At 41.1% G+C, this 57,671-nt stretch carries 43 protein-coding genes and 1 tRNA gene (1 of these 44 running past the window's edge); 9 read left to right on the top strand and 35 right to left on the bottom strand.

The window, feature by feature from the left end:
* Nucleotides 1–265: 265 nt before the first annotated feature.
* The 3 genes from BM161_RS13015 to BM161_RS13025 all read right to left on the bottom strand — a co-directional run bounded on the left by BM161_RS13015 (nucleotide 266) and on the right by BM161_RS13025 (nucleotide 3,723).
* Nucleotides 266–2,170: a ribonuclease catalytic domain-containing protein gene (locus BM161_RS13015; protein ID WP_074933516.1), complete on the bottom strand. Its 1,905-nt coding sequence runs from the start codon at nucleotides 2,168–2,170 to the stop codon at nucleotides 266–268.
* 122 nt (nucleotides 2,171–2,292) lie between these two features.
* Nucleotides 2,293–3,414 carry an ABC transporter ATP-binding protein gene (locus BM161_RS13020; protein ID WP_022932068.1) on the bottom strand — a complete coding sequence of 374 codons (1,122 nt, stop codon included), beginning with the start codon at nucleotides 3,412–3,414 and terminating at the stop codon, nucleotides 2,293–2,295.
* 227 nt (nucleotides 3,415–3,641) lie between these two features.
* Nucleotides 3,642–3,723 (bottom strand) — tRNA-Leu (locus BM161_RS13025).
* 174 nt (nucleotides 3,724–3,897) lie between these two features.
* Between BM161_RS13025 and BM161_RS13030 the strand changes: the two genes are divergently transcribed.
* Complete coding sequence (locus BM161_RS13030; protein ID WP_074933387.1) at nucleotides 3,898–4,377, top strand: hypothetical protein; 480 nt, start codon at nucleotides 3,898–3,900, stop codon at nucleotides 4,375–4,377.
* A 78-nt stretch (nucleotides 4,378–4,455) separates the two neighbouring features.
* Here the strand turns inward: BM161_RS13030 and fusA are convergent, their stop codons facing one another.
* From fusA to BM161_RS13045, 3 genes are all read right to left on the bottom strand, one after another.
* A complete protein-coding gene (gene fusA, locus BM161_RS13035) occupies nucleotides 4,456–6,510 on the bottom strand; it encodes an elongation factor G (RefSeq protein WP_074933388.1) in 2,055 nt (684 codons plus the stop codon).
* 56 nt (nucleotides 6,511–6,566) lie between these two features.
* On the bottom strand, nucleotides 6,567–8,252 hold the full coding sequence (gene ilvD / locus BM161_RS13040) for a dihydroxy-acid dehydratase (RefSeq protein WP_074933390.1): 1,686 nt from the start codon (nucleotides 8,250–8,252) through the stop codon (nucleotides 6,567–6,569).
* Between the two features lie 187 nt (nucleotides 8,253–8,439).
* Nucleotides 8,440–10,029, bottom strand: coding sequence for a leucine-rich repeat domain-containing protein (locus tag BM161_RS13045; RefSeq protein ID WP_074933392.1), 1,590 nt, complete (start codon nucleotides 10,027–10,029; stop codon nucleotides 8,440–8,442).
* A gap of 86 nt (nucleotides 10,030–10,115) precedes the next feature.
* On the opposite strand from BM161_RS13045, the gene BM161_RS13050 reads away from it, so the two are divergent.
* Genes BM161_RS13050 through BM161_RS13060 form a run of 3 tightly spaced genes read left to right on the top strand, consistent with a single transcriptional unit; the run spans nucleotide 10,116 to nucleotide 12,668 of the window.
* Entirely contained in the window at nucleotides 10,116–11,102 is a 987-nt protein-coding gene (locus BM161_RS13050) for an ATP-binding cassette domain-containing protein (RefSeq protein ID WP_074933393.1), read from the top strand.
* The gene (locus BM161_RS13055; RefSeq protein WP_244882856.1) at nucleotides 11,095–11,922 is read left to right on the top strand and encodes a metal ABC transporter permease; all 828 of its coding nucleotides are present in this window, start codon (nucleotides 11,095–11,097) and stop codon (nucleotides 11,920–11,922) included. Before BM161_RS13050 ends, BM161_RS13055 begins: the two co-directional genes overlap by 8 nt.
* Entirely contained in the window at nucleotides 11,919–12,668 is a 750-nt protein-coding gene (locus tag BM161_RS13060) for a metal ABC transporter substrate-binding protein (RefSeq protein ID WP_074933395.1), read from the top strand. The genes BM161_RS13055 and BM161_RS13060 overlap by 4 nt, the downstream gene beginning before the upstream one ends.
* On the opposite strand, the gene cimA is transcribed toward BM161_RS13060, so the two are convergent.
* The 18 genes from cimA to BM161_RS13150 all read right to left on the bottom strand — a co-directional run bounded on the left by cimA (nucleotide 12,651) and on the right by BM161_RS13150 (nucleotide 39,248).
* Nucleotides 12,651–14,216 (bottom strand): citramalate synthase, encoded by a 1,566-nt coding sequence (cimA, locus tag BM161_RS13065; protein WP_074933397.1) that lies wholly within the window; start codon nucleotides 14,214–14,216, stop codon nucleotides 12,651–12,653. The two genes, BM161_RS13060 and cimA, sit on opposite strands and share 18 nt — an antisense overlap.
* Nucleotides 14,217–14,346: 130 nt before the next feature.
* Nucleotides 14,347–15,834 (bottom strand): glucuronate isomerase, encoded by a 1,488-nt coding sequence (uxaC, locus tag BM161_RS13070; RefSeq protein WP_074933398.1) that lies wholly within the window; start codon nucleotides 15,832–15,834, stop codon nucleotides 14,347–14,349.
* A gap of 20 nt (nucleotides 15,835–15,854) precedes the next feature.
* Complete coding sequence (locus BM161_RS13075) at nucleotides 15,855–17,093, bottom strand: MFS transporter (protein WP_074933400.1); 1,239 nt, start codon at nucleotides 17,091–17,093, stop codon at nucleotides 15,855–15,857.
* Nucleotides 17,094–17,117: 24 nt separating this feature from the next.
* Nucleotides 17,118–18,119 carry a hypothetical protein gene (locus BM161_RS13080; RefSeq protein WP_074933401.1) on the bottom strand — a complete coding sequence of 334 codons (1,002 nt, stop codon included), beginning with the start codon at nucleotides 18,117–18,119 and terminating at the stop codon, nucleotides 17,118–17,120.
* 15 nt (nucleotides 18,120–18,134) lie between these two features.
* Nucleotides 18,135–18,617, bottom strand: a complete 483-nt coding sequence (locus BM161_RS13085; RefSeq protein ID WP_074933402.1) for a GNAT family N-acetyltransferase — start codon at nucleotides 18,615–18,617, stop codon at nucleotides 18,135–18,137.
* Nucleotides 18,614–19,702 (bottom strand): alpha/beta hydrolase family protein, encoded by a 1,089-nt coding sequence (locus BM161_RS13090; RefSeq protein ID WP_074933403.1) that lies wholly within the window; start codon nucleotides 19,700–19,702, stop codon nucleotides 18,614–18,616. The genes BM161_RS13085 and BM161_RS13090 overlap by 4 nt, the downstream gene beginning before the upstream one ends.
* A gap of 68 nt (nucleotides 19,703–19,770) precedes the next feature.
* The gene (locus tag BM161_RS13095; protein WP_074933404.1) at nucleotides 19,771–20,745 is read right to left on the bottom strand and encodes a hypothetical protein; all 975 of its coding nucleotides are present in this window, start codon (nucleotides 20,743–20,745) and stop codon (nucleotides 19,771–19,773) included.
* Between the two features lie 78 nt (nucleotides 20,746–20,823).
* Nucleotides 20,824–21,495 carry a hypothetical protein gene (locus BM161_RS13100; protein WP_074933405.1) on the bottom strand — a complete coding sequence of 224 codons (672 nt, stop codon included), beginning with the start codon at nucleotides 21,493–21,495 and terminating at the stop codon, nucleotides 20,824–20,826.
* An 88-nt stretch (nucleotides 21,496–21,583) separates the two neighbouring features.
* A complete protein-coding gene (locus tag BM161_RS13105; RefSeq protein WP_074933407.1) occupies nucleotides 21,584–23,158 on the bottom strand; it encodes a mannitol dehydrogenase family protein in 1,575 nt (524 codons plus the stop codon).
* A 51-nt stretch (nucleotides 23,159–23,209) separates the two neighbouring features.
* Nucleotides 23,210–24,316, bottom strand: coding sequence for a mannonate dehydratase (uxuA, locus tag BM161_RS13110; RefSeq protein ID WP_074933408.1), 1,107 nt, complete (start codon nucleotides 24,314–24,316; stop codon nucleotides 23,210–23,212).
* Between the two features lie 248 nt (nucleotides 24,317–24,564).
* Nucleotides 24,565–25,647, bottom strand: coding sequence for a hypothetical protein (locus BM161_RS13115; protein ID WP_074933410.1), 1,083 nt, complete (start codon nucleotides 25,645–25,647; stop codon nucleotides 24,565–24,567).
* Nucleotides 25,644–26,057: an ExbD/TolR family protein gene (locus tag BM161_RS13120; protein ID WP_074933411.1), complete on the bottom strand. Its 414-nt coding sequence runs from the start codon at nucleotides 26,055–26,057 to the stop codon at nucleotides 25,644–25,646. Before BM161_RS13120 ends, BM161_RS13115 begins: the two co-directional genes overlap by 4 nt.
* Nucleotides 26,058–26,066: 9 nt before the next feature.
* Complete coding sequence (locus BM161_RS13125; RefSeq protein WP_074933414.1) at nucleotides 26,067–26,678, bottom strand: MotA/TolQ/ExbB proton channel family protein; 612 nt, start codon at nucleotides 26,676–26,678, stop codon at nucleotides 26,067–26,069.
* 9 nt (nucleotides 26,679–26,687) lie between these two features.
* The gene (locus BM161_RS13130; protein WP_074933417.1) at nucleotides 26,688–28,304 is read right to left on the bottom strand and encodes a hypothetical protein; all 1,617 of its coding nucleotides are present in this window, start codon (nucleotides 28,302–28,304) and stop codon (nucleotides 26,688–26,690) included.
* Nucleotides 28,305–28,324: 20 nt separating this feature from the next.
* On the bottom strand, nucleotides 28,325–31,153 hold the full coding sequence (locus BM161_RS13135) for a tetratricopeptide repeat protein (RefSeq protein WP_074933420.1): 2,829 nt from the start codon (nucleotides 31,151–31,153) through the stop codon (nucleotides 28,325–28,327).
* 3 nt (nucleotides 31,154–31,156) lie between these two features.
* Nucleotides 31,157–32,521 carry a hypothetical protein gene (locus BM161_RS13140; RefSeq protein ID WP_074933422.1) on the bottom strand — a complete coding sequence of 455 codons (1,365 nt, stop codon included), beginning with the start codon at nucleotides 32,519–32,521 and terminating at the stop codon, nucleotides 31,157–31,159.
* A 25-nt stretch (nucleotides 32,522–32,546) separates the two neighbouring features.
* A complete protein-coding gene (locus tag BM161_RS13145) occupies nucleotides 32,547–37,049 on the bottom strand; it encodes a 2-hydroxyacyl-CoA dehydratase (protein ID WP_074933425.1) in 4,503 nt (1,500 codons plus the stop codon).
* 24 nt (nucleotides 37,050–37,073) lie between these two features.
* On the bottom strand, nucleotides 37,074–39,248 hold the full coding sequence (locus BM161_RS13150) for a DUF4954 family protein (RefSeq protein WP_074933428.1): 2,175 nt from the start codon (nucleotides 39,246–39,248) through the stop codon (nucleotides 37,074–37,076).
* Nucleotides 39,249–39,313: 65 nt separating this feature from the next.
* On the opposite strand from BM161_RS13150, the gene BM161_RS13155 reads away from it, so the two are divergent.
* The gene (locus tag BM161_RS13155; protein WP_074933430.1) at nucleotides 39,314–42,109 is read left to right on the top strand and encodes an insulinase family protein; all 2,796 of its coding nucleotides are present in this window, start codon (nucleotides 39,314–39,316) and stop codon (nucleotides 42,107–42,109) included.
* Here BM161_RS13155 and BM161_RS13160 read toward each other — a convergent pair.
* A complete protein-coding gene (locus tag BM161_RS13160; protein ID WP_342351355.1) occupies nucleotides 42,099–42,734 on the bottom strand; it encodes a master DNA invertase Mpi family serine-type recombinase in 636 nt (211 codons plus the stop codon). The genes BM161_RS13155 and BM161_RS13160 overlap by 11 nt on opposite strands.
* 153 nt (nucleotides 42,735–42,887) lie before the next feature.
* On the opposite strand from BM161_RS13160, the gene BM161_RS13165 reads away from it, so the two are divergent.
* Nucleotides 42,888–44,588, top strand: coding sequence for a hypothetical protein (locus BM161_RS13165; RefSeq protein WP_074933435.1), 1,701 nt, complete (start codon nucleotides 42,888–42,890; stop codon nucleotides 44,586–44,588).
* A 100-nt stretch (nucleotides 44,589–44,688) separates the two neighbouring features.
* Here BM161_RS13165 and BM161_RS13170 read toward each other — a convergent pair whose 3' ends face one another.
* The 4 genes from BM161_RS13170 to BM161_RS13180 form a co-directional block, all read right to left on the bottom strand.
* Nucleotides 44,689–45,345 carry an Rpn family recombination-promoting nuclease/putative transposase gene (locus tag BM161_RS13170; protein ID WP_342351356.1) on the bottom strand — a complete coding sequence of 219 codons (657 nt, stop codon included), beginning with the start codon at nucleotides 45,343–45,345 and terminating at the stop codon, nucleotides 44,689–44,691.
* Complete coding sequence (locus BM161_RS14290; protein ID WP_143090577.1) at nucleotides 45,346–45,561, bottom strand: hypothetical protein; 216 nt, start codon at nucleotides 45,559–45,561, stop codon at nucleotides 45,346–45,348.
* 176 nt (nucleotides 45,562–45,737) lie between these two features.
* Entirely contained in the window at nucleotides 45,738–47,453 is a 1,716-nt protein-coding gene (locus BM161_RS13175) for a hypothetical protein (RefSeq protein WP_074933438.1), read from the bottom strand.
* Nucleotides 47,454–47,634: 181 nt separating this feature from the next.
* Complete coding sequence (locus BM161_RS13180; RefSeq protein WP_074933441.1) at nucleotides 47,635–47,964, bottom strand: hypothetical protein; 330 nt, start codon at nucleotides 47,962–47,964, stop codon at nucleotides 47,635–47,637.
* Nucleotides 47,965–48,344: 380 nt separating this feature from the next.
* Here BM161_RS13180 and BM161_RS13185 point away from each other — a divergent pair, with 380 nt between their 5' ends.
* Nucleotides 48,345–49,397 carry a DUF2804 family protein gene (locus tag BM161_RS13185; protein ID WP_177206249.1) on the top strand — a complete coding sequence of 351 codons (1,053 nt, stop codon included), beginning with the start codon at nucleotides 48,345–48,347 and terminating at the stop codon, nucleotides 49,395–49,397.
* Nucleotides 49,398–49,417: 20 nt separating this feature from the next.
* Complete coding sequence (locus BM161_RS13190) at nucleotides 49,418–51,391, top strand: hypothetical protein (protein WP_074933446.1); 1,974 nt, start codon at nucleotides 49,418–49,420, stop codon at nucleotides 51,389–51,391.
* Between the two features lie 10 nt (nucleotides 51,392–51,401).
* On the opposite strand, the gene BM161_RS13195 is transcribed toward BM161_RS13190, so the two are convergent.
* Together BM161_RS13195 and BM161_RS13200 are read right to left on the bottom strand one after the other, a co-directional pair.
* Nucleotides 51,402–52,280 carry a pyridoxamine kinase gene (locus BM161_RS13195; RefSeq protein ID WP_074933448.1) on the bottom strand — a complete coding sequence of 293 codons (879 nt, stop codon included), beginning with the start codon at nucleotides 52,278–52,280 and terminating at the stop codon, nucleotides 51,402–51,404.
* On the bottom strand, nucleotides 52,277–54,238 hold the full coding sequence (locus BM161_RS13200) for a diguanylate cyclase domain-containing protein (protein ID WP_074933451.1): 1,962 nt from the start codon (nucleotides 54,236–54,238) through the stop codon (nucleotides 52,277–52,279). Before BM161_RS13200 ends, BM161_RS13195 begins: the two co-directional genes overlap by 4 nt.
* A gap of 95 nt (nucleotides 54,239–54,333) precedes the next feature.
* On the opposite strand from BM161_RS13200, the gene BM161_RS13205 reads away from it, so the two are divergent.
* Complete coding sequence (locus BM161_RS13205) at nucleotides 54,334–55,599, top strand: CobW family GTP-binding protein (RefSeq protein WP_074933454.1); 1,266 nt, start codon at nucleotides 54,334–54,336, stop codon at nucleotides 55,597–55,599.
* A 101-nt stretch (nucleotides 55,600–55,700) separates the two neighbouring features.
* On the opposite strand, the gene BM161_RS13210 is transcribed toward BM161_RS13205, so the two are convergent.
* The 4 genes in view from BM161_RS13210 to BM161_RS13225 are tightly spaced (at most 50 nt apart) and all read right to left on the bottom strand, a layout consistent with a single transcriptional unit that may run on beyond the window.
* Nucleotides 55,701–55,973 carry a helix-turn-helix domain-containing protein gene (locus tag BM161_RS13210; protein ID WP_074933457.1) on the bottom strand — a complete coding sequence of 91 codons (273 nt, stop codon included), beginning with the start codon at nucleotides 55,971–55,973 and terminating at the stop codon, nucleotides 55,701–55,703.
* Nucleotides 55,970–56,338: a type II toxin-antitoxin system RelE/ParE family toxin gene (locus BM161_RS13215; protein WP_074933461.1), complete on the bottom strand. Its 369-nt coding sequence runs from the start codon at nucleotides 56,336–56,338 to the stop codon at nucleotides 55,970–55,972. The genes BM161_RS13210 and BM161_RS13215 overlap by 4 nt, the downstream gene beginning before the upstream one ends.
* 50 nt (nucleotides 56,339–56,388) lie before the next feature.
* Entirely contained in the window at nucleotides 56,389–57,273 is an 885-nt protein-coding gene (locus BM161_RS14500; protein WP_244882859.1) for an NADase-type glycan-binding domain-containing protein, read from the bottom strand.
* Nucleotides 57,270–57,671, bottom strand: partial view of an RHS repeat-associated core domain-containing protein gene (locus BM161_RS13225; protein WP_074933464.1) — the 3' portion only. It continues 5,586 nt past the right edge of the window; 402 of the gene's 5,988 nt are visible here — the last part of the coding sequence; the start codon falls outside the window, past its right edge; its stop codon occupies nucleotides 57,270–57,272. The genes BM161_RS14500 and BM161_RS13225 overlap by 4 nt, the downstream gene beginning before the upstream one ends.

Below are 57,671 nucleotides of genomic sequence, written 5' to 3' on the forward strand. Positions count from 1 at the left end.
TAAGGTTAAATTAAAAGGACTGACCCCTTTACAATTCAGGAATCAGTCCTTAAAATCAGCCTAGTTAAAGTGTCCAATAATTGGGGTGCACTTCATCCGGCCGGGTACACTTTAACTATACGGAGGAAATTTCGAGAAAGCAACGGTGACAATGGTTACATTTAGGGTGACTTTTGTTATGTTTGAGGTAACTGAGGTTATTAAAAAGAGTGACTTTGGTTACTGGTGGTTTCGATACGCCCTTCGGGCTACTCAACCACCGGGATTATTTAATACGGCTAAAGTCCACTTTTTGTTCAGGAATATCTACTTTCGAAACTTTCAGGCGGGTTGCATCATTCAACTGAACATCACTGCAGTTGTGCAAGGTTGCCTGCATATCTAGAGAAGGAATTAAGAACAGAGCGTCGTTTCCACGGCGGTCGATACAGAAGGCTTCGTATTCGCTATCAGGATTTTGAAGAAGATAAACAAGCTTCCAGTGAGTATCGCTCTGGCGGCTTGCTTTTTTAGCAGCAATAGATGCGGCGTCACCGGCAGCAACACGTTCGAGCATATCGTCTTTTGCAATAAGATGGCGGCCGTCAATAAAGGCGCGAAGCTGTTCATGAGAAATCAAATCTCCGTAACGGCGAAGCGGTGAAGTAACCTGGCTATAGAAAGAAACGCCAAGTCCAGCATGAGGAGCCGGAGTAATTCCAACAGAACGTTTTCTCATGCACTTAATTCGTGCAAACTGTCCGGCCCAGCCTTCCGGAAGATTATCAGGAAAATCTGGAGCTTCCTGACTGATAAACATAAAAGGAATCTGATTTTTAAAAGCAAAGCGGGCAGCACCCTCCCCGGCCAAAATCATCAGTTCCGCAATCATTTCGTTTGACTCAAGACGCGCCTCAGGTTCAATAGTTACTTTCTTTGTTTCCTTATCTACAGAAATATCAACCTCAGGCATCTGAATTGTAACAGCACCGTTCTTTTCGCGGCGGGCTTTGTTTTTGCGGGCTATCTCAAAAAGAGGTTTCAACTCGGCGTCTTCCTTATGCTCTTCTGCATATTTATATGTAAGACGCTTTACCTTTACGTTAGTTTTAAAAACCTGGCACTCTTCAATCTGGCTTTCATCATCAAGCTTAATTCTAAAAGACAGAGCATGGCTGTCTTCCTTAAGACCAAGAGCGTAATCTTCAAGGCAACTTTCACAGAGCATTCGAGAAGTTCCCTCAGGAATATACAAAGTAGTTCCACGGTCGCGGGCTGCAATATCAATTTTGGAACCTGGCTCAACAGAAGAAGCCGGGTCTGCAATATGAACCCACAAATACTCGCCGTCAAAAGCGACAGCGTCATCAGGGTCTGCAGAATGCTCGCTGTCTATTGCGTAAGCAACACCCGGAACATCAAGACGCTCTTCTTCCGGCATAGCACCAAGCTGGTCTTTAGCAGAATCAAAGCTGAACCCAAAACGTGTCGGATACGGATTTTTAGTAAAATCCCAGATACCGGTATCAATCAAAAGTTTGTGAGCGGCTTCAATTGTCTGAGGAACTCCCGCATCGGCGAGCACCTTAGACTTATCAGTTTTGCAGAGAGCAAAGGCTTCAACCTCTCCCATGAATTTTGCATCCTCTGGAAGGTCAAGTTTACGTGATTTAAGACGCGCAATAAAGGCTGCACGAATTTCAGACTCATGCTCTTTTTCGTATTGTTTTTTATTAAGCGCTTCAATCTCTTCTGCAGAACGCAGGGTAAAACAAATCTCACCGTTTTTCAAAGCATCCTGCGAAAGCTGAAAATGAACATCACCGGCTGCAATCGAATACAAAGCCCACGCTTCGTCAGCCTTAAATCCACCACGAGAATATTCAGCTAAATCAGAAAGAGAAATTGCCTCGCTGGCAGTTGACTCATCAGACATTAAAAGCTCGTAAGTTTCTACAAGCTGAGCCGCCAGACCTTCTGTTGAAAAACCAAGCACATTATCCAGAGAAGAACAAGGTCCCTCATGTAAAAGAACCACATCCTTTTCGCGAACCTTCTGCTCACCGTAAACAGCTTTTTTGCCACTTGCCGTTGCAGGCTGACTACAGAATTTAATGATATATTTATCGCCGTCGCGGTCGTTTACAATTGCAGGTTGGTTTTTATATAAGACAACAGAAAGTTTATTCATAGAAGACATAATAACAAAATTTTTGGATAAAAAAAAGACGTCGTCCACGGGGAACGACGTCTTTCATACAGGTGGTTTCGATACGACACTTCGTGTCTACTCAACCACCGTAGCGACTTAAATTACCATTTCTTTTCGATAGTATCACAGATATTGAGCTCGCCTTCGTCGAGAGCGAAGAACTTAGCCTTTTCCATGTTAGGAACAACGTTTACTGAATCACCAAGGCGGAATTCAGCATTTGCAGTTGTCTTAGCGATGATTGACTGTCCCTTGTTAGAAACGAGGTACAAGTGTGTTTCAGCACCAAGTGGTTCCTTGTTAGTAATCTTCATCTGCATATCATCTTTTGCAGCTGGCTTGTCAACGTATGTAAGGTCTTCAGGACGAATACCGAATGAAACTTCCTTACCAACATAGTCTTTCAAGCTCTTAGCCTGCTCGTCTGTAGGGTTGATTTCGAAAGAACCTTCATCACAAACGATCTTACCGTTCTTCTCAAGAACCTTTACAGTCAAGAAGTTCATTGGAGGTGTACCAATGAAGCCTGCAACGAACTTGTTGATTGGGTTGTTGTAGAGGTAAAGTGGAGCACCAATCTGCTGGATAACTCCGTCCTTCATTACAACGATCTTTGTACCAAGTGTCATAGCTTCGATCTGGTCGTGTGTTACGTAGATCATTGTAGCCTGGAGTCTGTTGTGAAGAGCAGCCAATTCAGAACGCATTGTTACACGGAGCTTAGCATCGAGGTTAGAAAGAGGTTCATCGAACAAGAATACCTTAGGATTACGAACGATAGCACGACCTACAGCAACACGCTGGCGCTGACCACCAGAGAGAGCCTTTGGCTTACGATCGAGATACTGAGTAAGGTCGAGCTGTTTAGCAGCATCGCGAACACGGCGGTCAATTTCAGCCTTGTCCATCTTACGAATCTTCAATCCGAATGCCATGTTATCATAAACAGTCATATGTGGATAAAGAGCGTAGTTCTGGAATACCATGGCGATATCACGATCCTTTGGAGGAACGTCGTTCATTTCAACGCCATCGATGAAGAGCTTACCTTCAGTAATATCTTCCAAACCAGCGATCATACGGAGAGTTGTTGACTTACCGCATCCAGAAGGACCTACGAATACGCAGAATTCCTTGTCTTCAATAGTGATATTAGCATTGTTTACAGCACGAACACCGCCGTCGTAAACCTTACCAATACCTTTAAGTTCTACCTTTGCCATTTTATGTGGCCTCCTTAAGGGTTATATTATTATAACCATTGTAGCACATCCAAGGCAGAAGTCAACAGAGAAATTTCTTATAAGTGTAATTTTTTCGGGCAAAGATATGAAGGGGAAAGCCTTCCCCTCGGCCGCACTTCGTTGCGGCCTACCCCTTCTAACGGGGGACACCCCCGTAACGCCCCCTCCGTGTTAAATAAAAAAGGCTTCCTTATTCAGGAAGCCTTTGCGGAGGAGCCGACTTGAACGGCCACGACTAACGTCACAAGCACCTCAAGCTTGCGTGTCTACCAATTCCACCACCCCCGCGCGGAATGTGATATTTAATATATAGATTTTATGATTTCGTGTCAATATATAAAATGCAGAAAAATTAAAAAAATGATTAATTTCTTATCGGTGATCGACAGAATCTTTACTTTTATTTTTGTATAGTATATCCTAAAATTATCTTGTTATAGAAAAGAAAAGGAGAAGAAAACTATGAAAAAATTATTAATGGTATTGTTCGCTGCAACAATCATGACACTTACCCTCTCAGGAAAATCAAATACTAAAGCTAAAAATATAAATCCTGCACCTTCAGTTATTGACGCTTGTTTTACCAGCAATGTGAACATGGATTCATACGAAGCCACTAAAGAAGCTTACGAAATCAACTCCCTAAGCTTAAACACAGAGTCTGATTTTATTATTTTCAAGATTGATAACTCAGGCAAGAACTTTAACGAAATTCAGTTTAGTCCAAACAGTGACTTTGAACCAAATATTCATTACGACAACTTATATCAAATCTTCAAAGACAAAAAGATTTTCTGGGCAAATATAGGACTTAGATGGAGCGAATTTTCATTTAAGGATGATTTCGCAAAATCAAACGGGACAATTTATATCCGAGCAATTGATAAAAACGGAATCCCAGGCGAAACTTTCGAAATTTCAGAAGTCACAATTACAAAATAAAAGAAATGCCTGAACAAAAAAAAGGGCTGCCCGATAAGATTAAACTTATCAGGCAGCCCTTTTTCATTTAATCTGATATTATCCTAACCCGCCAACCTTAAGCTGGAAGTGGCTGAACTCCATTGAGAAGCTTGCGCGGCCCTGGGTTGCTGAACGAAGGTTTGTTGTAAAGCCGAACATGTTTGCCATTGGAGCCTGGGCGTGAATGATTTCGCCTGTAGTTTTAGAATCCTGGCCCATTATGTTTCCGCCGCGCTGGCTGAGCTGACTGGAAGCAGGCCCTACGAACTCTTTTGGACAAGAAATGTCAACGTTCATAACCGGTTCAAGAATTACAGGATTTGCTGCAGTGCAGGCCTTATCGAATACCTGTGCTGCACAAGCCTCAAAGGCAAAAGTAGATGAAGTAAGCTCATCATATTTAATTGCGGTAACCTTTACACCAACATCTGTACATGGGTAACCATATCTGATTCCAGAATTAAGTGCAGACATAAATCCGTTCTTAATTGATTCGATAATTTCATCAGGAACTTCGGCATGGCGGCAGGTAATTTCAAAGGAGTTACCACTGCCCTGCTCTCTCTGTTCAACTGTAATTGTAAGACCAGCTGTATTTTCTTTTCCGGCAAGCACGCGGCTGAATTCTTCTGTAGCTTCGGCGCTGCCGCTTACAGACTCGCGGTAAGTTACCTGAGGAGCACCTACGTTACACTTTACGCCAAAATCATCACGCATACGGGTAACAAGAACGTCCAGATGGAGCTCACCCATACCAGAAATAATCAGCTGACCAGTTTCTGCATCTTCATGGCTTGTGAAGGTTGGGTCTTCGCGCGACAGGATTTCGAGAGTTTCGTTCATCTTATCCTTTTCGCTCATGCTTTCCGGCTCAAGGGCAACAGAAATTACCGGCTGAGGGAACTTTGGCTGTTCGAGCAATACAGGGAATGCTTCGCTACCAATTGAATCACCTGTCTGAGCAAGCTTAAGACCAATAAATACGGCGATGTCACCTGCACTTACTGAATCGCATGGCTCACTCTTGTTTGCATGCATACGCAAAATGCGGTTTACACGCTCACGTTTCTTTTTATTTGTATTAAAAATCTGAGTTCCTGCCTGAATCTTTCCTGAGTACATACGAACGTAGCACAAAGGTCCCATTTCGCGGTCGTACTGAATCTTAAATACAAGACCGAGCGGCATTTTTGTTACATCACATGGAACATCAACTTCTTCTTCAGTATCTTTCTTAACACGGATTCCCTTTGCAGGAGGAATGTCGAGTGGAGATGGAAGATAATCAATTACAGCATCAATGAGTGGCTGAACACCCTGATTATGGCGGGCACTTCCCATTACAAATGGGACGAAAGTGCGTGCAATTGTACCCTTGCGGATTGCAGCCTTAAGCTGATCTACGCTGATTTCGCCGCCTTCAAGATAAATCTCCATGAGAGCGTCATCGCTTCCAGCAACCATTTCAACAAGCTTTTCGCGCCATTCGTTTGCCTGATCCAAGCGGCTTGCATCAACATCAGTTACATCAAAAGTTTCGCCTTCATCATCTTCGTGCCAGCGGATTTCTTTCATATTAAGAAGGTCGATAACACCTTCAAAGTCCTGACCTTCTCCAATTGGAATCTGGAGAGCAAGACAATCTACACCGAACTTTTCGTGAACATCTTCCATTGAACCAAAGAAGTCTGCACCAATTCGGTCCATTTTGTTCATAAAACAGAGGCGAGGAACAGAGAACTCGTCGGCCTGCTTCCATACAGTTTCTGTCTGTGGCTGAACTCCGTCTACCGCACAGATAACTGCAACCGCGCCGTCGAGCACGCGCAGAGAACGCTCAACTTCGGCAGTGAAGTCTACGTGGCCCGGAGTATCAATAATATTTATCTGATGATCTTTCCAGTAAGTTGTTGTAGCAGCAGAACAGATTGTAATTCCACGCTCCTGTTCCTGAGCCATCCAGTCCATTGTTGCCTGGCCGTCGTCAATTTCTCCAATCTTATGAATCTTACCTGTATAATAGAGAATACGTTCTGTAGTTGTAGTTTTTCCTGCATCAATATGCGCCATAATTCCAATGTTGCGCATTTTTTCCAAACTGTTAGCAGCCATTTTGAGCTCCGTCTGATAAATGAGAATATTTGGTCATTATAGTGATTTTTTAGCGTCTACTCAAGAATTGCGCCTTTGTCAGCGGAAGATACTAACTTCGCATAACGTGCAAGGTAGCCGGTTTTAACCTTTGGTTCCGGCGCTTTCCATGCGGCACGGCGGCGTTCGAGTTCTTCATCGCTTACTTCAAGAGTAATCTTGTAATTGTTGATGTCGAGAGTAATTTTATCGCCCTCTTCTACCAGCGCGATTGGGCCACCAACAGCAGCTTCTGGAGAACAGTGTCCAAGAGAAGCACCGCGTGTTGCACCAGAGAAGCGGCCATCTGTAATCAAAGCAACTTCCTTATCGAGTCCCTGTCCGGCAAGAGCTGCAGTTACAGCGAGCATTTCGCGCATACCAGGTCCGCCTTTAGGTCCTTCATATCTGATTACAACAACATCGCCACTCTTGATTTTGCGGTTCTGAACGGCATCCATTGCTTCGCTTTCGTCATTGAATACGCGGGCTGGACCAGTGTGCTTCATAAGTTCCTTTGCACAAGCAGAGCGTTTTACAACAGTTCCATTTGGAGCAAGGTTTCCGAACAGGATTGCAAGTCCACCGTTGTCGCTGAAAGGATTTTCGATAGGACGCAAAACCTCAGGATTGCGGTTACGAACGCCCTTTATATTTTCTGCCACAGTTTTTCCTGTAACAGTCATAAGGCTTGTATCAATCAGATTTTTCTTAGCAAGCTCTGCAAGAACAGCCTGTACACCACCCGCATCATCAAGTTCGCACATAAAGGTGTGACCGGCAGGAGCAAGGTGACACAAATTAGGAGTTCTGTTAGAAATCTCATTAACCATGTGAAGGTCAATACTAAGGCCTGCTTCGTGCGCAATTGCAGGAAGGTGAAGCATTGTATTAGAAGAACAGCCAAGCGCCATATCGGCAGCAAGGGCGTTCTCAAAGTTTTTCATTGTAAGCATTTTGCGGGCTGTAATTCCACGCTCAAACATTTCCATTACCTTCATACCGGCTTTTTTAGCAAGCGCGATACGGCGTCCGCTTACAGCAGGAATTGTTCCGTTTCCAGGAAGACCAAGTCCGATAGACTCAGTCAAGCAGTTCATACTATTAGCTGTGAACATACCAGAGCAGGCACCACAGCCAGGGCATGCAACAGTTTCCATTTCACGAAGCTGGTCTTCAGTAATACGGCCAGATGCAACAGCACCGACAGCTTCAAACATATCAGTTAAAGAAAGATTGCGTCCAGCATAAGGGTTAGAAGCATCGGCTCCAGGCAAGTGACCAGGCATCATTGGACCACCGCTTACAAAAACAGTTGGAAGGTCAAGGCGGGCTGCAGCCATCAGCATACCAGGAACAATTTTATCACAGTTAGGAATCATAACGAGGGCATCAAACTGATGTGCCTTTGTCATACACTCAATTGAGTCAGCAATAAGCTCGCGGGTAACAAGGGAATATTTCATTCCTTCATGGCCCATGGCAATACCATCACAAACACCGATTGCAGGGAACTCTACAGGAGTACCACCAGCCATGCGGATACCGGCTTTTACAGCTTCGGCAATGCGGTCAAGTTCTATGTGTCCGGGAATGATTTCATTTTTGGCACAGCAAACGCCTACGAGCGGGCGGTCTAATTCTTCATCAGTGTAGCCCATTGCATAAAACAACGAGCGGTGTGGCGCGCGGGCAAGGCCTTTTTTAGCGTTATCACTTTTCATTTGGAAACCTCGATAAATTATGTCATTGCGAGCGCAGCGAAGCAATCTATAGCAATGGATTGCGGCTTGATAATTATCATCAAGCCGCAAAACGAATGAGTCAAGGCTTTAAGCGTAAGCGTGCCTTGACCATTCGTATTGCCACGTCGCCTTTCAGGCTCCTCGCAATGACGATTATTTGTGTATATTACTCGTATTTGTCGCGGATGACAAGTTTTACGAGTGTTTTAGTCTTTAAGAGTGCGGTTCGGCGCTGCTCAACAAGTTCATCTTTTTTGAGACTGATTCTTGCATAATCGCAGATAGTCTTACCAAAATCAGAAAGAGTTGCAGGCGATTCTGCTTCACAGGCAAGAATTACATTCTTCTTAGAGATAAAATGTCTGAAGAACTCCGCAAACTCATCATTGTCGAGAGGGAGTCCATAAAGCATAATTATTCTCTTATAGTCCTGAATTCTGGCAAAAGTCTGACAGCAGGCAATAAGCTTTGAGCTGAAATTATCTTTTCCGTTTTCGTCTTTTGCAAGTTTTTCTGCAATTACATAAAGCTCAGGATCATCTGGAAATTCACCTGCCGGCTCACAATTAAATATTGCGCTCAGCTCAACAGAGTCTGTAAGGATCTGCGCCTTACTGTCGAGAACATCCGGATTATCAGCATTGTGGGTTGCAAGCTCAGACTCTTCGTTCTTAGCAAAAAGCTTTTCGAGTTCAGAATCTGTAATAGCAGCACTTGTACTGCCCTGAGTTGAATCAGACATTACAGACATAGCTTCTGAAAGAACGGCAGTTTCCTGTTCGCTGACAGCAACCTCTTCAGACATAGTATTGCGCTCTTTTTCATCGCCCATAATATCTGCGAGCATTGAATCAACGGCGCTATCCTTATTAATTACATTTGTAGCAGCAGGTTCTTCCGGCTTTGAATCAAATACCGGTTCTGGAGTAGTTACCTGCATGAATACTGCTTCTTCATCTGAAGCACCAATTTCTGCGCTGAATGTATCATCTTCTTCTACTTCTTCTTCATCATTTTCTGAAAGACCAGCAGAAATATCATCCACATTATCTTTATAGAAAGAAACAGAACTGCCCTTTCCGGCATTAGTTTTAAGAACTACTCTGTCTCCTTCATCTGCGGCTTCCCAAAGATAGCCGTCGTCTTCTCCAACATAGAAAAGGCCGCCCTCTCCGTCAACACGGATATTATGCAAAGCAGTACAGCCTTCAAAAGCATCTGGAGCAAGATATTCAAGGCTTGATGGGAAAACTACACTTTCGAGCGCAGTACAGCCGGCAACTGCCTTAGATTCAATTCGTTTTACAGTATTAGGAATTACAAGTGATTTAAGGGAACGACAGCCTTCAAAAACACTTTCCGGCAAAACAGTGATTCCGGCTCTGAAAGGAATATCTGGCAAAGATTCGCAGTCCTTAAAAAGACCTTCCGGGAAAGAAGAAATGCCAGTAGGAAGAGTAACCTTTGTGAGTGCAGAACAACCAGAAAAAAGATATGGAGGAAGTTCTGTAATTCCAGAAGAGAGTTTTACCTTTTCAAGTGATTTAGAATTCTCAAAAAGACAGCTGCCAATTTCTGTAACAGAGTCTGGCAGAGAGATGGACTCATAAGGACAATCTGAAAAAACATCATCTTCTATTCTATGCGCTCCAAACGGAATGCGACCGGTAAAATCTGTTGATGTATCATCTACGCCAATTACAGTATGCATGTCTTCAGAATAAAGCAGACCATTTTTTTTGATATACGAACCCATAAACTTTCCTTTTAGTATTGTTTTATACAATTTTATCATAGGAATTGTTATTTGTCATTTAATAATGTTCATGTTATTCTATATTTATGCTTAAAGTTTTTGATGGCGATACACAAATTTTCTACAGTGAAAGCAAGTGGCTGCATCCGATTTTCGAATTTGAGGATTTTTTGAAGACTTATAACGGGCCGCGCAACAATTTACGTGCCTGGGACAGTGCTATCGGTAAGGCAGCGGCTGTTTTATTGATTCGACTGGGAGTGCTTCAGATTCACGGGGAGCTTGTAAGTAAACTTGCGGTTGATTATACCTCAAAAACTCTTGGTGAAGGAAAACTCACCTATGACACTCTGGTAGACCGCCTTATGTGCCAGACCGAAAGTCAGCTGGAAAATCTTACAGATTCAGATGAAATGTACTATCTGCTGCGCCAGAGGGCAAAGCTTGTACTGGGCGTTCCTGTAAGCATTCAAAATCTTTCATATAAATATGGAAAAATTGACGGTTTGAATCTTGAAGTTCCGGCCGGCGGACGTCTTATGATTCTTGGCGAGAACGGAACTGGTAAAACCACCCTTCTCCGCCTGATTTGCGGAATTTACAAGGCTGATGGCGGCAGCGTTCTGATTGACGGAATGCCTGTAGACAAGCTTCCAAAATACACAATTGGCTACATTCCACAGCTTTCGGAACTGCAGGAAGAACAGAGTTTTGACCTTACTGCCGGTGAAGTTGTTGGGCTTGGAATAAGCGGTAAAACAACACGGGCAAGCCGCCGCGAGCTTGTAGAAGAGGCAATGTCTCGTACCGGCTGTGCACATCTGGAAGGCAGAAAATTTTCAGTACTCAGCGGCGGCGAAAAACAGAAAGTTTCTCTTGCACGCTGTCTTGCACAAAAAGCACGGCTGCTTCTTCTGGATGAACCAACTGCAAACCTCGATAAAGATAACCGCCGCATGGTGGTTGAGATTCTTGCATCTCTTTCCATCTCAGAAATCCCTACCATCATAATGGTAACTCACGATAAAGAACTTACATCTCTTAAGAAGTGGGAGGTACTTAATCTTGGATAAACTCGAAAGACTCGCACTCCTTTTCTCTCTCGCACCGGTTATGAAAGGCTTTATTGCCATGAGCATAAGCGGAGCTGTTTTCCCGCTCTGCGGAGTTATGGTACTGAGACTGAACCTCGTTCCAATGCGCTACATGCTGATGCACGGAGTAATTCTTGGTGGAGCAATTGCAATGGCAATGAACGTTCCCCTCCTTCCGGTAACAATCACTGTAAACTTACTTCTGGTTTTTATGATGATTATGATGACAGGAAGCGGCGAAGGCAGAAACTTTGGCGGCACCAGCGCAGCCACAATGGTTTTAAGTATGGCCCTTGCCTCACTGATTATGCACGTAGCAGACGTTCCTGCAAAAGATACTCTCGACCTTTTATGGGGAAGTCCGTTTGCTTTAAGCTATCTGGACATCACAGCGCTTGGCGTTCTTGCCCTCGTGCTCCTCTTATACGTCATCTTAAATTTCAGAAATATTAAAAACCTCTTTTTCAGCAAAGAGATTTCTATGAGTCTTGGAATTCACGTAAGGCTTCACAACACCATAATGGTAATTATGATTGCATCTGTAGTTGCAATTGCAATGAAGCTGCTCGGTGCTTTTCTGATTGACTCTCTTTTAATTCTTCCGGTAATGTGTGCTGCACCGTTCCTCAAAAAACTGAATCACAACGGAATCCGCTCGCTGTTTATCGGAAGCTGTATAACAGGTTTCTTACTCTCGGTTGCAGGCTATGTCATAGCTGTTGCCGCAGATTTTCCACCAGCTGGAACTATTGCAGTTCTTGCCGGAATATTATTTTTTATAGGAAGGATTTTTAAATGAAAAAAATCTCTAAAATCACTATTGCCCTTTTCGCTGCTCTTGCGCTTTTTAATTCTGCCTGGGCTGCACCAAAGAAAGTTGTTGCTTCTACTTCATGGGCCGCTGCCTTTGCAGACATTGCCGGTGCTGATGAAGTTGAAAGCATTGCCCCTGTAAATCTCCGCCATCCACCGGAGTACGAAATTACTGTAAGCGATGTTCAGAAGATTTCTGATTCTGAAGTTTTCATTTACGCTGGTTTTGAACGCATGATGAAGACTCTTGGCGACAAGGTTCCAAACAAAGGAGTTAGCGTTCAGGTTGTTCTTGATAACTCTCTTGCGACAGTAAAAGAATCTACTTTGAAAATTGCTCAAGCTCTTGGAACAGAAGAGATTCAGAAGGTTCGTTTTGCTGAATATGAAAAGCTTGTAAAAGACGGCCAGAAAAAGGCTTTGAAAAAGAAGCTCAATAAAAAGAAGGTACTGTGCAACAAGAATCAGACATATCTTGCAAAGGAACTTGGTCTAGATATCGTTGGTGTTTTCGGACCAGGACCAGTAAGCGCAGAAGAACTTCTTGAAGCAAAGAAAGCAGGCTATGACCTTATCATTGATAATATTCATAACCCAACCGGAAAACCTGTTACTGAAATTCTTCCAAAGGCAAAATACATTGAATGGCGCAACTTCCCTACTGCCGTTGAACACGACGCACTTAAGAAAGTTGTAAGCGATAATATTGATATGTTACTTGCTGAGTTTTAATTCAAATGAATCTACAAGGGCGATCCATGACGCTTCAATTACGTCGGAAGATACGCCCACTGTAGTCCAGCTGCTCTGCCCGTCGGTTGATTCTATGATTACACGTACACGGGCAGCAGTTGCTGACTTACTATCCAATACACGTACCTTATAATCCACCAGTCTGAAATTAGAAACCACCGGATAAAACTTTTCGAGCGCTTTACGAAGCGCAATATCAAGAGCGTTGACAGGACCGTCTCCCTCACCCGCTGTAATTTCAAAATTTCCGTCTACTTCAACCTTAATCTGAGCACAACAGCAAACGCCCTCTTCCGGACGCGGATTTGAACCTGTTGTCTGATAGTAGTGAAGCTTAAAGAACGGCTTGTACTGTCCGAGCATCTTTTTTACCAGGAGCTCAAAACTTCCGTCGGCACCTTCAAACTGATAACCCGCAGACTCGAGTTCTTTTACCTTTGTCATAAGGTCGCTGACAATAGGATCATTGCGCTTAACGTCCGGCACAAAACGGCGAATCTTCTCAAGAATCATACTGCGGCCGGCAACTTCGCTCATAAGGAATACGCGGGTGTTACCAACAGTTTCTGGCGTGATATGCTCGTAGGCAAAAGGGTTTTTGAGAACGGCGTCAATGTGCATTCCAGCCTTGTGTGCAAAAGCATCTTTTCCAACATAAGGCGACTGAGGATTTACACGGATATTTGTGAGTTCTGCAACACGTTTACAGATTGCAGTAAGATTTGTCATGCTCTCTTCAGGAATAACCTGATAGCCCATTTTTATCTGAAGATTTGGAATGATTGTAGAAAGATTTGCGTTACCCGTACGTTCACCAAAGCCAAGAAGAACTCCCTGAACATGAGTAGCACCTTCTTTTACAGCAACAAGAGAATTGGCAACAGCAAGTCCGCAGTCGTTGTGAGTATGAATACCTACGGTCACTTTTTTTCCATAAAGTTTTACAACCTCAGCTACGGCACGGCGACATTCGTCAATCATAAAGCCGCCTTTTGTTTCGCAGAGACAAAGTACAGTAGCGCCACCTTCAACGGCAGCCTTTAAGGTTTCAAGAGCATAGTCTTTGTCTTCTTCGTAGGCTGTAAAGAAATGTTCTGCATCGTAAATAACCTTGCGGCCGTTTGCAACAAGGTACTCGCACGATTCGCGGATCATCTTGAGATTTTCTTCTGGAGTTGTTTTGAGAATATCTGTTACCTGAAAAGTCCAGGACTTACCGAAAATAACAACAGTTTTTGTTTCGGCAGAAAGAAGACTTTTGAGATTTGCGTCATCTTCGCATTTGCAGTTTTTACGGCGTGTTGAACCGAAGGCACAAACCTGAGCGTTCTTAAACTGAACAGCGGCAGCTGCCTTAAAGAACTCCATATCCTTAGGATTCGACCCGGGATTTCCTGCCTCAATGTAAGTAACACCAAGCTCGTCGAGCTCATGACAAATGTGAAGCTTGTCCTGAACAGAAAAACTAATACCTTCGCCCTGAGCACCGTCGCGTAATGTCGAATCTAGAATCTCAATTTTCTTCATAGGTTAATTATGGAAGAAATGAGAGGAAGTTTCAAGAACCCCGTCATTGCGAGGAGTGAAACGACGAAGCAATCTATTAAATGGATTGCTTCGCTGCGCTCGCAATGACGACAACTTATTCACAATAACGTTAATTCAGAAAGAATTTAACTGAGTTCTCATAACAAACCGCAGCCACCAGATGGCCGAGGCTCTCTTCATGCCACGGGAACTCGCCGGCTTCTACAAGGCCGCCGATGTAGTTGCAGAGTATACGGCGGAAGTATTCGTGTCTCGGGTATGAGAGGAAACTACGGCTGTCTGTGAGCATGCCCACATATGTGCCAAGCGGTGCTGTACGTGCATAAACTCTAATCTGTTCTTCAATTCCATCTTTATGATCATTGAACCACCAGGCTGGTCCGAACTGACAGTTACGGAAATTAGCCGCCATTGTAGCAAGGGCTTCGTTATCTTTAGGATTGAGATTGTAGAGGATTGTGCGGGCCTGTGGTGCTGCACTGTAAATCGCGTTAAGCACTGCGCCAAGCTGCGGTGCAAAATTAAAGTCATTCAGGCTGTCTTCACCAATATTCTTTCCGGCAGCCTCAAGCATTGCGGCGTTGTTGTCACGAAGAGCACCAATGTGTATCTGCATTACAAAGCCCTTCTGAGCATACAGTTTTCCGAGTTCCACCAGCACCCAGCCCTTATATTTTGCAATTTCGTCGTGGCTGAGTTTTTTTCCAATCCACGCCTTTTCAAAAATGTAGTTTACGTCATCATAGCTGGCCGGCAGGTAGAAATCTCCTTCAAGAGAATGATCACTTACAACCGAACCGTTCTCTTTGAAAAAGTCCATACGGCGGCCGAGCGCTGAAATCATATCAGACACAGACTGGAACTTTGTGCCGTCAACCTTCTGAAGGCGGCTGATATAATCTGCAAAGGCAGGACTGTCCGGCGACAATGGAATGTCTGGGCGGAACGAAGGGCGAACGCGCAGGCCGGCGGCAGTGGTTTCGACCCTTCGACCAGGCTCAGGGACCGCAGGCTCAACCACCGATGCGGCAATTTTCTTATGCCACTCAAGACTATCTAAGGGGTCATCGGTTGTACACAGTTCGCGTACACCGAGTTTAGCAAGTAAACCGCGAGGCGCATACTCACTCTTTGCTAAAAGCGCATTACATTTATCCCAGACCTCGCGTGCATTTGCCTCTGTAACAGGTTCGGTAATTCCAAAGTAGCGGGCAAGCTCAAGATGGCTCCAGTGATATAACGGATTTCCCGGGCAGAGCTGCAAGGTTCGAACAAAGGCGAGATAACGCTCGTAGTCGGCTTTTTCTACGGCAGCGGCGCCGCCACGCTCAGCATCTGATTTTACGGTGCCGTCTTTGCGGATGTGGCCTGTAATAAGAGCTTCATCAACCCCGGCAGCACGCATTGCACGCCACTTATAATGATCGTGGTCGAGCCATGCATTTGCGAGATTTCCGAGAGGCTTATTCTCAAAAATCTCCTGTGGGCTTAAATGATTATGGAAATCGAAAATCGGCTGATTTTCTGCATATTTATGATATAAAATCTGAGCAGGTTCGCTCTGTAAAATAAAATTGTCGTCAAGAAAGTTTTTCATGCATACTAGTATATCACATTCTATATTTTTTGTGTATTATGCGGAAGTTTTTTCATGGCAACAAAGGCAATTATCACACCTACTCCACAAACGATTGTTCCTGTCAAAAGCATTGGATTAATTCCAAGCTGATCAAGAATCACACCGCTGATGAGGTTTGAAAATACACCGCCGATTGTAATTGCACTTGTTATATATGCCTGACCTTTTACCTGATCAAGTTCTTCCATGGTCTCGCTTACATAATAAGCGGCGGCCGGAACGAATACGGCGTAGGCAAAAAGCTGGAACGACTGGCTGAAGTAATAAACGGCAAGGTTTCCGGCCGCCATCAGTACAACCATTTTTACAAAGAAGGCCGCACCCGAGAAAACGAGCATCCATCTTGAAGCAATCTTTTTAAGAACAAAGCCAATTAAAGCCATAACCGGAAGTTCAAGAATTGCCTGAAGAAAGTTCGAATAACCAAGCTCCTTCTCCCCGCCTCCAAGACCTCTGATAATCTGAATCATAAAATCATTTATCATGTTATGGGCAAAGAAAAAGCAGATTGTTCCAACAAGGAAAAGCATAAAAGCCGGGTATGTTCTGGCAAAATCAGAAATCTTATTATGAGCTACGGCAACCTTTTCAGGCTGCGCCCCTTGTGAATTTTGAGAACCCGCGCCGTCATTCTCCCCAGCAGCATCAATTTCCTTCGGCTTCTTAAACGTAAAAACAATCAGCGCAGAAAGAATCATAGAAGCAATGTTTACATAAAGCAGAACATTTACTCCGCTCTTTGCAACAAAGCCGCCCACGAATGCAGAAGTCACGGCAAAGCTTGCAGAACCAAGTCCACGGGCAAGTCCAAAATAAATTGGACAGCCTGCTTTCTGATATTCAAAACAAAGGGCAAGAATTACCGGCTGGTATGAAAACTGAATCAGATAAATCAATGCATAAACAATAAAAATAAACACTTTATTCTGATGGAAGAACAAAAGCGCAACCGAACCTGCAAGAATCATTACAACCGAAAATAAAATAAAACGTCGGTTTGTAAGCGGTCCCGGCTTATCAATTACTCCTGCTATAACTGGCTGAAAAACTGCAGAAATAATATTTGCAAGCGCAAGTAAAATTCCAACCTGTGTATTTGTAAAGCCATTTGCCAGAAGATAAACGGCCGCATAAGCGTGAACCGTACAGAAGGCTGCAAAATAAGTAACATTAATAAGTGAATAACGGAAGGTCCACAAAAATTTATTACGATTCATCAAATCATCCTTTATCAAAAAGCATTAAAACATAAACATTGCCTGAACAGAAGCAAACAGTCCTTTGTACATATCTCCGGCTTCAGTTGAGTTCACGTATTTTTTTCCATCAAAATTATATCCGCCTTTAAGTGTTATAAACGTTGCACTGATTTCTCCATAGGCAGAATAATACTGATATCTAATTTTTGTTTTATCAAGAAGTATTGTTGAAGCAGATTTATTCATAACACCCGCAGCAACATAAACAAGCTCATTTGCCTTAGTATTCTTAAACGGATAATAAACAAGAGCACAGTCAAAAGTAAGATCTCTGATTGAAGAAAAGCCTGCAATTCCACAGCTACCTTTTACATGAACAATTGATTTTGGAAAAAGTGTAAGCTGCAAAGATGGTAGACCAAGTATAGAAATTGTGCTGGAGAAGATTTTGTTATTATAGTTAAAGCTGAACATTGGAATTGCAACTACATAAATCGGGAAATCCTTAATCTTAAATCCAAAATCCCCTACTATAATTCCACCTCCAAGTAAAAAAGAAACATTTTCTTTTTTTACAAACTGTCTGGTATAAAAAAGCGCTCCTGTAACAGACTGAATGCTCGAAAAAGGAATCTCACTTCCAGAAGCAACCATACAGGCAATTGTATTTTTTCCAAATCCTACAGAACCGAGAACGTTTGCATTATGAAGCCTTCGGATATTTTCTGACATAAGTCCTGCAGTAAAATAATCCATTGAATAACCAGCTCCAATTGCAATTGAATCTGGTTGAGAAGAAACTACTCCAGGGTTCTTTATTCTCATATACTGAAGATTCAGTGATGGCGAGAGAATAAAATCCTTCTGTTCCAACTGCAAAGTCTGAAAACTGAATGCTGGAATAATATGATTTTGAAAATCCTTTATTACCGCCGGAGTCTCAGTTGCATTTTCCACTACTGTAGTTTCTTCTTCTGCTTCCTGCGCAGTAACGGTAAAACTCAGACTGCACAAAGAAACAAATAATACAAATATTTTTTTCATAATCGTCGAATACATTTATCTTTCAATTTTTCTGCGATAAACTCTGGTTTTTCCGTTCCAGCGGCTGGTCATTTGCTGCCAGTACGTAAAACCATATTTTTCGTAAAGGCCAGTTTCACCGGTTGAAATATAAACATATTCTGAGTCCGGATACGCTGTAACTGCAAGCTTCATACAGTGTTCAATAATCTGCCCCATCAGGCGGCGGCCACGGTAAGCTGCAACTGTGAACACAAAACCAATCCATGGATGAAGATCAGTATCAATTTCATCAATATCACAGAAGTTTGCAAAAGCCGCAACAGTTGGAACTCCATTTTTAAGCTTTTCATCATCTACAAGAATCCACATTGTGCCATTTCCAAGTGTTGAATGGAAAGTTCCTTCTTTAAGCAGCTTTACCAGAAGAGGAATTGCACTCCAGTCTTTCTGCATATTCTCAAGCTGTTTTAAGATTGCATCTTTATTTTCGTATGCGAAAAAATCAATTATTTTCATTCTGCCACCTCATCATACATTGCAACAATTTGATCAAGTAATTCTTCATTTGGTGTATGACACCAGATCTCACGATCAATATTTTTATTCAGATATTCAGCTTTTTCTTTTATAAAGCGTTCCTGATTTTTCTTGTCTTTATAATCATAATCAAGGCTTGAAAAATACTCATCAAACTTTTCATTAAAATCATTTATATAATCAATTCCTTTTTGTGAACGCAGAATAAATGAATGTCCCTTATCCTCAGAAAGCACAAAAGTAAAACGCGGATTGTCCTTAAACTTTTTGTAGTAAATATTATAACCGTAAGAAGGAGGCACGGTTGTATCATTCTTACTGTGAATTACCATTATTTTTGCGTCTGATGATTTAAAGCCTTTAACACCGCTGGCAAAAGCATACTTTCCATATTTTGCAGCTTCAAAAACAACATAGAACGGAAGGAACAGTTTTACAGCACCGCCTGCAACTTTTTTTCCACCGGCTTCGAACATTCCAACCGAAGTATTAAAGCCTGCAACCTCTGCAACAGCCTTTACCTCAGGATGATAGGCAAGCACACTGCTTACACTGAATCCACCCCAGCTGTGTCCAAAAAGCATAATCGGAAGAACCGGAAAATTACCGCTGTCTTCAATAAATGAAATTGCATGATCAAGGTCGATTACACCCTGCGGCATTCCGCCTACAATTCCATCTTTGCCTAAGCCTTCACTTTCATCATTACCGGTTGCGTCATAAGCAAAAACAAAATATCCGTTCTTTGCAAAATGATTAATACAATCCATGTAAGAATTATGTCCGCCACCACTGAATCCGTGAGCAACAACAACTATTCCTTTTTTTGTGTCGTTTCCGATTTTGTAAAGATAGCCTGTAAGAGTCTGACCTTTATTAGATTTAAACTGATATCTTGTTCTGGAAAGGCCTGTGTAGTCTTCAATATAAAGTTTTTTAGGCTCATAAGTTGTGAATCGTTTACAGAAGTTTGATTTGTAAGCGGCCAGCATTCCAATCCAGAGGCCAGCAAGAATTAAAATAACAAGAATTGCTAAACTGATTTTTAAAATTCGTTTTTTCATAACACCCTCATAGAATATTGTAGTGATTAAACTGCAATTATTCTATGGGGTATGTAATTTTGCTGATATTACATGAATCTGTGTGTCCAGCTCAAAGCAAAGCGCTGGAAGTACCATTCACGGCCTGTCTTTTTAAGATAAAGTGATTCACCGGCTTTTTCGTATTCTGCATTCAAGCTTCTGCGGCTTGAAAAATCAAACAGACAGTACAAATCATCTTTTTCACCAAACTGGAACTGCATTACAGGGCTTACGTTTACTGTAACAAAAGCACCGTCATAGTTTTCATCAAACTTACCGTAGTCTGCTCCATCATAATGACCACCAGCCTTTACCATTATACCAGCAAGATGAAGAGGAATTGGCATCTGATATCCAAGAATTCCCTGTGCCTCGTACTTCAAACCACGAGCCTGATTTGCACCACACTGCCATTCATAAATGCTGTCTGCATCAAGTCCGGCAATTCCAGAATATGTTGTGCTGTAAGAAGCAAGAATTACAACATGGCTCCAGTCTCCAGGAATCAAAGCACCTGTATCAAACTGGAAAGTTGCAGATCCCCATACATCATAATAAGGATGATCAAAAGTAGAGATTGCTTCATACTCGCAGGTTGTTTTATTCAACTCACAAAGACCTTCAATTCCACCGATATTCCAGCCCCAGCCTACTGCACCGCCTACCTTAAAAACAAGGAAAGGAACTGGTGTAAACTGTACGCTTGCTTTTGGCTTAACAGAAATTGGAGTAACTTCAATGCCACCGCCAAGAACTACATTAGCATCTGAAACAAGCCAGTTTTCTCCAAGTGGAGTTGCAATTTTGTAGTCTGCACCAAAAGTAACAGCACCCTCGAGTCCGCTGTAAGCACCTGTGATTGGCGCAAAATGAGAGTCTCCTGTTATGCATTTTGATTCAGGATAGTAAGCTGCATCTGTCTGTAAAAATAATGAAAGTGATGTTTTTTCTTCTGCAAAAAGTGAATGTGAACAGATAAGTGTGATTGCAAGAATCACTGAACTGATAATGTGTTTCTTCATAAAATTACCTCTTATACTACTGATAGTATTACTATCAGTAGTATAAAGCAATTTCAGAAAAAAGCAAATAATTATTGTTTATTTTGAGGCAATTCTCTTATTCAAAGCCCAGAGGCCAAGTGATAAAAGCCATGCGATAAATACGAGAAGTGGAATTACAATCCAGATTGTGTTCAAACCAAATGCAAGGAAGCCGTACCAGTCATATACAGGATCTGGCTTTCCATCCTTAAGATGAAGAAGAACATTTGGTGTATAGAAAGAAGCATAGAGTGCCATTGGAATTACACCGGCAAGGTTGAACTTAAATGGAGTCTTTTCTGCACTTTCAAAAAAGATAAAGCTGATGATGCACAAAAGAGGTGTAAGCAAATGCATAAAAAGATTTGAATTCATAAAGAGAGAAAAATAACCTTTTGATGAAGTTGGTGCCAGATAGAAAACTGTAACGAACATTGTAAAGGCTACTGCATCGGCTGCGGCAAGCTTTAAAAGATAAAGCCAGGTTGGAAGCTTTTCACAATTCTTTCCGGCTGGGCCGCATTTGAAAATAATGTAGATAAGAGCAACAATTGCAGCAAGAAGATTAGACTGGATTGTAAAATATCTGAAGGATTTGAAATTCTTTTCTGAGAGGACTGTGATGTCCTGCATAAACTTAAATCCAATTACCAGACTTATTGTTGCAAAAATTGTAAAAGCAAGAATAAGAACATTTAACACAAGCGCTGCTTTCTGACGTTTGTTCATAAAAACTCCTGAGGGACCGAATAAGGTCGTAAAAATAGACAAAAAAATGGTTGCACGAATGTGCAACCATTTTTATTAATTTGGCCTATTATATCTCTTTAAGAGTTTTTCGAACAGTACCCACGCCAGAATTTAATTTTGCAAATAATTCTTTTACGCTTTCTGCAAGACCTGCTTCAAAAAGGTCTACACCAAAAATCTCTTTACGGTGTAACAACGAATCGATGTCTCCCGGCACATACTTCTTGCACTCTTCCAGAAGAGGATCAGGGCTCAGTTCAAACGGTTTACCATCATCACCAATTCCTGTAAGGTAGCGCAGCCACAAAGCAAATACAAGAGGAATTACCTTAAGGTCTGCAATGTTCAGATCACTGCGACCGAGATAGCCCTTAATTGTTTCGCCAAAGCGGATGCTCAATTTCTGCGAAGTATCACAGGCAATGCGCTGAGGTGTATCAGGCATGAATGGATTTGGAATACGGATATTTACAACCTCATCAATAAAATCGCGAGGCTTAATGATTCCAGGGTCTACTACAACTGGAAGTCCTTCTTCATAACCAAGACGCTTTACAAGACGAAGCAGATCTTCATCCTTCATTTCATCAGCAATCAAAGTGTAACCAAGAAGACAACCGCTTACAGCAAGGAATGTATGAAGAGGGTTCAGACAAGTACAAACCTTCATCTTTTCTACCTTGTCTACAGTAGCACGGTCTGTAAAATACAAACCAGCCTTTTCAAGCTCAGGACGTCCGTTAGGGAAGCTGTCTTCAATAACAAGATACTGACACTCCTCTGCATTTACAAAAGGAGCAACATAAGTTTTCTTAGAAGTGATTACAGGCTCCAGCTGCTCAATGCCGTCATCAGCCAAAATCTTTTCGATCTTAGCATCCGGACGTGGAGTGATTTTATCAATCATAGTCCAAGGGAAGCTTACCTTGCTTGCATTGTTTACATAATCAAGGAAGCCTGGCTTACATACACCACGGTTTTCCCACTCTTTTGCAAACTCGTTTACGGCTGCATATAATTTATCACCATTATGAGAACAGTTATCCATACTCACCATAGCAATTGGAAGTTCTCCGTTTACATAACGCTCGTGAAGCAGAGTCACAACCTTACCAATATATGATTTAGGGAGCACCGGTCCCTGAGCGAAATCTTCTTCAACACCAGGCATCATAACGCCGGCTGCATTACGAAGAAGGTAGCCTTTTTCTGTGATTGTAAAAGTTACCATCTGAAGAGAAGGCGCACGGAAAATCTCACAGAGGCGAGCCCAGTCTGCTTCGTTATCTGAATCAGCAGCAAGAGCTTCCATGATTGAACCAACAACAGTTTTTTCAACCGAGCCGCTGCTCTTCAAAGTTACAAGTGCACCAATGTTGTCATGAGGACGGTACATCTTTTCGATGATTTCGTAATCATAACCTTCAGCAACAACAAGACCACGGTCAAGAACACCATCATTCAAAAGGTTCTGAACAACATTTGCCTGGAACGCACGGAAAATATTTCCCGCACCAAAATGAATCCAGAATGGCTCAGCCTTAGTTGCAGCCTCAACAGCTGCACGGTCAAACTTTGGAAGAGAGTATCCTTTACTCTCCCACTCTGCAGTATTTTTTATTCCGTCTTTAGTAAGTTTCATAATTAATCCTCTGAAAATACGGTGGTTGAGCCTGTCGAAACCACCGGAACTTTATCTATACAGTTTCACACCTGAACGATCAATTGACTTCTCGCAGGCTTCCCAGAGCCCCTGAAGATAGCAGGCACCAAGAGCGCGGTCATACAAACCGTAACCTGGCATTGCCTTCTCGCCCCAGATCATACGACCATGGTCAGGACGGATAATACCATCAAAACCTGTTTCGTACAGAGTCTTAACAATCTTGAACATATCAAAAGAACCAGTACTAGAAAGGTGAGCAGACTCCTGGAAGTCGAGAACAGGATCATCAATAGCAGTGTTAAATTTAAGGTTGCGAACATGTGCAAAGTGAATGCGTCCCTGGGCAGCCTTAATGAATTCGCAAAGGTCATTTTTGCGGTTAGTTCCATATGAACCAGTACAGAAAGTCAAACCGTTGTGAGGATTGTCTACAGCCTTGAGCATGCGGCAAACCTTATCCTGACTAGTGATGATGCGAGGAAGACCAAATACAGGCCATGCAGGATCATCCGGATGAATAGCCATATCAATATTGTATTTATCGCAGACAGGCATAATAGCGTTAAGGAAGTAAACGAGGTTATTGAAAAGTTTTTCCTCATCCACACTCTTATACATTTCAAAAAGCTCTTTTACGCGGGCCATACGCTCAGGTTCCCAGCCAGGAAGAATAAAGCCGTTTGAATCCTTATCAATAGAAGCAAACATTTCTTCCGGTTTTACGCCATCAATAGCCTTAGAGTTGTAAGCAAGAACAGTAGAGCCGTCTTCACAAACGCGTGCAAGCTCAGAACGAGTCCAGTCGAAAACAGGCATAAAGTTGTAGCAAACCATGTGGATATCTTCCTGACCAAGGCGCTCCAAAGTCTTAATGTAGTTTTCGATGTATTTATCGCGGTCACCGCCACCGATTTTAATGTCATCGTGAATATTTACACTTTCAATACCGGCAATCTTAAGACCAGCATCCTGTACTTCTTTTTTGATTTTCTGAATAGCAGCAAGTTCCCACGCATCGCCAGGAACAGAATCGTATAAAGTTGTAATAACGCCGTGCACACCCGGTACCTGGCGAATCTGCTGCAAGGTTACGGAATCAAATCCAGTTCCGTACCAACGTAAAGTCATTTCCATTTATGAACCCTCGAATATCTGAAATATTTATATCCAGTTTTTTATGATTTCAGTATAGCATCAGTCAAACGTTTTATCAACTAAAATACTAGCATACAAGTTTAGATTTTAAAATATAGGTAATTTAACGGACGTTCCCCTCCCTCCGGTCGGGTCGCTACGTCCGCCATTCCGCTTCGCTCCAGCCTCCGCACTCGCTCACTTCATTCGCTCGCTTGCGGTGGCCGCCTTCGGCGTGGCTCCCATCGCTAACGTTTGACAATTGTATAATCGAAAGTTGCAGTTGCTGTATAATCTGCCGGCTCAAAAAGCCAATCAAGTAACTGACCAGTAATTTCCTGCTTTATAATTTCTTTAAATGCAGAAGATGGACTGATAATAACTCCAGAGACATTTCCTTTTTCATTAACTTTGAAAGAAATAGAAACTGTTATAGATGCATCAATAGTAGCTGCCGCCTGAGCAGAAAGATTTATTACAGGACTCGCAGGTTTAATCAAAGCACGAGATCTGCCGTTTGACATTTCAATTTCAACCTTACCGCTACCGCTTGTTTTTGCTTTAGCGTTTGTTTCAGATTGAACACCATTAGCTGCATTTCCTTTGAAAGTTGAATTCTTAATTCCCTGAAGTGCACTTGAAGTTGAAGAAGATGCAGTTTGAGAACTGTTTTTTGAAGAGTTTGATGAACTGGTTACTTTTGAATCACTAGATGAAGCTGCAGTTCCAGCAGAACCAGAAAAAGCAGGTGCATCACTCTGAACAGTTTTCACTGGTGTTGTGGCTGAAGTTTCCTCTTCATCATCATCAAAAGAAGACCAGTCAAACTCTTTTTTAGAAGTCTGCTTTGTCTGCTTAGCGAAAGCTTCCATTGGATCTAATGCATATTCAACTGGCTCTGCAGGCTTTTGTGTTGCTGCAGGTTTTGATGTAGTTGAAGCCTTTGCAGGTTCTTTCTTCGGTTGAGTCTGAGTTTTTGGTTTTGGTGTTTCAACCTTTTTAGGAGCTGGTGTTTCAACAGTTTTCTTTACAGGTTCCGGTTTAGGTGCTGGGGTCTCCACTACTTCGGCAACAGCGACATCGGCAGCGGCAGCGCTGGATGCAGCCTGTTCAGCGGGAGCCGGAGACTCTTCTGCCTTCTGAACAACAGGTGTACTGGAAAGCACAATCTGCACTTCCTTATATTGCTTCTTAGGCTGAGGCTTAATCACAAAAGAGAAAATCATAAAAAGCAGCCAGAACAGAACGGTGCCGGCGAGCGCAAAAAACTCGCTGGTATTTTTGCTTGAACTGTCCGGACCTAAAACAGGCTTTCCTCTATAATTAATCATTTTTCTGCCGTTGTCCTCAGATTTATAACACAATAACCGCTTTCGCGAATTACATCAAAAATCTTTACAATAGTTCCGTTGGTAACTTCAGAGTCTGCTTCAAGAGAAACAGGGAACTCTTCTTTCTTTGTTGTACCAGTATCAAAAGTCAAAAGTTCTTCACCAAGACCAGTCATAGAAACTTCTTTATCATTAAAATACAAAGCACCATTACTGTCTGCAGTAATAGTAATTCCCATAAGGCTTGTAGATTCTGCAGTATGACTCTGAGGAAGATTCAGCTTAATTCCAGGCAAGGTTGCAAAAGTTGTAGAAACAAGGAAGAAAAGAATCAGCTGAAATACAATATCAATCATAGGAGTCATATCAACGTTAGAACGGATACGCTCCCTTTTAGTTTTCAGTTTCATAAGATGCTCCTAACGAACACGTCCTGTTAATCTCAATAATACAGATGTAACTCTAGCTTCCATCTCTACTACTCTACGGTTTACGCGGGAAACAAAATAGTTATGAAAAATTACAGATGGGATTGAAACACAAAGACCTGCAACAGTTGTTACAAGAGCTTCGGCAATTGCACCGGCAAGCAGTGATGGATCACCCATTGAACCACCATTACCAAGAACGCCGAATGCCTTAATGTTACCAGTTACTGTTCCAAGAAGTCCAAGCAAAGTTGCAATGTTTGCAATTGTTCCAAGTGGAGTCAAAAGATGCTCAAGAGAAGGAATTACAAAATCCATCTCTGCTTCTACAGCTTCGCGCAAATCATGTTCTTCATAGCGGCGGCAATCCATAGCTTTTTTTACTACCTGAGCCAATGGTGTGTCTGCCTGAGCACATGCAACAGCACAAGCCTCAAAGTTTCCGGCAGCAAGAGAGCCATCAAGATCACTCATAAGTTTCTGATCTCTCTTATTGATATTGAAAAAATAAATACATCGTTCAATAATGATAAAAGTTGCGATGATTCCACAAATGATAATTGGGAACATCAAAGGTCCGCCTGATTTTAATGTCTGAAACATAGTTTCCCCCTAGAAAAAGAATTTTAATAGTACAGCAGCAGAACCGCCTCTTGCTTCATATTTACCGGCATAAGCGCGGGTTTCACCCTGATACAATTTAATCAAATCATTAACACTCAAAATTGCTCTTACAGAAGGTGTAATTCTTACAAAGCCTTCTGTATTAACAACTGGAGCTTCCATATCTTCATTGATAGGAAGAAGACAATTAATATCAACTCCCCACTTTGAATCTTCATTCTGAATATTTACATCAAGTTTTACTGTCTGAATATTTTCGCCAAAATAAACATCAAGCCAGTTTGAATGCCAGCTTCCGCTTATAGTAAAGATTCCCTGATGATATGCAAGGCTTAAGTCTGTAGCGAGAACCTGGAAATCTTTAATCTCATAGCCGTAGATTGCAAAAAGCTCATTATAAACCGGACACCATCTTCCGTTATCATAAGCTGTCTGGCGGTATTCAACACCCATACTTCCTGTAAAAGAAGTTTTGATTGGAATACTCAAGTTGAATTTTCCATACCATTCTGAAACTTCTGTAGGATTCCAGTTCAGGTTAGTAAACTTATTTTTCTCTTCAAGCCCATAAGCTTTTGGCTTGTAAGAATCAATACCACCTTCTGCAGAAATTGAAACACGGCGGTTAGCAAAATAAACAGGGAATGAAGAATCAACTCCAACAGTAAAAGGAACAATTACAGATTTCTCCATAAAGTTGTTTCCAATTACAGCAGCTGCATTTCCGTAAAGTTTTACGTAATCATTTTTCCATGAAAGATCAATTGTGAACTGAACTCTGTTACTTTTTGGGAAAACAATATTATCAGAAAATTCAGTATCATAGTCGTAGTCAGTTGTAAAGCCGGTATCAAAGCCATAACCAGCCCAGCGGAACTGAACAGAAGGCTGCATAGAAGAAAACCACACAGTATCAATCTGAGGGCAGGCAATTTCTGAATAGCGGTTATAGAAATCTACAACAGCTGCAGCTCCCATGCTAAAGCCGTTATCAAAAGTATAAATAATATTTCCCTTAGCATCGTAAAAATCGCGGTTCAAAAGACCAATCATTGAATCATTATAAATCAGATTTCCCTGAAGTCCGTCTGAGGCAGATTTGTAAAAACCAGAAGCACCCCATTCAAGATGATTTTTCTTATACTGCTTTTCTACGCTCAGCTTTGTCGTTCTATCGCTGTAACCGTCTGTTACAGAATGCTTTGCATAACCAAGAGCAGATTCATGTTCAAAGCTGAACTTAAAAGGACTAGCTCCAATTGCTCGTGCAACAGAAATGTTTCCTGTAAAAAATGCAGGATATCCGCCTCCAATAAGACCTTCGGCATAAACTGATTTTTCTACAGGCTTTGTAACACCCGATGCAATGTCTGTACTTTCCGAAGTTTCAACTTCCGGAAGCACAGGCTCTACTCCACCGCTACCGCTCGGTAGTTTAAGAACATCACTAAAATCAGGAAGAGTATCTTCTCCAGCCTTTTCTGTTTCTCCAGAAATTACAGTTGTTACTTCCGGAAGCTCAATATTCTGAGCCCACAGTCCTGTTCCAGAAACTGCAAGAACTGAAAGCAAGAATAATACAGATTTTTTATTAATAGGTTTCATAAAAACTCCAATAATCAATTCTAATTTCTGGCATCGCCAGTTACACGGTCTACACGTTCAGCCTGAATACTCTGAGGATAAAGCTCCTTGAGCAAAGCTGCAGTTTCGCGTGCATCACCAGTAAGACCTTCTGCAGCAAATGCTTCTGCTGCACCGTAAAGTGACGAAGCAGCACCTGTGCTGTCCTTTACACTTCTATAATACTCAGCTGCCTTAAGATACATCTGCGCAGCCTTTTTATTATCTCCGTTTTTGCGGCTGTACTCCGCAATAAACTCCGCGTTAAAAGCAGCCGCCCCTCTCTCTTCACTCGTAGTCTGGCGGGCAAACAATTTTGCCGCCAGCTCATAAGCCTCTTTCTGAGTAGACAAACTTTCCGCATACAAGCGCACCAGCTCGGTGCCCGCATTACGTCCCGCTACAGTTGAAGCCTCACCGAGCCTTGAATACTCGCTTTCTTTCTCTGCAACGCGGCGGTCTGTTCCGCTCACAATTTTCTCGAGTTCCTTAGCACGCTTACCAATTTCATCATCAGCCGCCTGCTGAGCAAAATCGCGAAGCATAACTCTCGCAATTCCCAGAGCCTGTGAATATTCTTCCTGGCGGTAATAAGCTTCCAGCAGATTTTTATTCGCGCCGTAAGCATAAACGCTTGCCGGCCACTTCTGAAGCAAAGTCTTATTAAGCATTACGCAGCGGTCGTTTTCTCCAAGGCGGAGCGCGCAGTCTCCACAATAGAACATGGCAGCGTCACTAAAACGGCCCGAAGTATATTTGTAGATGTAAGTATTAAAGTAAGAGAACGCCTTAGAATAATCAGCATGAGAATAATAAAGCTCACCGGAACGGTACATAGCTTCTTCAGCGTATGATGAACGAGGAAGACCTTCATAAATACGGCGGTATAATTCATCAGCCTTAAAAACATTACCGCGGCGCTCATAAATCTTAGCAGTCATAAAAATAGTCTGAGCTGCAAAATCATCACGACCGGTGGTATAAGGTGCAAGCAGTTCAATAGCCGCATCATAGTTTTCGTAATCAGTAAGAATTTCTGCACTTAAAATAACTGCTTTTTGTTTCTGTTCACCTTCGTGTGAATAACGAACAAGGTTTGCAGCCTGAGCAGAGGCGTTCTTAAAGTCACCACTCTGAAGTGCAGACTTTACCGCATACTCATAACCGCGAAGAACATAATCTCCGTTGCCCTGCACTTCCATACAATAGCGGACAAATGAAGAGTAAGCGTTTTTGAATTCTGCAAGGTTGTATTCGGCATAGCCCTTGTAGTACAGAGAAAGGTGATAAAAATCTTTACGGCTTGAGTTCAAACGGATATACGAAGCAAAGCTTTCTGCAGCCTGCTTCCATGCTTTCTGATTTATAAAGCAAAGTCCGCGAACATAATCCTTAGCAGGCTCGCCAGCTCCAGACGCAGCCGCAATTTTTTCTGCATCAGCGTAGCGGCCGCAATGGAACAGAGCAAGCGCATAATCAAGATTAGCTTTTCCAAGCTTTGCGTACTCAAGGCAAGCCGGCTCATAGCGGCCCATCTTACACAAAGCCGAAGCATAAAGCTCGCCACAAGAAGAATCTACCTTATCAAACTGTTCCTTCTTATAATAGTAAGAAGAAACTGCAAATACAGCATTTTTATCCGGAGCTTTAATCTTTGAATAAACTACAGGAACTTCATCCCATTTTTCATTTTGAATTTTACACTGAAGCAAAGTTGAATAATAAGAATCTGCAAAACTTTCTGCTTCAGTTTTTTTAGCAAGACTCTCTAAACCAGAAAGTTCTTTTTCCGCCTCAACAGGCTTTCCTTTTTCAAGAAGAACCTTTGCCTGGTAAAGCTGTTTTACAAAACGAATATCTGTATTTTCAAAATCTTCCGAAATCTCTACATTCGAAAGATAAGTTTCTGACTTTTCATAATTCTTTACATTAAACTCATCAATTGCAAGACGCAGCCAGAACTCATTCAGCAATTCCGGAGTATCACTAAAGGCTTCCTGAGTTTTTGTAAGCACTTCGCCAGAATCTGCAATTCCATTTTCCGACGAAATAACATAAGCCTTTTTCAAAGCCGCAACTGCAAGAGACTTTTCTCCGCTTTCGAGCACGCGGGTATAAGCTTCATACGCTTCCTGATTTTTCTTCAAAGCAGCGCAGGCATCTCCGTAATAAAAACACAGAGTCATATAGACCGGGCGTTCAAAATCATTTTCAGAAAGCTTGTTAAAAAGTATTACTGTTTTAGAAGCAGCACCTGTTTTGTTATAACAGATAAAAAGCTTCTGCAAAGACTCCCCGTAATCTGAAGTTTCATAAGACTTTCCGTTTGAAGCTACATATTCAAAAAGAGGAATTGCTTCCTTCCATTTTTCAAGTTCATAAAAAGCACGGCCAGAATACAAAACGCTCGAAGCATAAAATTCATCATCATTATTTGTCTGAGAAAGACTGCAGGCAAGATGGAATTTTTCCAGAGCTGCTGAATATTTTTTCTGAGCATAAAAAGTACGGCCAAGTAAATAATTACAGCGGATAATTTCTGGGGAGCCGGAATGCATATGAGAAACTGCCGACTCAAGAGCCTGAGCCGCCTCATCATAACTTTCCATATAAATAAGAGCTTCGCCCTTATAAGCCAGGGCCGAATGAATAAAAGAAGACTCCGGGAAGTTTTTCTGTAAAAGTTCTGCAGAAGAAACAACCCCAGGATAAAATCCGTTTTTAAATGATTGTTTTACATCATTATAAAGCTGAACATCGGAATCTGCCTGCTGTGCAAAACAGATTACCGGCAGCAAAAGTAAACTTATTATTAAAAATATCTTTTTCATACATCACTGCGGAAAGAACTGCTCCGAGGATTTTACTCGCGTCAGATAAACAAAATCATCAGCATAGTAATAACAGAAATTTTCGAGAGTCATTTCCCTTCCGTTCATAAATACGGTACAGGCAAAGCCACCGTCATCCTGGAAATAAGGAAAGAATGCTGCACATTCATTAAAGGCCATAATTTCCGGAGTAATGGTTCTATCCGTACCTCTTATTGCTCCAAAATACAAAGTTCCCGGTTCAGTTGCAGCAAGCACATAAAGCAAAGAATTCAAAACCTTAACAGTGTGGCCAGAATTCTCCACAAAAGTCACTGTATTTGCAACGCCCTTATCTGTAATAGAAGAGGCAAAAGGATTTATTGTAACATCCACACCCGACTGATTAAACAGATAAGTTTTTCCGGAGTAAACAGAAACCACTGCCGAAGCAAGATTTCTTACCCAGTTCAACGAGAAGAAAAGGTCATACTTTTGAGAAAGAACGCCCTGTCTTCCATTGTCCTTTACGGAAACGGTTTCTTTTATCAGCGGATCTCTCATAAGAACTCCGCCAGACATTGGCTCAACGAGACCATCCGCTATCCATTTAACAAATCCAGCGGAAGAAAGCAACAGTTTTTCTTCAGATTTATCTGATTTTTTTTCAATTTCGAACTTTTTTCCTGTAGAAATGTGCACAAGCTCACGATTTTCGTCATACATGGCATCTTCTACATAAGAAATTGAAGGAAGTTTTTCATGAATTACTGCGCACATCTGCTTCATGCTGTGATAAACCTGAGGATCTACCAGCACATAATTCCATGGCAGTTTTGTTTCTGTGATTGTCATTACATCTTCAAAAGATGCTGAATAGAATTTTTCAAAAGCCATTCCTGTAGGAACTCCGCGGGCTGCGTAATTTCCAAAAATTACAAGGTCTGCAAGAGCAATTTTTCCCTGAGGAGTAAACTGAATATATACTTCGCTATTTTTTACAAAATAATAGCGGATGCGAAGAGGCTTTCCTGTTCTCTTGTCGCGGATAAGCACCCAGCTTCCGGCAACGTCTCCAGGATAAAGTTCCTGTTCCTCTGTCCACATTCCCTTATCTGAAAATACATTTACTTTGATAAGGGCACGGGGAGATACAAAAACATTAAAGGTTGATTCGCTTTCTTCCAGACGAATCTGAAATTTTTCACCATTGTTGTTCGCGCGAATCTCCGGTGGATTTGCACGAACTTCGCTGAGGGGAGCGGTAAACCACTTCTCTTCGAGTCCTTTGCGGATTTCTGAAGAGTCTGGTATTCCGAGCCTGTTATAGGCTGCAAAAACCTGAAGTGAAATACATACTGCCAGAATAAGGCAACATAGTTTTTTCAATTTTTCCTCCCCCTAACCTGCACGGTTAAGCCTTCATTGCTTCTCCGGCAGGGTCAGTATCTGTAGCGCCCGCAGCAAGTCGAATCTCTGCCTGAACAAGAGAGCCGTCTGCCATACGGATCATATTATTATCAACCTCATCCGGATGATTTCCAACCGGCGCATTAGAAAGCAGAAGCTTAAGTCTGTTCAACTGGTTAACTTCAGAGCTGCCCGGGTCATAGTCAATTGCACTGATATTTGCTTCTGGGAAGCGGCGGCGAAGTTCCTTAATCATTCCCTTACCAGTTACGTGGTTAGGAAGACAAGCGAACGGCTGAACGCAGGCAATACTTGGAGCGCCTTCGTGAATCAGCTCTACCATTTCTGCAGTAAGGAACCAGCCCTCACCGGTAATATTTCCAATCTGAACAATATCATCAACACCCTTCATCAAATCATAAATTGAAGATGGTGCTTCAAAGCGTCGGCTCTTGCGCAGGTATTTTTTCATTTTGTTGCGGTAAAGCTCAAGTCCCCAAACAAGAAGGCGTGCATTGCGTTCTGTCTTCTTAGGGAAGGCAAGCTGTTCGTGACGGAAAATACCTGTACTGAATGAATAGAAGAAGAAGTCTGCAAGGTCTGGCATTACACACTCTGCGCCTTCTCTTTCAATTGTTTCAACAATCTGATTGTTTGCAGTTGGATGGAACTTTACAAGAATCTCTCCAACTACACCAACGCGTGGCTTTTTAATTGGCTTAAGAGGAAGATTATCAAAGTCGCGGATAATATCCTTCAAAAGCTTGTGATATTTATGAGAAGAAACTCTGTTTGTAAACAATGCTTCTGCACGTGCATTCCACTTTTCGTACATCTGATTAGCACTGCCAGGAACAGCCTCGTAAGGACGTGTACGGTAAAGAACGCGCATAAGAACGTCTCCAACCATAATCGCCTTAACAAGATTATCCAGCAGAGGGAATGTAATCTTAAAGCCCGGGTTCTTTTCAAAGCCCTGAGCACTCAGCGAGAGTACCGGAATCTGGCTCCAGCCCGCGTCATTAAGCGCACGGCGAATAAAGCCAATGTAGTTTGTCGCGCGGCAGCCACCACCGGTCTGGGTGATAATAAGAGCCGTTCTGTCCAGATCATATTTTCCGCTTTCCAGGGCAGAAATCATCTGACCTGCAACAAGCAGAGAAGGATAACATGCATCGTTATTTACATATTTAAGTCCAGCTTCTACAGCCTTAGGATCAACAGCATCAAGAACAACAAAATTGTAGCCGCAGGCACCAAAAGCCTTCTGCAAAATGCGGAAGTGGATTGGAGACATCTGAGGGCCAATAATTGTGTACTTCTTGCGCATCTCCTCAGTAAATACAACACGGTTATATGCAGAAGATTTAATTACCGGCTTAGTTTTATTGCGGCGGCGTTCTTTTACGGCAGCAATAAGCGAGCGGATACGGATACGAACTGCACCAAGGTTACTTCCTTCATCAATTTTGATAAGAGTGTACATGCGGCTCTTAGCGCGAAGGATTTCATCTACCTGGTCAGCAGTTACGGCATCAAGACCACAACCAAAGCTTGTTAACTGAACAAGCTCGAGTGATGGCATTTCCGAAACGAACTGAGCAGCACGGTAAAGTCTGTTATGATAAACCCACTGGTCAATAATGCGCAGAGGGCGTTCAATTTTTCCAAGGTGTGCAACAGAGTCTTCTGTAAGAACAGCAAGGCCAAGTCCGTTAATCATTTCTGGAATACCATGGTTGATTTCCGGATCAAGGTGATAAGGACGACCGGCAAGTACAATACCGCTTCCGCCCTTTGTAATGATTTCTTCAAGTGCCTCTTCACCCTTCTGACGAACTTCCTCGCGGAATCTTTCCTGCTCTTCCCATGCCTTATCAACAGCTGCATAAATTGCATCGCGTGAAAGTTTTGGGAACTTAGGAAGAAGTTCTTCACAAAGACGTTCTGCAAGACGAGGCTTATCATAAATTGGAAGGAACGGATCCATATATGTAATAGAAGGATCCTGTCGAAGTTCATCAACATTATTGCGCAAAACTTCCGGATAACTTGTTACGATAGGACAGTTATAGTGGTTACCAGCACCGGCATCTTCCTGATGCTCGTAAGGAGCACAAGGATAGAAAATAAACTTAATGCCACGCTGTAAAAGAGAAACAACATGACCATGGCTGATTTTTCCAGGGTAACAAACTGATTCAGAAGGAATTGTCTCAAGACCTTTTTCGTAAACTGTACGGCTTGAACGCTGGCTCAAAATTACACGGAAACCAAGCTCGTTGAAGAAGGTAAACCACAGAGGATAGTTCTCATACATATTAAGAACACGTGGAATACCAACATCACCCATTGGAGCATCTTCAGGCTTGCGTGGAGCATAGTTGAAGAGTCTCTTATATTTCCATTCAAAAAGATTTGGAAGTGGACCTGCATCGTCATCATCAAGTCCTGTATTCTTTTTGTTACTTGCGTCAATTACTGTACCTTCAATTTCAGCACCCTTTTCACAGCGGTTACCGGTAATGAAGGTTCGTTTTTCGTCTCCTGTAGAGAAGGTATTAATAGTAAGAAGACAGTTGTTCTGACACTTACCACAACGGCGAAGTTCAAGGTCTACATGGAAGTTATTAAGCTGTTCAAGAGTTGCAATGCCAGAGCGAACATCATGAACAGTTCCTTCCGGCTCACCAGGTTTTGGAGCCATAAGATCCTGCCACTGGTCGTAAGCAATAAGGGCAGAACCGTAAGCGCCCATAAGACCTGCAACGTCCGGGCGGTAAACCTGAACGCCTGCAATTTTTTCAAAGGCACGGAGAATGGCATCGTTAAAGAAAGTACCACCCTGTACGACTACCTTTTCACCAATATCAGAAGCCTTGCGGAGTTTAATTACCTTGAACAAAGCATTTTTGATTACAGAATAAGAAAGACCTGCAGCGATATCTGCTACCGAAGCTCCTTCCTTCTGAGCCTGCTTAACGCGTGAGTTCATGAATACAGTACAGCGGCTTCCGAGGTCTACAGGTTTCTGCGCCATCAAAGCAATCTTACCGAACTCTTTTACGTCCATGCCCATTGTGTTGGCAAAGTTATCAAGGAAGGAACCACAACCAGAAGAGCATGCTTCGTTCAGCTGAATACTTACGATAGCGCCGTCCTTCATGCGAAGACACTTCATATCCTGTCCACCAATATCGAGAAGGAACTCAACGCCAGGAACAAAGAAGTTAGCAGCACGGAAGTGTGTGATAGTTTCAACTTCACCAGAGTCTACACCGAGAGCTGCCTGAAAAAGTGCTTCACCGTAACCAGTTGAAACGGCACGTGCAATATATACATCTTCTGGAAGTTTTGCGTAAAGGTCTTTAAGAACCTGTACGGCAAGTTCAACAGGATTACCCTGATTGTGTGCATAGAAGTCCCAGATAATACGACCGTCTTTATCAATAAGACAAGCCTTTGTTGTTGTAGAACCAGAGTCCAGACCAAGGAAAACCGGGCCGTGAGTTTTTGTAAGGTCACCGCGCTTAGCTTTCTGCTCTGAGTGGCGTACCTGGAACTCATCAAGCTCTGCCTGATTTTTGAAAAGTGGTTCAAGACGCTGAACTTCACTAAGCTCTGCGCCAACAAGATTCTTAAGACTTTCGCGGAACTCAGAAATTGTAGGGAATCTGAAAGTTCCGTCTCCAAAAGTTCTTTCTGCACCGAACGCACAACCAGAAGCTACAAAAAGCTGGCTGTCTTCAGGTACAATAATTTCATCATCTTTAAGTTTAAGTGTTTCAACAAAGCGAGCACGAAGCTGATCAAGGAAGTGCAATGGCCCACCAAGGAATGCTACGTGACCGCGGATAGGCTTACCGCACGCAAGACCGGAAATTGTCTGCGAAACTACAGCCTGGAAAATAGAAGCCGCAATATCTTCACGGCGGGCACCTTCGTTAATCAAAGGCTGAATATCAGTTTTAGCAAATACACCACAACGGGCAGCAATAGGATAAATCTGCTGCATGCCTTTAGCAAGTTCGTTCAAGCCAGAAGCATCAGTTTCCAAAAGAGCTGCCATCTGATCAATAAAGGCACCAGTACCACCGGCACAAGTACCGTTCATACGCTGCTCTACACCACCGCGGAAATAAGTAATCTTGGCATCTTCACCACCAAGCTCAATTACAACATCTGTCTGAGGAATCAGTTTTTTTACAGAAGTAGTAGCGGCAATAACTTCCTGAATAAAAGGAATGTTCAGCCACTGTGAAACTGAAAGACCGCCCGAACCTGTTACTTTTGCAGTGATTGTACGAGACTCACCGCCTTCAACATTTGCAACAAGAAAATCAAGGGCTTTATTTACAACTGTAATAATTGTACTACGTATATCAGCACGGTGACGCTGATAGTCACCGTAAATCAGTTTATCATCATCATCAAGAACTGCAACCTTAACAGTTGTAGAACCTACGTCAATACCGAGACGAATCGGCAGCAATGTTTTTTCGCTCATATTATTAATATTAATAGTTATCCCCTACTTAGTCAAACCGACAAAGATTTCCTTAATCTTAGTTGTAAACTCTGCTGTATCTGCCCGAAGTTTACGCAGGAATGAGTTATCCTCAAGCGGTCCAATTACAACATCCATTTCTTTTTCACTGCGATAAACCATATTGCGATAGTAATCTGTATAATCTTTTTCTCGCGATTTCAAAGATGCATTGTAAATATCATAAGCCACAAGAGAAACATCATCTGTAATATTGCGGTACAAATCTACAGAGAAGTCTTCAATTGGTCGTGAATAAAGCTGCTCAAGAAGATAAAGCGCATAACGTACCTTGTACTGCTCATAAGAACATTCGCAAAGTTTATAGAACTGATGTACTGCATCCCAGTTATTAACCGCGCCGCTCTTAATTGAAGCAAAAAGTTCCTGAATCTTTTCTGAAGGAATAATCTGGCCGCCAACATTTTCCCATTCGGTATAAAGCGGAAGCTTACGGATTCTTTCAACCAGATCCAGAGTCAGCATTTCATGATTCAAATCCTGACAGAAACTCATAAGTGTACGGGTTGCAAAATACTTTACAACCTTGCGGTAAGTTTTATAGGCCTGAACCGGCTTAAAAATTACTGCGCCATATTTTTTCTGACAGATTGAATCTTCAAGTGTAAAATCTGCTTCCGGATTCTGATGAAGGAAATCTTTTGCAGCCTGATACTGTTCTTCTGGAGTTGTTTTTCCTTCCATATATTCATTATCTGTAGACTTAAGATAACCGGCGGTAAGCCCGATTATTCGATCAAGAGAAGACATGATTTCCTGCATTGTATCAGGAGCAAGCGGATCAGTTTCTATATACTGAACCTTTTTCTTACGCTTATCCCGCTTTTTAAATTTATCATTATTTCTTGTGATGGCAAACATATCATACATAAACCACCATGCAGGAATAATGCTGATTTTAGGAGAACCGTTACTTCCCGGAGCAACCAGTGCAAACGGATACGGAATATCAAGCTCATACTGATAGCTTCCCTTAGAAATAAGAACGAAAGAAGCAAAACGGGAATTGTGTTTAAAGTCACTGCAAAGTCCAGGCCAGAAACCGCGCTTTGCAAAAATCTCTCCATCCGGACTACGGCTGTTATGGTTACTACCAATTGTAGCACCGGAAGCAATATTACTCTGTCCCATTACTGTTGTAGCAATAAGGAATGAAGAGTTATGATGCTGTTCATGGAACGGATAAATCAGGTTATTTAAGATTTCACAGCAGGAAACGGTTGAGTTATCGCCGAGCACAGAGTTTAATACTCGTGCACCATACTTAACCTGACAGTTTCGGCCAATCACAAAGCGAACTGCAATCGCCTGATAGAATACTTTACTACCATAGCCAAGAATACCGTTTACCATTTCAACGCCTTCACCAATCTGAGAAGTTTCCTCTTCAGATGAAAGCACTGTAATATTCTTAAGCTTAAACGCACCTTTAATATATGCCGCTTCGCCAATCTTTGCATCTTTGATGATACTTACATTTTTTATAACAGCATCATTTCCGACAATACCATATGTATTCAGTTCATTTGATGTTCCAAATTCGGTGAGTTCAACAAAGCGCTTAAGAAGCTCTTCATCATCTCTGTAGTGAGACCACAGATAAGCGTCTCCAGGAATCATTGACTCAAAAGGCAAAATCTTACGGCCTTCATTTTCGTTTGCAACACCAATCCAGATTCTGTGCTCTTCCGGTTCGCCCTTCTTCAAAATACCGTTACCAAATTTTGCATGGCAGGTACAGCACATTTCGTTGATATTAAAGAGAATAACTCTATCGCCAATTCTGTAATTATCAAGATAGAAAACATTACGGATAGCGCAGAGATCTCCGGTAACAACATTGCTCAACTTTGAACGACGGATACCGCAGCCAAGACGAAGGTCATTATATTTAAGAATTTGATTCTGAATTTTTCCAAGAACAATAAAACCGGAAAAGAATGAAAGATGAATAAGAGTCGGATCAAATCCATTTTCCGAGTCATCTACATAAAAATTATTCCAGGTTGGATCTTCATTATGATTCAGATTTTTTTCAAGTACTTCAATTTCTGCAGCTGTAAGATGTCTTTTACCCTTCAACAGCTCTGCAGGTACGACTTCTGAAGAATAATCAGAAGGTGATTCTATTTTTACCATAAATAACAGTTTACCCTATATTGCAAAAAGTGGAAAGTAAAATATTTATATGGTAGAATGAGCGTATGAAAAAGTTCTACTCAATATTACTTTTCTGCCTTCTTGCGCATCCATTCTTCTCCACTCCCGTAAAATCAGTACAGGAATATACACTCGAAAACGGAATGCAGGTTTTCTTACTAGAAGATCCTTCAGATGCTCAGGTTCATATTGAGTACACTTGCCGCGCAGGCTTTTCTTCACAGACACAAAGCACCTGCGGATTTTTCAAACTCTACACAATGCTTGTAAAAGCAGCCGCTCCAAAACTTTCTTTCACAGATGTTCAGTGCAATGCAGATTCTTCGCGCTATATAATAGAAGTAAGTCCCTCAGAAGTAAGCGAAACACTTTTTTCACTTTCAGATGCAGTTTTCGCACAGGATTTTCCAGATGAAATTCTAAAAAATCAGCTCAATCTCCTAAAAAAAGAAGTAAATGACAATAAAGATTCAATGTCTGTTTATATAAATGCCGCCATTGATTCCCGGGTCTTTTCTGAAGCTCCATGGAAGCACGACTCTGGCATTTACCCGCCGGTTTTTAAGAAAACAACTGAAAAAACAGCCCGCACGGTCATCAAACAGATTTCTGAGCAGTGGTACACACCTAAAAACAGCGCAGTTTTTATCAGCGGAAACATTAATACTGAACGCACACTCCTGCTCCTGCGCAATAGCTTTGGCCGCTATTATTCAAACTTCAGAACTCCGGTTGAAAAACCTGCAAGCCCTGTAAACCGCCAGCGAAAATATGTTCTGCATTCAAATGAAATCTCTCCAGAACTTACCCAGCTTGTAATCCAATATACCCTGCTTGATATGGAACAAAGCGATCTTCTTTCGCTGGCAATGGGTTACGAAGGCTCTCTTTTTAAGCAGCAGGTTCTAAGCTTTGAAGAACTCAATATTCCAGGCGATGAGTACATAAACGTTTCTGCCGCACATAAAAAGGACAGTTCAAGACTGATTATTCAGACTCTTTTACAGCCGCCGGAAAATAAAAAACTTGCAGCCAGTACAAACTCATTTAAGCAAACAGAACTTTTCTTAAAACAACTCACACTGATTCCTCATATCGTTCAAAGCGAAGAGTTTGAGTACGCAAAAAATCAGCTGGAATACAGCCTTAACCGCACAGCCGCAATTTCTTCAGAACTGATGAAAACACTTTCGGAGTTCTGGGCCGTACAACCCTACTTCAACTATGTAGAAAACGACATTGAAGATTATAATTCGCAGACTGCTCGTATGCTTATGAGCCGTACACAAAAACTCCGCTCTACCGCACTTTCTGATACTATTACCCAACTTCAAAATGAAGAGCCTTTCATCTTTGTAATTATTAACAGCAAGGATTATAAAGCCAACAAAAAAGCATATACTGCCGCAGGCTTTGAAGAAATCAATGAAAAAAATGCTTCGTGGTATGTACAGCAGATGTTTAAAGATTCTTTAGCTGAGTCCCTGCCACAGAATCAGGAAAAACTTTACTCATCAGCCGCTGCCACAGATGACAACAGTTACTATCAGAAAAACCTTGATCAGACAAATCAATTTACACTTTCAAATGGAATTACTGTCTACACAAAGCAAAATCCTCTTTCAGAACAAACCTCTTTAGTACTTTCAATAAAAGGCGGCAAACTAAACTCCGCAGATGACAATGGTTTTGAAGAAGTAATGATAAACCTTACCGCAGGTCTAATCCAGAAAAAACTGATTTCTGCTCAGGCCGAAGGCCTTCTGACTGGAGCCTTCTATGTAAGTTCACAGACAGCTCTTTCAACCGGTAATATAATAGTAGAATTTGATTTAGAAGACACAATCGCAGTACTCAAAACCATCAGCGAAGTAATAGTTTATGGCGAAATTGCCCCAGCCGATGCCGACCGTGCCGTAGCCTCAAGAAAATATCGAAAGCGCCTTGAAAACGGAACCGCCGCAAATCAAATGTACAGCAGCCTCATCAACAAACTATATGGAAAAGGAAATCTTTCAAATATTTTCGAAGCCGAAAAAGAAATCCTTCTGGACACAGATTACACAAAGATTCTTTCTGCCTACCCTCAGCTGCTGGATGCATCCCGCTACTCCGTAATTATCTGCGGTGCGCTTTATGAAAATCTCCCTTCGTTACTGGAAGAAACTTTGGGTCAGCTTTCTTCTCAAAACACTGCGGCAACCCTCGCTCCTTCAACAGAGCCAGATTTCTCAAAAGCTAAAAACCTTTCGGTACGTGTACGACACACCTTCCTTACAGACATCCCGGCTGAAAAAGCTGGCCCACAACCGGCAGTATTAATTCCAACCACAGAATTTCTGGATCCGGTTATTTACGCAAACAAAGCTCCAGAGCCCGGAACAAAACAGGCAGCACTTTATAACGCCGTATTGAACTACATTGGAAAAACAATTGAAAGATCGTATCCTGTCACAGTTCAGTTCCCTCGCAGCTGCCTGAATATCGGTTCGCTGACAATCCAAAATGTATCACATACCCGCGAACTGGACTCTCAATATAAAACAGTTATTCAAACAATAACTGAACAGATGCAGCGTCTTCAGGCAAAAGACACAATCATCAAAGAAATCAAGAATAGCTGGATTCTAAATCAAATGACACAGACTGGCTCAGACACAGGCACAGCCCTCTTAATTCAAAACGGTCTGGAACTTTTTACAGAAAATCCAAAACCTCACTGGTACCTGGAAGAATACAACTACATACAAACTGCCACCGCACAAGACTTTCTGGAAATCATGGAATATTTCCCCGTAATCTCCCAGGCCCGAGTCTACTCCTCAGACTCTAAAAAGTAATCTTTTTCTCCTTCATAAACAGATACAAAGTTGAAGGAGAAACATTGAGCTGTTTGCTAATAAGATTTTTAGGATACCCTTCACTAAGCATCGTTCTGATTTTACACTCACAGCCAGTCAATTTATGCTTAGAGTTAAGCCTCCCTTTTGGCCGTCCAAGCTTCACTCCTTCCGCTTTCTTTCTTTGCAGCGCCTCTTTAGTCCGCTGCGAAATCAAAGACCTTTCAATTTCCGCTGAAATACTGAACGCAAATGCCAGCACCTTACTAGTCAAATCTTCCCCAAGTTTATACCGCTCCTTAACAGTATAAATAATCACCCCTCTTTCCATCAAAATATTTAAGATAGACATTATCATAAACATATTTCGTCCCAATCTCGAAAGTTCCGAGCAGATAATAATGTCCCCCTTCTTCGTTTTTTCAATCAACTTCCCAAGATTCCGCTTATTTGGAGAGATAGTCCCACTTATAGTCTCTTCAATCCACGAATCAACCTTAACCCCAGTTTTCTTAATAAACCGGTTAATCTCAAACCTCTGATTTTCCACAGTCTGCTTGTCCGTACTTACTCGAATATAACCATAAATTATATAGATACCTCCAAATAACAGATTATATATCAGTCCCTAAAGTAGTCAAAAATGATTTTACTACACAAACCACAAGATAAATAATTATAAATAATTTGTTATAAATCACAAAAATTCCCATTTTTCCCCTCGTGAAACGCATCCCGTGAAACACTCCCCTCCGATTAAAAAGGAGGATTTTTTCAAATGAAAAAAATCGTAGCATTGGGAGCTGCTGCAGCACTCATCGGCGGATTGTTCGCTGCTGAACCTGCATCAAATCCTAGTCTTGTAAGCTTTACAGGAAACGCTTCTGTTGAATGGGGTGTTGACCTTGACGCTGGTAAAACTGGTTTCAAGAATGGCACTTGGACAGAATTCAAAATCAAACTCTTCGACGCAGGAGATAAGGCTCTTACTGGTGATGGAGTATGGGCAGAACTCGTAATGAAAGTTGATGATGATTCTAGCGTTGGACCAAATGGTTTCGTAGATGGTGGATGGCTCGGTGGTAAAAACGCTTACATCGATGTAGCAAAACTTCACTTCAATAATATTTATGTTGGAATCAAATCTGGTGATACACAGACAGGTGAACTTGATTTCACTACTGCTATTCACTCAGCAGATCCATACTTCCACCCAGGACGCTGGCTCAACAATGTTGGACCATCTAGTTTCACACAGGGTATCGTAGCAGGATATGCAGATGACAACATGGACATTGGTGTTGACTTCCGTTCTTATGAAAATGGTCAGTACACAAATGCTTATGCTGTAGCCGGTGAATTCAAAATTAAAGATTCAAACAGCTTTGCAGAAGGTCTTTCTGTAGGACTTGGTGCATCATACAATCTCTCAGACACATATTACAAAGATTCAACAACAAACACTGCTGCTGAAAAAGTAGAGAATTTTGCTTATACATTTGGTTATAAGATCAATGATAAAGAAACACTTTTCGGTGCACAGCACTTACTTGGATATTCAGCTAGTGTTGGATATAAAATCAAGATTGATGACAAGTATTGGGCAAAACCACAGGTTGGTTTAACAGGTTTGTTGGCAACTTATAAAGATACAGACAATGGGGTAACTGTTGATGCAAGTGCTAATACAAACACACTCGCAGCTGGTGCTATTTTCGCTTGGGGAGACACAGCTGCTTACGGAAGCACAGGTGGTGTTTACTTCTTCGGTGATGATGCAAGAGGATTTACACCAGGTGTATCTGCAATGGTTTATGTTCCACTTGCATCTACAATTAGCGCAAAAGCAACAGGTAATGGACAGAGTGCTTCTGTAAAAATTACATCACATGATGCTTTGAAAGCTTTGATTGTTCCTTCATTCTATACAGGTGATCTTGTAGAAAACCTTTCAGCTGCTGTTTACTCAGAAATTGGTCTTTATGACTACAGAGAAACACAGCCAACTCCAACTCATTCTGGAAACGATTGGGCAGTTGAATCTTATGGTCAGACAACAGATGGAAAGAATACAATGGCACTTGCTGTTGCTGGTGGTCTTAAGTATGACATCAAGGCTGATGACATTACAATCACACCAAAAGCTTCTTTCCGCTATGCTAACACATGTTATGTACAGAACAAGACAAATGAAGTAGCTCCTGCAAAGGATCAGTCACTCTTCAAGGATCTTGGTGAGCAGAAGACAGAAACTTCTGGAGACAGACTTGGACTCTATGTTGGAGACTTCTTCAACCTCGAAGCAGGTGTAGATGTTGCTGGTCTTATCAACAACACAACATTCTACGCTCACTATAAGTCAGCTAACCTCTTGAACTCTATTGACTACTCAGAGAACAAGGATGCTGAAGGTAACTCATTGAAGTACTACAACGTAAAACTTGGTACATTCAACGTAGGTTGTAAGATTGCATTCTAATCTTGTAAAAGCTTAGAACACTTATAAAACCGCCAGGCCGCTCCTTCGGAGCGGCCTGGTCTTTTTATTAACTATAGTCATTAAATAAAGTCAAAAAAAATTATGCCTCAACTGGAACTTTAGCAGCAATTTTCTTTATCTCTTTTACCGAAATATCAAGAAGGTCTGCTATCTGTTCAGTTGTATATTTTTTATCCATCATTTTTCTAATTAAATCAGCTTTTTCTTCAGCTCTACCTTTTTCTATTCCTTCATTTATAATTTTATCAAGAAATTCATCCATAGTAACACCTCCTCTTTTATTCTTTAAATTAGCTTTATTATAAATCTCTTCAAAACGTTTGTCACCTGTTAAGGCCTTAAACGTTTTGATAATGGAATCAACATGGGTAATTTGCTCATTTGTTGGAATATACTTCGTATTCTTACGTTTTGTTTGAAAATATTTCGCAATAAATTTGAAATCACTATTAAACATATTAATTGTTTTATCATCGAGCCAGGCAATGTTGAATACATTGATTTTATAATCACTGACAAAGGGTTTTAATTCATTTAGAATAGAAATACATTTATGTAAAGTCTTTGGAGCTGTCCATTTTGTTTTTGTTCCGAAATACAGAACTAATGTGCAAACAGGATAGTATTGCTCTACTTTTTCATCCATAAGCTGCTGTTTATAACTTGCTCCATCATAACTTATTACACGAAGTGGCATCTTGTAGTCCTGATTAGTCTGATTCTCAATTCCTAAAATTTAAATACGTATTTCTCCATTTTTCCAAAATTTTGAAACATCCCGTTCCTGTTCATGCAACTCGTTATCGGCTTTCAGCATACTATCCTTTGTGTCTGCTTCAAGATCTTGTTCTTTTACTAGCTGTTTTCCTTTGAATAACAGAACATTTACGATATCAGCAAAAACATCATTCCAGGCTTCGAGGTTTTTCTCAGCGATATCCTTTTCTCCCATTTTACCTCCAACAAAACTAAAAATAATTCTATATTAATATATGTTTCGATATGCGATTTTAGGAAGTTTCTAGAGGAGAAGTAGAGAAAAATGGATAATTTTATGTGTGTTAAAAAGACCAGGCCGCTCCTTCGGAGCGGCCTGGTGGTTTATAAGTGTTCTAAGCTTTTACAAGATTAGAATGAAATCTTACAACCTACGTTGAATGTTCCAAGTTTTACGTTGTAGAACTTAGCATCCTTTTCTGCATCGTAAGATGCCTTGTATACAGAGTAGTCAGTCTTGTTCAAGAGGTTAGCTGACTCGTATACACCGTAGAAGCTTGTGTTGTTGATAAGTCCGCTTACATTTACACCTGCTTTGAGGTTGAAGAAGCCGTCAGCATTAACATCAAGTGCAGCTCTTTCTCCAGAATCAGCTTTCTTCTGTTTTCCAAGACCATCAAAAACCTTGTTTTTGCTAAGTGGATCATATCCGTTGATTTCGTTATCAACATAAGCTGTGTTTGCAAAGCGGATACCAACCTGTGGAGTAACAGTAATGTCATCAGCCTTGATGTCATACTTTACACCAGCAGCAAGTGCGAGAGCGAATGTATCGTTCTTGTCTTTAGCACCAGCATATGTTGTTTTATTATCAGTTCCTTCAGATTTTTCTTCACCATTAAGGATAGCCATTTCTGAATAAGCAGCAACTGAAAGACCTTCTATAAGTTCACCCTTTGTGCAGAATGCAGGTGTAAAGAGAACTTTAACTTTGTCATAAGAAGTTCCTGAACCAGACATAGAGAAACCTGCCATAGAAGCAGAATATGCCATTTTTTCAGCGAGAGGAATCTTTGCAACTACTGACACACCAGGACATGCCTTTTCTGCAGGACCTCCATCAAGGTAGTATACTCCAGCATTTCCATCTGCTGAACCCCAGCCAAACATTACACCTGCAACAAGCTTATTAGAGTTTGCAGTTCCAGAGACATCGCCTTTTGCTCCACCATAAGCCCATTCTCCAGCAGCTGTTTCATAAGTACCTGTAAGTCCTACAGCAGGTTTGAGCCAGTTCTTGTCATCAATCTTGAGTTTGTATCCAGCATTAAATGAGTAACCAATCTTGTTGTATTTATTTACAGTTGCAGTTGCGGTTGCTGGTGCACCATACTCAGTTAGATCAAATGTATATTTTGATTTTTTAACAGCTTCATTTGCAACATCAGCCAATTCTACAGATTCCCATCTTTCCTTAGAAATGTTTACAGAACCACCAAGGTCAACGAAGAGGCCTTCTACCAATTCGTTTGAATCCTTCAATTTTGCTTCTGCTGCGATTGCATAGTCGCTTGTGTATCTGTTGTCTCCATCTGGATTTGAACGGAAGTCAACATCGATACCGAAGTTGTTGTTACCATAACCAGCTACGATACCCTGTGTATAGCCATCAGGTCCAACATCGCTAAGCCACTTAGCGTTATCATTATCTGCAGAGCGGATAGCTCCATCAAATTTGTAAGTACCAGTTGTTGTATCACCACTTCTGATTCCAATATAGAAATCACCAAAGTGAAGTTTTGCAGTGTCTACAACAGCGTTCTTTCCTTTGAAAGCTCCTTTGCTTACACCATTTGGTCCAACACCATCATCTTCTTCGACTTTAATTTTGAGCTCTGCCCATACTCCGTCACCAGAAGTTGATTTGTCTCCTGTATCGAACAACTTCATTTTGAATGAAGCATCTTCACTGTTCTTGAAACCAGTCTGTCCAGCGTCAAGATCAACACCCCATTCAACTGATGCATTACCAGTAAATTCTACTACGCTAGGATTTGATGCAGGTTCAGCAGCGAACAATCCGCCTACGAGTGCTGCAGCAGCTCCCAATGCTACGATTTTTTTCATTTGAAAAAATCCTCCTTTTTATTTGTGGATTTCACAAACCAACGGTTTTTACGTAAAATCCTTCTTTTTTTTATAATTCTATCACGCCCTATTTGCGAAGTCAACAAAAAATTATTTTTTTATTATCTTTTGACCTTACTAATAAGAAAAAACTCTGAGGGGGCTCAGAGTTTTCTTAGAATTATAATTGTTTTTGAAGTTCAATGACTTTTTCGAGAGGGAGGCCTGTTAATTCAGAAATTTCATTTATTGAATAGTTCTTTATCAGCATGTTTTTAGCTGTTTCAATAGCTTTTTGTTGTTCGCCTTGCTGTATACCTTGTTGTATCCCCTGCTGTAAGGCTTCAGCGGCACGTTCGTCGCCATATTCTTCAACTATTTCACTAACCACCTTTACCCCCTCTGAATCCTGCTTATGATAGCGAACTTTTTCTGCAAGTTCATTATAAATTAATATATAAGCTATGTCATCATTGAATGTTTCACGGTGGTTGAGTAGCCCGTAGGGCATATCGAAACCATAATTATTTTGATCCAGAACTTTTTCCTACTCAACTGTTTTAGTTGCATATAATCACCACTAATTAAAGATTCACGTTTTTTACGACTCCATCCCTGGATTTGTTTTTCTCGCAAGAATGCATCTTCAATGTTTAAGCATTCTTCAAAATATACATGTTTTACGGGTAAACAATGTTTCGTATATTCAGACATGAGCTCCTCCTGATATTACGGGACCTTAAATATTATGGTTTCGATACGCCCTTCGGGCTACTCAACCACCGATTATTTCCTATAGGTAATGTACGTTTCGATATGCGATTTCAGGAAGTTTTTTGGAAAAAAAGTGTAGTATTTGTATTTTCCGGGAAGTTAGTTTATAATAGAGGAATGTATTCGCGGCAGTTTAGGGAACCGCCAGAGCATCTGGTGCAGAACGGAAAGGCGCATTTCGGTTGTTATGAAGGAGTCTCGGCTCTGACAGATATCCGTGGTATGAGAGCGCCTTATGCAGGAGTTCCGGTTCCTTCTATTATATCTAATCTCAGAATTAAAAGCCGGCTGGAATATGTTTTTTCTCTAAAGGATTTTATTGGACTTTCGCAGTTTTATGATTTTAAAGTTCTGGGACTTGGCGAAATCATCTTTTGGAATAAAGAAACCGGCAAGAAATATGTATATCACACAATTATGACACCGCGCCGTCGTTTTGTGCCTGTTCTCACAACAAAAGGAATCTGTGCAAGTTATAAGAGATCCCGCTTCATCAAGATTTCATGGGGACGTCAGCACAAACATCATGCGCTTACTTTTAAGGTAAAAGGTGATAATGCCAGACCGAATGCAGAAGGTTATGTTTACTCCCCTCTTACAGATGATATGCACACCGACTCGCTTTTTGTATCTCCGTCTCCGGCTTCAATGCGCTGTAGTGCTACCTGGTTTTCTTCTATGAAAACTCTCGGACACATTGCAATTAATGGAGAACCAGTTCAGGATTCAGAAGGTCTTGGAATGATGATTTTGAACAGAGCTTACTACAAGTTCCATTCGAAATCATCTTCTGTTTACGGAATTGGAAATGTACATAATAAAAACATTGTCTTCTATATAAATACATCAAACATGGATGCAGCAGATTCTGATTCTTACAACAGCAATATTCTTGTGGTTGACGGAAAGAAAACTGCCCTACCTCCGGTTTATATGACTCATCCTTTTGGAATTGATAAAAACTGGATTATTCAGGATACAGAAAGTATGGTTGATTTAACCTTTACACCTCTTTCTGTAAATTCTCGAACACTGAATCTGATTGCACTGAGAACAAGTTATTACACGATGTACGGAACCTTTGAAGGCGTACTCTTAACTTCTGATGGTGAAAAAATAATTCTTAAAAATTTTCCTGGCATGCTTCATAAAGGAATGCTTAGGCTTTAGTAATTTTTCTGGAGGATATTATGGCTGAAAAAATTAACGGGACTGCGGACTGGGCTCCGGGAACTCTGGACAAGACTAGAAAAAATATTGGAGAAATAAGCGATAAAGACGCTGCTGATATGGCAAAGAAACTCGGCGGCCAGGTACTCTATGAACGCACAACAGGTTCTTCTGGCGGTGGCTCTGGAAGTAAAGCCGGAAGAATTGTAAGACAGCCTTCTGGCGGAGCCGGCGGATCTGGTAGCCGTGGTGGAGCTGGTGCTTCTGATAACGGAGCTGGCGGTGCTGGCGGCATGCCAAGTGGAAGACGCAGAAGAGAAGATCTTCCTGTAATTTCAAAGAAGGCCGCAGCGACAATGGATAAGCTGATGATGTCTCCGGAATATAAAATTAAGCCGAACTACGGAATGTTTAATTTTATCCGTTCGTTCCAGAAAAACGGAATGGAAAAAATTGTTCCGGATTTTTATCAGTATACAATGAAGCAGGCAACAGAGCACATGGAAGGCTTTATTACTGTAATCAAAACTTTGATTCAGATTGCTCCTGCTACATACAAAGCAAAAATTGCAAGCGGAACAGAATCTAAATTTAAGTTCCTTCGAAACGTTGCCGGCTGGGCTATGCAGCCGATTAAAGTTGAATACATTAACCTTCAGGGATTAAATGAAACAATTATTGTTGCAGATTTGATTCCTCTGGTTCGTGCAATTTATAAACCACTCATTACAGTTTACTATTTTGGAAACACAAAAATTCCAAAGCTGATTAAAGAGATTTATTCTGATGAAGCAGCTTATCCGGATTCACCAAAAGATAAGCTTTCTCAATATGCTAAACAGGCAATTACAGAATGGCTGTACATCGAAACTGAAGTCATTAAAAAGCTCTACCCTCTTTTGATGCGCATGTGTTCTGACACTTATGAATCTTATCCGACTTTCTTTAATGCAAAGGTTGGAGAAATTCTTAAGTTTGTAGGATTGCACAAGTTTGATCTCTTACTCCCTGAAAAACCAAAAGAGCCGGCTCCAGAAGCAAAGAAGCCTAAGGTTGCTCCTCCTGAAAAAGGAATTAAAGATTCAACAGTAATCACTGGTCTTAAACTTTTGAATCAGATGTTCCCGGATGCGGGCTTTGACCGTCTTGATGAACATCCTGATTTATATCCATACTTCCAGCCTTTGTTCCATTTTAAAGATGGCTTTAATATGCTTTCGCCAGACAATCCTATTCAGGTTATCTGTGTATTGCAGCATATTATTGAAGACTGTTTCCAGGGCTGCCGTAACATCACCTTTGCAGACCCCGGAGAACAGAAAAAAGGCGCAGACAGTATTATGTCGATTATGGATGACTGGTCTGCATATCGTGAGGATACCTTTGAACAGCTTTACTGCGAACCATTGTGCGACCTTGTAAACTCTGTTTATTCTCAACCAGACTTTGATAAGTCTCACATCGGTAAGAAGATGATTACATCTTTGCTCTGGCAGACAACTTATCATTACATGCCAAACTTTAAGTTTGAACAGCTGCTGCTTGAGCATCCAACTGATGAAAGCAAGTACAGACCTTTATTCCATCGTACAGATTTTGCAAGAAAATTCCTTACTCTTGTAATTAACGAATGTGATCAGAAAGCTCCAACTAAGGCAACCTGTTCTCTTATTGAAAATCCTTGGGAACACTACAAGTTTGATATTCCAAACGAAGTTTCAAAGCGTCTTGATGTTTTGCTTGGTGCTCAGAATAAGACAGCAAACACAACTGCCAATAATGCAAACCTGCTGAAATACACTTTGTGCTTTATGGCTGTTCTTGACTGGTGGATTAATAACCCTGGAAGTCCTGCATACTCTACTGACCCAATGCATATCTGGCGTGTATCTGATTCTGATGGAAAACCTCAGTTCTCAGTTCCAGAACGCAAGGACCAGAACAAGTTATTTGCGGATGGAATTAGAGCTAGTTATCAGAAAGCCGCGAAGTAAAACGAAATTGTCATTGCGAGCACGAAGTGCGTGGCAATCCATGTGACTGGATTGCTTCGTCGCAGGCTCCTCGCAATGACGCCAACGGAGTTTCGAAATCCACTCCATACCAGTTGTAATCTTTATGGCTGAGGGTTGCTTTAATTGACTCCACAACGAAGTCTGCTGCAAGACGGCAGGCTTCGTCTAATTTTAAACCACGTACAAGAACGCCTGTGAGCACGCTTGCAAAAATATCTCCCGTACCATGAAAACTCTGCGGCATTTTTTCGTGGAAATACCATGTGATTTTTTCGCTCTCTGAATCATAACTTACGATACCAAGTTTTTTATCATCAAAAGAAACGCCTTTTAAGATTACCCGGCGAGCTCCAAGCCCAGCGAGCTTTTTAAGCAAATCTTCTATATATTCCTTCGTATATCCTTTTTCAACATAAGGTATGCCGAGCATATAGCTTGCTTCTGTCAGATTCGGAACAATCACTTCTGCCTTAGCGCAAAGACCTGCCATTGCCAATGCAAAATCCTTTGTAAAGCCTGAATACAAAGAACCGTTATCTCCCATGCATGGATCAACAATTATTCTAGTTCCACCGTTTCCAAAATCTTTTATCAATGAGTGAATTAAATCAATCTGTTCAAAAGAACCAAGGTATCCGGTATAGATTGCATCAAAACGAATCTTCTCATTTTTCCAGTGTTCTGCAATTGCAGAAAGATCGCTGGTAAGATCTCGGAAAGTAAAACCTTTAAAGGCTGTATGTGTTGAAAGAACTGCAGTAGGAAGAACGCAGGCCTCAACTCCCATTGCAGAAATTACGGGAAGAGCAACTGTAAGCGAGCATTTTCCCACACAAGAAATATCCTGAACTGTAATTATGCGTTTCATTTTTTTGCCTTTTTTGAATCTGATTTTTTTGTACGTTTGTTTTCATACATCTTTTCATCAGCTTTATCAAGTACTATCTGATAACCTTCTTTTTTATCCAAAGGCAAAATGCAGTAACCAATACTTGCTTCTACAGGAATTGTCATATTCTCATTTGCAGAATCAAGATATCCCTGAAATCGTGAAAGTTTTTCACGCATATGATCTTCGGTGTAGCCGCCAACTCCAAGAATTATAAATTCATCACCACCACCGCGAACACAAACTTCACCTTTATCTGCAATAAACTTTGCGGCTTTGGCAACAATCATAATTCCGTTATCACCTTCGGTATGACCGTACAAATCATTGCGTTTTTTAAGGTCATCCATATCAATTACAATGGCAAAGATTTTTGCATCATCTGGAGCACTCTGAATTTTTGGTAAAATAGCAAACTCCATTCCGCGCCGATTTTTTAAACCGGTCATCGCATCATGTTCAGAAAGATAATTTGAACGGTATTTTGTTCGGCTCATCTCAAGCGCGTTATTTATATTGCGGAGAAAGTTTCTGTACACTTCGCCAATCATACCGGGGCTGCTTAAATCATTTTGCAAAACTGCATACCCCAGACTGATGTTTCCAAAATGAAGCGGTGCAAAATAATAAACCTGAGGTTCAGTAAAAGTTTCTTTTAGACCTTCTTCAAAAGCCGGAAGCATTGCCGTACGTTCAAATAATTTTTCACGGCCCTCACCTATAAAAACATGATGCTCCCATCCATGAAGTTTTGTAGTTGCTTCTGCAGAAACAGCAAGAAGAATATTTTCATTATATCCTTCCTTCATATCTAAATCTGTATTGAGCCAGTTCTCGTTCAGACAGATATAAAATTTTTTGAAAGGCTTAAGAAGATATTTTGATTCATAAATTTTACAAAGACAGGCATGAGGAGAGTCGGCTGCAGTAAGATTTTCTGCCATATAACTTTCCTCAAGCATTGTCATATTTATATTTTCCCAGACAGTATTATCATTATAATTTATCTTAGTACCCCTTTCTTCCTTAAAATAAGAACGGGTGTAAGAAGGATCTTCTACACAACCACAGGAAGCACCAATCTTCATTCGCTTATCAGAATCTTCTTCATAAGGAACAATTGAAGCGGCAGGGTCTATGATTTCGCGGAGATAATTAACAGCTTCGGCACCGGCCTTTGAATGACTTGGAACATACGAGGTAAGAGGTGGTGTGTTGATAGCTGCCTCACGAACCGCGCCAAAGCCGGTAACAATTACATCATCTGGAACATTGATATTATTTTTTTGAAGCCGGTTGATAAGGCCAAGTGCCATATGATCAGACAAACAGATAACCGCATCCGGTAGTTCCAGTTCACCGTGAATATAACGATTGGCAAGCCGCTCACCACCAAGATACCAGTAGTCGCCGCGGATAATATGATCACGATCAATCTCTATATCATTCTCGTTCAGAACATCCATAATTCCCTTCAGGCGCATTCGGGTAAGAGGGCTTTCATCTGGACCACTTAATATATGGAATCTTTTACAATTATGTTTTTTGATAAGATGTTCGGTAATCTTTTTGAAAGGCGTTTTATCATCAGTATAAATTACAGGAAAATCTCCAAACTCTCTGTCTATGGCAACAACAGGCTTTTTACAATTCTTAAACTGTTTTACAAGCTTATTGTATAAAGTCATATGAGAATCTTCTGTCATTGGAATTGGAGTTATGATAAATCCATCAAAAAGATCAAAGTTGATAAGATTATAAATATTGAGCTCGCCTTCAAGATAATTCTGATTATAATTGCAGATAGAAACTAAAGAACAAACTACAGAAACATCATACCCATATCTTTTACATTGAGCGATAACTCCATGCATTACTCGCTGAGGATATTCACTTTCCGGGGAGATTGTTACAAGGCAAAGTCTCTTTCGCTTCATTATTTTGATTATACCATACTTTCTTTTGACTTATATAGGAAATTTTATGTACTTTCTGGGATTTTTTTATTATATTCTATAGAGAGGACTAACAAATGGCAAATAAAAAGATTCCTATTACACTTTTGTGCGGTTATCTTGGTGCAGGAAAAACTACCCTGCTTAACCGCGTTCTTACAAATCAGAAAGGCTACAAAGTAGCTGTTATCGTAAATGATATTGGTGAAGTAAACGTTGATGAACGCCTTATTTCTAAAGAGGCAAAAATTGAAGATTCAAGCAGTCTTGTTCCACTTACAAACGGATGTATCTGCTGTACTCTCAAGAGCGACATGGTAAATCAGATTGAAAACCTGATGAAGACCGGAAAATTTGACTACATTATGATTGAGGCTTCTGGTGTCTGCGAGCCAATGCCTATTGCTCAGGCAATTGAAACAATTGAAATTGGTAAGCTTGATAACGTTGTTGGCGTTGTTGATGCAAGTCGCCTCGTTGATGAATTCGATGAAGGAAAAGCTCTTCTTAAAGAAGGTATTGATGAAGAAGATATTGAATCACTTTTGATTCAGCAGATTGAGTTCTGCTCTACTCTCATCGTAAACAAACGTGACCTTGTTACAGACGAGCAGATGAAGATGGTTCGTGCTGTAATCAACAAGATTCAGCCAACTGTAAAGGTTATTGAAACAACAAGATGTGATGTTCCTGTTGAAGAAATTATTGGAACAGATCGTTTTGATTTTGAAACAGTATATGCAAGTGCAGGCTGGGTAAAAGCTTTGGAAGAGCACGATGCAGAAGCTGATGATGACGATGATGATCATGACGAGCACGAACATCATCACGACCATGACGAAGATGATCACGAACATGGCGAGCACCATCACCATGATGATGATGATGACGACGACGATGATGATCACGATCATGAAGGACATGACCACCACGGACACCATCACCACCATGAACACAAACACGAAGGTGAAAGCGAAGACGAATACGGAATCGGTTCGTTCGTATACTACCGCCGCCGTCCATTCAACCGCCAAAAGCTTGATGAGTTTGCTTCAAAGTGGCCACGCAACATCATCCGTTCAAAGGGTGTAATCTGGTTCAGCGATGAAGACGACATGGCATACGTTCTTGAAACTTCTGGTCGCCAGATTCAGGCCGGCTACTCAGGAAACTGGCTTGCTTCTTGCCCACCAGCAGAACAGCAGAAAGTTCTTGCCGAAGAACCAGAAATGAAAAAAGACTGGGACGAAAAAGTCGGCGACCGCATGATCAAGATGGTAATCATTGGCCGTCATCTGAACAAAGAAGAAATCTGCAAGAATCTGGATGCTTGTCTGGACTAAAAAACACGATGGTTGAGTAGTCAGATGCAATGCATCTGACGTATCGAAACCAAATCATTTTTATATACCGGCCCATATGAGCCGGTGTTTTTTTATGCATTTCAAATAAGTGTCAAAGATACTTTTTTTCCCAACACACTGGCAAATCTTTGAATTGTTGAAAGTGAAGTATTGAATGTCGGATCCAAGGCATTATCTACTGCAGTCCGTGTAGTATGCATTCTTTTTGCAACTTCGGATTTTGAGAGATTCTGTTTTTCCATTTCTGCTTTCAACTGAGCAGCAATAACTTTCTTGGCTGCAAGTTTCTGGGCTTCTTCATAAAGCCCCTGCTCTTTCATGAATTCAGAAAAATCTTGTCCTACACCCTTCATTTATTTTGCTCCTTGAAACTACTTAATCTGGATTTTGCTATTTCCAGTTCCTCTAATGGTATTCTTTGCGACTTCTTTATAAAACCATGTAACAGCACAATTGTATTATCAAACACAGTAAAGAATACACGGCAAATTCCATCAGAAATATCAGATCTTATTTCCCATAAATCCTTCGTTATTTTCCTGCACAGAGGTAGTCCTAAAGGAAATCCTTTTTGCACAGAAAAGATATCTGCCCCAACTTCTTGTCTATCTTCTTTGTTAAGCTCTAGCAGAAAATCTCGGCATGGTTGATTTTTCATTTGTGTTTCATAGAATCTAACTTGCAGTGGAGCTTCTCGCTCTGTATTTAGATTGTACATTATATTGTACACCTCGTCAAATAGTATATTTAAAGCTCACTGTTTATTGCTTATTCAGTTATGGAGTTTTCGTAAGGGATGACTTCCTCATCATATGCAAAACAATAATGAAGACAAGTATCGTCGTATTTTGTTCCTTTGTAAACATCTGCAATTTCTACGCGAATATCTTCAGGCTGTGTAATAAAAGAAATATCCACTGTCTGAGGATGAGGTGTATCCAGGACATCAAGAATTCTTGAATTACCTGATTTAAGTCCTGTCACTTTGATTTTTTTTATACGATTATTTTGTTTATAAAGATAAGGTTTTTCATACGAAATATAACCATTAATAATAAAGAGGTATGGCCCCAATGGTTTAGCAAATTGTTTTCCTTCTATTGTAAAACCTTCGCCAATACCATCTCCCTTTACCCCTTCTACCCAAGGAGTATCGACAACTAACTTTCTTAGATTTTCAACCGGATAAGCTTTATTCTTTTCAATTAAATAGGATGAACAGTCCTTATATAGATTTCCCCATTCATCAAATCTTGTATATGTAAGTGGTCGTTTTTCGAATGAAAATCCTAATGTAAATGCAAACATTGTAATAAAGTTTTTTCTTTTACATGCTAGAAATAATAGTTTATTATCAGTTGTAATCGAATCAAAATTATTTTTATAATCATCATATTCTGCAATTTCTTTAGGAAGGTTTACTCCGAATTCAATATATGGTAGTCCATATAGTTGTGTAATTTTATACGAAAGTTTTTTTTCTTCTTTAAAATTTAATTGTTGTTTATATTTTATTATAACATTTTGATCTTCAATTATCATTTCATCTAAGCATGATTCACTTTGAAACATGTATTCACCGTTTAAAGAAAAATTCTCTCCAAATAAATCAGACACTATCAAAATTAAAAATATAAAAAGTATTTTTTTCATTTTGCACATCCTCCGATATTACTCATTGATCTAACATAAACTGTAATTGATTTAGGGTTCTGAACACCATCCATTAAATACTGCATCATCTCATCTTGTTGTTTTTGCCCATTTTTCCCAATAATACATGCTGCACTCTCTGGGGTTGCATTACCTGTATAAATATCACCATCTTTTTTTTGATTACCATGAAAGAATATATCTCCTTCATTAATTTTATCCTGTTGTTCCTTCGTAAGTCTTTCATCATTTGTCCTTAGAGATAAAATATTTTTATATGATTCAGAATTTGTTGTTCCATCTTCTTGTAAATAAAGAGGTGTTTTACTAGTACTTTCATTTGACAAATAATAAGTTCCATCAGGAATTGTTTCCCCCTTACCCAGATTATAATATTT

This window comes from Treponema bryantii (assembly GCF_900113965.1).
GTDB classification, from domain to species: Bacteria; Spirochaetota; Spirochaetia; order Treponematales; family Treponemataceae; genus Treponema_D; species Treponema_D bryantii_A.

Coding starts and splice junctions, on each gene's coding strand:
- BM161_RS13120 (WP_074933411.1), bottom strand. CDS start 26,057: ATGAAACTGAAAACTAAAAGGGAGCGTATCCGTTCTAACGTTGATATG.
- BM161_RS13095 (WP_074933404.1), bottom strand. CDS start 20,745: ATGAAGAAACACATTATCAGTTCAGTGATTCTTGCAATCACACTTATC.
- BM161_RS13060 (WP_074933395.1), top strand. CDS start 11,919: ATGAAAAAAATCTCTAAAATCACTATTGCCCTTTTCGCTGCTCTTGCG.
- ilvD (WP_074933390.1), bottom strand. CDS start 8,252: ATGAAAAGTGATAACGCTAAAAAAGGCCTTGCCCGCGCGCCACACCGC.
- BM161_RS13075 (WP_074933400.1), bottom strand. CDS start 17,093: ATGAATCGTAATAAATTTTTGTGGACCTTCCGTTATTCACTTATTAAT.
- BM161_RS13045 (WP_074933392.1), bottom strand. CDS start 10,029: ATGGGTTCGTATATCAAAAAAAATGGTCTGCTTTATTCTGAAGACATG.
- BM161_RS13090 (WP_074933403.1), bottom strand. CDS start 19,702: ATGAAAAAACGAATTTTAAAAATCAGTTTAGCAATTCTTGTTATTTTA.
- BM161_RS13145 (WP_074933425.1), bottom strand. CDS start 37,049: ATGAGCGAAAAAACATTGCTGCCGATTCGTCTCGGTATTGACGTAGGT.
- BM161_RS13105 (WP_074933407.1), bottom strand. CDS start 23,158: ATGAAACTTACTAAAGACGGAATAAAAAATACTGCAGAGTGGGAGAGT.
- BM161_RS13020 (WP_022932068.1), bottom strand. CDS start 3,414: ATGGCAAAGGTAGAACTTAAAGGTATTGGTAAGGTTTACGACGGCGGT.
- BM161_RS14290 (WP_143090577.1), bottom strand. CDS start 45,561: ATGGGAGAAAAGGATATCGCTGAGAAAAACCTCGAAGCCTGGAATGAT.
- BM161_RS13210 (WP_074933457.1), bottom strand. CDS start 55,973: ATGAAGGGTGTAGGACAAGATTTTTCTGAATTCATGAAAGAGCAGGGG.
- BM161_RS13185 (WP_177206249.1), top strand. CDS start 48,345: ATGTATTCGCGGCAGTTTAGGGAACCGCCAGAGCATCTGGTGCAGAAC.
- BM161_RS13130 (WP_074933417.1), bottom strand. CDS start 28,304: ATGAAACCTATTAATAAAAAATCTGTATTATTCTTGCTTTCAGTTCTT.
- BM161_RS13080 (WP_074933401.1), bottom strand. CDS start 18,119: ATGAAAAAAATATTTGTATTATTTGTTTCTTTGTGCAGTCTGAGTTTT.
- BM161_RS13205 (WP_074933454.1), top strand. CDS start 54,334: ATGGCAAATAAAAAGATTCCTATTACACTTTTGTGCGGTTATCTTGGT.
- BM161_RS13115 (WP_074933410.1), bottom strand. CDS start 25,647: ATGATTAATTATAGAGGAAAGCCTGTTTTAGGTCCGGACAGTTCAAGC.
- BM161_RS13135 (WP_074933420.1), bottom strand. CDS start 31,153: ATGAAAAAGATATTTTTAATAATAAGTTTACTTTTGCTGCCGGTAATC.
- uxuA (WP_074933408.1), bottom strand. CDS start 24,316: ATGGAAATGACTTTACGTTGGTACGGAACTGGATTTGATTCCGTAACC.
- BM161_RS13030 (WP_074933387.1), top strand. CDS start 3,898: ATGAAAAAATTATTAATGGTATTGTTCGCTGCAACAATCATGACACTT.
- fusA (WP_074933388.1), bottom strand. CDS start 6,510: ATGGCTGCTAACAGTTTGGAAAAAATGCGCAACATTGGAATTATGGCG.
- BM161_RS13190 (WP_074933446.1), top strand. CDS start 49,418: ATGGCTGAAAAAATTAACGGGACTGCGGACTGGGCTCCGGGAACTCTG.
- BM161_RS13015 (WP_074933516.1), bottom strand. CDS start 2,170: ATGAATAAACTTTCTGTTGTCTTATATAAAAACCAACCTGCAATTGTA.
- BM161_RS13195 (WP_074933448.1), bottom strand. CDS start 52,280: ATGAAACGCATAATTACAGTTCAGGATATTTCTTGTGTGGGAAAATGC.
- BM161_RS13215 (WP_074933461.1), bottom strand. CDS start 56,338: ATGTACAATCTAAATACAGAGCGAGAAGCTCCACTGCAAGTTAGATTC.
- BM161_RS13125 (WP_074933414.1), bottom strand. CDS start 26,678: ATGTTTCAGACATTAAAATCAGGCGGACCTTTGATGTTCCCAATTATC.
- BM161_RS13100 (WP_074933405.1), bottom strand. CDS start 21,495: ATGAACAAACGTCAGAAAGCAGCGCTTGTGTTAAATGTTCTTATTCTT.
- BM161_RS13175 (WP_074933438.1), bottom strand. CDS start 47,453: ATGAAAAAAATCGTAGCATTGGGAGCTGCTGCAGCACTCGTAGGCGGA.
- BM161_RS13085 (WP_074933402.1), bottom strand. CDS start 18,617: ATGAAAATAATTGATTTTTTCGCATACGAAAATAAAGATGCAATCTTA.
- uxaC (WP_074933398.1), bottom strand. CDS start 15,834: ATGAAAAACTTTCTTGACGACAATTTTATTTTACAGAGCGAACCTGCT.
- BM161_RS13050 (WP_074933393.1), top strand. CDS start 10,116: ATGCTTAAAGTTTTTGATGGCGATACACAAATTTTCTACAGTGAAAGC.
- BM161_RS13155 (WP_074933430.1), top strand. CDS start 39,314: ATGAAAAAGTTCTACTCAATATTACTTTTCTGCCTTCTTGCGCATCCA.
- BM161_RS14500 (WP_244882859.1), bottom strand. CDS start 57,273: ATGAAAAAAATACTTTTTATATTTTTAATTTTGATAGTGTCTGATTTA.
- BM161_RS13180 (WP_074933441.1), bottom strand. CDS start 47,964: ATGCCCTACGGGCTACTCAACCACCGTGAAACATTCAATGATGACATA.
- BM161_RS13200 (WP_074933451.1), bottom strand. CDS start 54,238: ATGAAGCGAAAGAGACTTTGCCTTGTAACAATCTCCCCGGAAAGTGAA.
- BM161_RS13150 (WP_074933428.1), bottom strand. CDS start 39,248: ATGGTAAAAATAGAATCACCTTCTGATTATTCTTCAGAAGTCGTACCT.
- BM161_RS13165 (WP_074933435.1), top strand. CDS start 42,888: ATGAAAAAAATCGTAGCATTGGGAGCTGCTGCAGCACTCATCGGCGGA.
- cimA (WP_074933397.1), bottom strand. CDS start 14,216: ATGAAGAAAATTGAGATTCTAGATTCGACATTACGCGACGGTGCTCAG.